Annotated in this window: 57 protein-coding genes and 1 riboswitch (2 of these 58 cut by a window edge); of the genes, 23 read left to right on the top strand and 34 right to left on the bottom strand. The window is 37.7% G+C overall.

Annotation, left to right across the window (positions count from 1 at the left end; translation table 11 throughout):
- Positions 1 to 614 carry the beginning of a xylose isomerase gene (xylA, locus tag MKY09_RS01505; RefSeq protein ID WP_251556433.1) on the bottom strand. Its footprint begins 706 nt before the window's first position, so only the first 614 of its 1,320 coding nucleotides appear in the window; its start codon is at positions 612 to 614; its stop codon lies beyond the left edge, outside the window.
- A 152-nt stretch (positions 615 to 766) separates the two neighbouring features.
- Between xylA and MKY09_RS01500 the strand changes: the two genes are divergently transcribed.
- Entirely contained in the window at positions 767 to 1,399 is a 633-nt protein-coding gene (locus tag MKY09_RS01500; RefSeq protein ID WP_342567400.1) for a YesL family protein, read from the top strand.
- 27 nt (positions 1,400 to 1,426) lie between these two features.
- Here the strand turns inward: MKY09_RS01500 and MKY09_RS01495 are convergent, their stop codons facing one another.
- The 3 genes from MKY09_RS01495 to MKY09_RS01485 all read right to left on the bottom strand — a co-directional run bounded on the left by MKY09_RS01495 (position 1,427) and on the right by MKY09_RS01485 (position 4,527).
- The gene (locus tag MKY09_RS01495; RefSeq protein ID WP_251556428.1) at positions 1,427 to 2,248 is read right to left on the bottom strand and encodes a carbohydrate ABC transporter permease; all 822 of its coding nucleotides are present in this window, start codon (positions 2,246 to 2,248) and stop codon (positions 1,427 to 1,429) included.
- A gap of 13 nt (positions 2,249 to 2,261) precedes the next feature.
- Positions 2,262 to 3,140 carry a sugar ABC transporter permease gene (locus tag MKY09_RS01490; RefSeq protein WP_342567399.1) on the bottom strand — a complete coding sequence of 293 codons (879 nt, stop codon included), beginning with the start codon at positions 3,138 to 3,140 and terminating at the stop codon, positions 2,262 to 2,264.
- A 94-nt stretch (positions 3,141 to 3,234) separates the two neighbouring features.
- Complete coding sequence (locus MKY09_RS01485; RefSeq protein WP_342567398.1) at positions 3,235 to 4,527, bottom strand: extracellular solute-binding protein; 1,293 nt, start codon at positions 4,525 to 4,527, stop codon at positions 3,235 to 3,237.
- Between the two features lie 170 nt (positions 4,528 to 4,697).
- Here MKY09_RS01485 and MKY09_RS01480 point away from each other — a divergent pair, with 170 nt between their 5' ends.
- Together MKY09_RS01480 and MKY09_RS01475 are read left to right on the top strand one after the other, a co-directional pair.
- Positions 4,698 to 5,888 (top strand): ROK family protein, encoded by a 1,191-nt coding sequence (locus MKY09_RS01480; protein WP_342568197.1) that lies wholly within the window; start codon positions 4,698 to 4,700, stop codon positions 5,886 to 5,888.
- Between the two features lie 240 nt (positions 5,889 to 6,128).
- Entirely contained in the window at positions 6,129 to 7,739 is a 1,611-nt protein-coding gene (locus MKY09_RS01475; RefSeq protein ID WP_342567397.1) for a glycoside hydrolase family 43 protein, read from the top strand.
- A 72-nt stretch (positions 7,740 to 7,811) separates the two neighbouring features.
- Here MKY09_RS01475 and MKY09_RS01470 read toward each other — a convergent pair whose 3' ends face one another.
- The gene (locus tag MKY09_RS01470; RefSeq protein ID WP_342567396.1) at positions 7,812 to 8,810 is read right to left on the bottom strand and encodes a Gfo/Idh/MocA family oxidoreductase; all 999 of its coding nucleotides are present in this window, start codon (positions 8,808 to 8,810) and stop codon (positions 7,812 to 7,814) included.
- Positions 8,811 to 8,974: 164 nt separating this feature from the next.
- Here MKY09_RS01470 and MKY09_RS01465 point away from each other — a divergent pair, with 164 nt between their 5' ends.
- On the top strand, positions 8,975 to 9,850 hold the full coding sequence (locus MKY09_RS01465) for a radical SAM/SPASM domain-containing protein (protein WP_298467975.1): 876 nt from the start codon (positions 8,975 to 8,977) through the stop codon (positions 9,848 to 9,850).
- Between the two features lie 576 nt (positions 9,851 to 10,426).
- Here the strand turns inward: MKY09_RS01465 and MKY09_RS01460 are convergent.
- Together MKY09_RS01460 and MKY09_RS01455 are read right to left on the bottom strand one after the other, a co-directional pair.
- A complete protein-coding gene (locus MKY09_RS01460) occupies positions 10,427 to 10,789 on the bottom strand; it encodes a hypothetical protein (RefSeq protein WP_169360068.1) in 363 nt (120 codons plus the stop codon).
- A gap of 132 nt (positions 10,790 to 10,921) precedes the next feature.
- Positions 10,922 to 11,500, bottom strand: a complete 579-nt coding sequence (locus MKY09_RS01455; RefSeq protein ID WP_342567395.1) for a hypothetical protein — start codon at positions 11,498 to 11,500, stop codon at positions 10,922 to 10,924.
- A 431-nt stretch (positions 11,501 to 11,931) separates the two neighbouring features.
- On the opposite strand from MKY09_RS01455, the gene MKY09_RS01450 reads away from it, so the two are divergent.
- The gene (locus MKY09_RS01450) at positions 11,932 to 12,342 is read left to right on the top strand and encodes a (deoxy)nucleoside triphosphate pyrophosphohydrolase (RefSeq protein WP_342567394.1); all 411 of its coding nucleotides are present in this window, start codon (positions 11,932 to 11,934) and stop codon (positions 12,340 to 12,342) included.
- Between the two features lie 5 nt (positions 12,343 to 12,347).
- A complete protein-coding gene (locus MKY09_RS01445) occupies positions 12,348 to 15,236 on the top strand; it encodes a DEAD/DEAH box helicase (protein ID WP_342568196.1) in 2,889 nt (962 codons plus the stop codon).
- A gap of 76 nt (positions 15,237 to 15,312) precedes the next feature.
- Here the strand turns inward: MKY09_RS01445 and MKY09_RS01440 are convergent, their stop codons facing one another.
- The 9 genes from MKY09_RS01440 to MKY09_RS01400 form a co-directional block, all read right to left on the bottom strand.
- Positions 15,313 to 15,606 (bottom strand): hypothetical protein, encoded by a 294-nt coding sequence (locus tag MKY09_RS01440; RefSeq protein ID WP_342567393.1) that lies wholly within the window; start codon positions 15,604 to 15,606, stop codon positions 15,313 to 15,315.
- Between the two features lie 53 nt (positions 15,607 to 15,659).
- On the bottom strand, positions 15,660 to 18,821 hold the full coding sequence (locus MKY09_RS01435) for a DEAD/DEAH box helicase (protein WP_342568195.1): 3,162 nt from the start codon (positions 18,819 to 18,821) through the stop codon (positions 15,660 to 15,662).
- Between the two features lie 144 nt (positions 18,822 to 18,965).
- Positions 18,966 to 19,889: an ABC transporter substrate-binding protein gene (locus MKY09_RS01430; RefSeq protein WP_169360071.1), complete on the bottom strand. Its 924-nt coding sequence runs from the start codon at positions 19,887 to 19,889 to the stop codon at positions 18,966 to 18,968.
- Between the two features lie 70 nt (positions 19,890 to 19,959).
- Complete coding sequence (locus MKY09_RS01425) at positions 19,960 to 20,949, bottom strand: iron ABC transporter permease (protein WP_342568194.1); 990 nt, start codon at positions 20,947 to 20,949, stop codon at positions 19,960 to 19,962.
- A 26-nt stretch (positions 20,950 to 20,975) separates the two neighbouring features.
- Positions 20,976 to 22,004, bottom strand: a complete 1,029-nt coding sequence (locus tag MKY09_RS01420) for an iron ABC transporter permease (protein WP_342568193.1) — start codon at positions 22,002 to 22,004, stop codon at positions 20,976 to 20,978.
- Positions 22,004 to 22,801, bottom strand: a complete 798-nt coding sequence (locus MKY09_RS01415) for an ABC transporter ATP-binding protein (RefSeq protein WP_342567392.1) — start codon at positions 22,799 to 22,801, stop codon at positions 22,004 to 22,006. The genes MKY09_RS01420 and MKY09_RS01415 overlap by 1 nt, the downstream gene beginning before the upstream one ends.
- Positions 22,802 to 23,006: 205 nt before the next feature.
- Positions 23,007 to 23,345 (bottom strand): DUF2185 domain-containing protein, encoded by a 339-nt coding sequence (locus MKY09_RS01410; RefSeq protein ID WP_342567391.1) that lies wholly within the window; start codon positions 23,343 to 23,345, stop codon positions 23,007 to 23,009.
- The gene (locus MKY09_RS01405; RefSeq protein ID WP_169360075.1) at positions 23,338 to 23,874 is read right to left on the bottom strand and encodes an ankyrin repeat domain-containing protein; all 537 of its coding nucleotides are present in this window, start codon (positions 23,872 to 23,874) and stop codon (positions 23,338 to 23,340) included. Before MKY09_RS01405 ends, MKY09_RS01410 begins: the two co-directional genes overlap by 8 nt.
- 7 nt (positions 23,875 to 23,881) lie before the next feature.
- The gene (locus MKY09_RS01400; protein ID WP_342567390.1) at positions 23,882 to 25,399 is read right to left on the bottom strand and encodes a T7SS effector LXG polymorphic toxin; all 1,518 of its coding nucleotides are present in this window, start codon (positions 25,397 to 25,399) and stop codon (positions 23,882 to 23,884) included.
- Between the two features lie 518 nt (positions 25,400 to 25,917).
- Between MKY09_RS01400 and MKY09_RS01395 the strand changes: the two genes are divergently transcribed.
- From MKY09_RS01395 to MKY09_RS01370, 6 genes are all read left to right on the top strand, one after another.
- Positions 25,918 to 27,072 (top strand): ABC transporter substrate-binding protein, encoded by a 1,155-nt coding sequence (locus tag MKY09_RS01395; protein ID WP_342567389.1) that lies wholly within the window; start codon positions 25,918 to 25,920, stop codon positions 27,070 to 27,072.
- A 69-nt stretch (positions 27,073 to 27,141) separates the two neighbouring features.
- The gene (locus MKY09_RS01390) at positions 27,142 to 28,026 is read left to right on the top strand and encodes a branched-chain amino acid ABC transporter permease (protein ID WP_169360078.1); all 885 of its coding nucleotides are present in this window, start codon (positions 27,142 to 27,144) and stop codon (positions 28,024 to 28,026) included.
- Positions 28,027 to 28,033: 7 nt separating this feature from the next.
- Positions 28,034 to 29,014, top strand: coding sequence for a branched-chain amino acid ABC transporter permease (locus tag MKY09_RS01385; protein WP_251556413.1), 981 nt, complete (start codon positions 28,034 to 28,036; stop codon positions 29,012 to 29,014).
- On the top strand, positions 28,986 to 29,759 hold the full coding sequence (locus MKY09_RS01380; protein WP_251556410.1) for an ABC transporter ATP-binding protein: 774 nt from the start codon (positions 28,986 to 28,988) through the stop codon (positions 29,757 to 29,759). The genes MKY09_RS01385 and MKY09_RS01380 overlap by 29 nt, the downstream gene beginning before the upstream one ends.
- Entirely contained in the window at positions 29,752 to 30,462 is a 711-nt protein-coding gene (locus tag MKY09_RS01375; RefSeq protein WP_169360093.1) for an ABC transporter ATP-binding protein, read from the top strand. The genes MKY09_RS01380 and MKY09_RS01375 overlap by 8 nt, the downstream gene beginning before the upstream one ends.
- 19 nt (positions 30,463 to 30,481) lie before the next feature.
- Complete coding sequence (locus MKY09_RS01370) at positions 30,482 to 31,606, top strand: alpha-hydroxy-acid oxidizing protein (RefSeq protein WP_251556409.1); 1,125 nt, start codon at positions 30,482 to 30,484, stop codon at positions 31,604 to 31,606.
- Positions 31,607 to 31,834: 228 nt separating this feature from the next.
- On the opposite strand, the gene hpaB is transcribed toward MKY09_RS01370, so the two are convergent.
- Positions 31,835 to 33,268, bottom strand: a complete 1,434-nt coding sequence (gene hpaB / locus MKY09_RS01365) for a 4-hydroxyphenylacetate 3-monooxygenase, oxygenase component (RefSeq protein ID WP_342567388.1) — start codon at positions 33,266 to 33,268, stop codon at positions 31,835 to 31,837.
- A 190-nt stretch (positions 33,269 to 33,458) separates the two neighbouring features.
- Here hpaB and MKY09_RS01360 point away from each other — a divergent pair, with 190 nt between their 5' ends.
- The gene (locus tag MKY09_RS01360) at positions 33,459 to 33,797 is read left to right on the top strand and encodes a hypothetical protein (RefSeq protein WP_169360083.1); all 339 of its coding nucleotides are present in this window, start codon (positions 33,459 to 33,461) and stop codon (positions 33,795 to 33,797) included.
- Positions 33,798 to 33,876: 79 nt separating this feature from the next.
- Here MKY09_RS01360 and MKY09_RS01355 read toward each other — a convergent pair whose 3' ends face one another.
- Together MKY09_RS01355 and MKY09_RS01350 are read right to left on the bottom strand one after the other, a co-directional pair.
- Positions 33,877 to 34,503, bottom strand: coding sequence for a hypothetical protein (locus MKY09_RS01355; protein WP_169360084.1), 627 nt, complete (start codon positions 34,501 to 34,503; stop codon positions 33,877 to 33,879).
- Between the two features lie 171 nt (positions 34,504 to 34,674).
- Complete coding sequence (locus tag MKY09_RS01350; RefSeq protein ID WP_169360094.1) at positions 34,675 to 35,559, bottom strand: SDR family oxidoreductase; 885 nt, start codon at positions 35,557 to 35,559, stop codon at positions 34,675 to 34,677.
- A 165-nt stretch (positions 35,560 to 35,724) separates the two neighbouring features.
- Here MKY09_RS01350 and MKY09_RS01345 point away from each other — a divergent pair, with 165 nt between their 5' ends.
- Positions 35,725 to 35,904 carry a hypothetical protein gene (locus tag MKY09_RS01345; RefSeq protein WP_240949733.1) on the top strand — a complete coding sequence of 60 codons (180 nt, stop codon included), beginning with the start codon at positions 35,725 to 35,727 and terminating at the stop codon, positions 35,902 to 35,904.
- A 60-nt stretch (positions 35,905 to 35,964) separates the two neighbouring features.
- Here MKY09_RS01345 and MKY09_RS01340 read toward each other — a convergent pair whose 3' ends face one another.
- Positions 35,965 to 36,783 carry an SDR family oxidoreductase gene (locus MKY09_RS01340; RefSeq protein ID WP_342567387.1) on the bottom strand — a complete coding sequence of 273 codons (819 nt, stop codon included), beginning with the start codon at positions 36,781 to 36,783 and terminating at the stop codon, positions 35,965 to 35,967.
- Between the two features lie 11 nt (positions 36,784 to 36,794).
- The gene (locus MKY09_RS01335; RefSeq protein ID WP_342568192.1) at positions 36,795 to 37,301 is read right to left on the bottom strand and encodes an SGNH/GDSL hydrolase family protein; all 507 of its coding nucleotides are present in this window, start codon (positions 37,299 to 37,301) and stop codon (positions 36,795 to 36,797) included.
- A 71-nt stretch (positions 37,302 to 37,372) separates the two neighbouring features.
- Between MKY09_RS01335 and MKY09_RS01330 the strand changes: the two genes are divergently transcribed.
- Positions 37,373 to 38,572 carry an IS256 family transposase gene (locus MKY09_RS01330; RefSeq protein ID WP_169361554.1) on the top strand — a complete coding sequence of 400 codons (1,200 nt, stop codon included), beginning with the start codon at positions 37,373 to 37,375 and terminating at the stop codon, positions 38,570 to 38,572.
- 215 nt (positions 38,573 to 38,787) lie between these two features.
- Here MKY09_RS01330 and MKY09_RS01325 read toward each other — a convergent pair whose 3' ends face one another.
- Together MKY09_RS01325 and MKY09_RS01320 are read right to left on the bottom strand one after the other, a co-directional pair.
- A complete protein-coding gene (locus MKY09_RS01325) occupies positions 38,788 to 38,997 on the bottom strand; it encodes a hypothetical protein (protein ID WP_342567386.1) in 210 nt (69 codons plus the stop codon).
- Between the two features lies 1 nt (position 38,998).
- Positions 38,999 to 39,556 carry a TetR family transcriptional regulator C-terminal domain-containing protein gene (locus MKY09_RS01320; RefSeq protein ID WP_342568191.1) on the bottom strand — a complete coding sequence of 186 codons (558 nt, stop codon included), beginning with the start codon at positions 39,554 to 39,556 and terminating at the stop codon, positions 38,999 to 39,001.
- Between the two features lie 316 nt (positions 39,557 to 39,872).
- Here MKY09_RS01320 and MKY09_RS01315 point away from each other — a divergent pair.
- Positions 39,873 to 41,011 (top strand): IS3 family transposase gene (locus MKY09_RS01315; protein ID WP_169361557.1). Its coding sequence is split into 2 segments (ribosomal slippage): positions 39,873 to 40,098 and positions 40,098 to 41,011, totalling 1,140 coding nucleotides; the frame shifts between segments, so codons are not numbered across the junction.
- Between the two features lie 109 nt (positions 41,012 to 41,120).
- On the opposite strand, the gene MKY09_RS01310 is transcribed toward MKY09_RS01315, so the two are convergent.
- The 6 genes from MKY09_RS01310 to MKY09_RS01285 all read right to left on the bottom strand — a co-directional run bounded on the left by MKY09_RS01310 (position 41,121) and on the right by MKY09_RS01285 (position 46,805).
- Positions 41,121 to 41,645: a GNAT family N-acetyltransferase gene (locus MKY09_RS01310; protein WP_342567385.1), complete on the bottom strand. Its 525-nt coding sequence runs from the start codon at positions 41,643 to 41,645 to the stop codon at positions 41,121 to 41,123.
- A 23-nt stretch (positions 41,646 to 41,668) separates the two neighbouring features.
- Positions 41,669 to 42,010, bottom strand: coding sequence for a hypothetical protein (locus MKY09_RS01305; RefSeq protein WP_251555056.1), 342 nt, complete (start codon positions 42,008 to 42,010; stop codon positions 41,669 to 41,671).
- Positions 42,011 to 42,200: 190 nt separating this feature from the next.
- Positions 42,201 to 43,403, bottom strand: coding sequence for a glycine betaine/L-proline ABC transporter ATP-binding protein (locus MKY09_RS01300; protein ID WP_342567384.1), 1,203 nt, complete (start codon positions 43,401 to 43,403; stop codon positions 42,201 to 42,203).
- Positions 43,400 to 44,260, bottom strand: coding sequence for an ABC transporter permease subunit (locus tag MKY09_RS01295; RefSeq protein ID WP_169360910.1), 861 nt, complete (start codon positions 44,258 to 44,260; stop codon positions 43,400 to 43,402). Before MKY09_RS01295 ends, MKY09_RS01300 begins: the two co-directional genes overlap by 4 nt.
- Before the next feature lie 63 nt (positions 44,261 to 44,323).
- Positions 44,324 to 45,319 (bottom strand): ABC transporter substrate-binding protein, encoded by a 996-nt coding sequence (locus MKY09_RS01290; RefSeq protein ID WP_342567383.1) that lies wholly within the window; start codon positions 45,317 to 45,319, stop codon positions 44,324 to 44,326.
- Between the two features lie 526 nt (positions 45,320 to 45,845).
- Positions 45,846 to 46,805, bottom strand: coding sequence for a D-glycerate dehydrogenase (locus MKY09_RS01285; protein ID WP_342567382.1), 960 nt, complete (start codon positions 46,803 to 46,805; stop codon positions 45,846 to 45,848).
- Between the two features lie 153 nt (positions 46,806 to 46,958).
- Positions 46,959 to 47,067, top strand: a riboswitch (TPP riboswitch).
- Positions 47,068 to 47,142: 75 nt separating this feature from the next.
- On the opposite strand from MKY09_RS01285, the gene MKY09_RS01280 reads away from it, so the two are divergent.
- Genes MKY09_RS01280 through MKY09_RS01265 form a run of 4 tightly spaced genes read left to right on the top strand, consistent with a single transcriptional unit; the run spans position 47,143 to position 50,409 of the window.
- Positions 47,143 to 47,733: a YkoF family thiamine/hydroxymethylpyrimidine-binding protein gene (locus MKY09_RS01280; protein ID WP_169360907.1), complete on the top strand. Its 591-nt coding sequence runs from the start codon at positions 47,143 to 47,145 to the stop codon at positions 47,731 to 47,733.
- Positions 47,726 to 48,307: an ECF transporter S component gene (locus MKY09_RS01275; RefSeq protein WP_169360906.1), complete on the top strand. Its 582-nt coding sequence runs from the start codon at positions 47,726 to 47,728 to the stop codon at positions 48,305 to 48,307. The genes MKY09_RS01280 and MKY09_RS01275 overlap by 8 nt, the downstream gene beginning before the upstream one ends.
- Positions 48,300 to 49,664 carry an ABC transporter ATP-binding protein gene (locus tag MKY09_RS01270; RefSeq protein WP_342567381.1) on the top strand — a complete coding sequence of 455 codons (1,365 nt, stop codon included), beginning with the start codon at positions 48,300 to 48,302 and terminating at the stop codon, positions 49,662 to 49,664. The genes MKY09_RS01275 and MKY09_RS01270 overlap by 8 nt, the downstream gene beginning before the upstream one ends.
- Positions 49,654 to 50,409, top strand: coding sequence for an energy-coupling factor transporter transmembrane component T (locus MKY09_RS01265; protein ID WP_342567380.1), 756 nt, complete (start codon positions 49,654 to 49,656; stop codon positions 50,407 to 50,409). The genes MKY09_RS01270 and MKY09_RS01265 overlap by 11 nt, the downstream gene beginning before the upstream one ends.
- Positions 50,410 to 50,472: 63 nt before the next feature.
- On the opposite strand, the gene MKY09_RS01260 is transcribed toward MKY09_RS01265, so the two are convergent.
- The 3 genes from MKY09_RS01260 to MKY09_RS01250 are packed head-to-tail and all read right to left on the bottom strand — an operon-like array spanning position 50,473 to position 52,310.
- A complete protein-coding gene (locus MKY09_RS01260; protein ID WP_342567379.1) occupies positions 50,473 to 51,771 on the bottom strand; it encodes a serine hydrolase in 1,299 nt (432 codons plus the stop codon).
- Positions 51,772 to 51,780: 9 nt separating this feature from the next.
- Positions 51,781 to 52,086 carry a hypothetical protein gene (locus MKY09_RS01255; protein ID WP_298467887.1) on the bottom strand — a complete coding sequence of 102 codons (306 nt, stop codon included), beginning with the start codon at positions 52,084 to 52,086 and terminating at the stop codon, positions 51,781 to 51,783.
- A 2-nt stretch (positions 52,087 to 52,088) separates the two neighbouring features.
- Positions 52,089 to 52,310: a helix-turn-helix transcriptional regulator gene (locus MKY09_RS01250; RefSeq protein WP_342567378.1), complete on the bottom strand. Its 222-nt coding sequence runs from the start codon at positions 52,308 to 52,310 to the stop codon at positions 52,089 to 52,091.
- Positions 52,311 to 52,449: 139 nt separating this feature from the next.
- On the opposite strand from MKY09_RS01250, the gene MKY09_RS01245 reads away from it, so the two are divergent.
- Positions 52,450 to 52,950 carry a DUF1697 domain-containing protein gene (locus tag MKY09_RS01245; RefSeq protein WP_342567377.1) on the top strand — a complete coding sequence of 167 codons (501 nt, stop codon included), beginning with the start codon at positions 52,450 to 52,452 and terminating at the stop codon, positions 52,948 to 52,950.
- Positions 52,951 to 53,055: 105 nt separating this feature from the next.
- Positions 53,056 to 53,424 carry a VOC family protein gene (locus MKY09_RS01240; RefSeq protein WP_342567376.1) on the top strand — a complete coding sequence of 123 codons (369 nt, stop codon included), beginning with the start codon at positions 53,056 to 53,058 and terminating at the stop codon, positions 53,422 to 53,424.
- 67 nt (positions 53,425 to 53,491) lie between these two features.
- Here MKY09_RS01240 and MKY09_RS01235 read toward each other — a convergent pair whose 3' ends face one another.
- Positions 53,492 to 56,578, bottom strand: a complete 3,087-nt coding sequence (locus MKY09_RS01235) for an efflux RND transporter permease subunit (protein ID WP_169360899.1) — start codon at positions 56,576 to 56,578, stop codon at positions 53,492 to 53,494.
- A 96-nt stretch (positions 56,579 to 56,674) separates the two neighbouring features.
- On the opposite strand from MKY09_RS01235, the gene MKY09_RS01230 reads away from it, so the two are divergent.
- Complete coding sequence (locus MKY09_RS01230; RefSeq protein WP_169360898.1) at positions 56,675 to 57,508, top strand: TetR/AcrR family transcriptional regulator; 834 nt, start codon at positions 56,675 to 56,677, stop codon at positions 57,506 to 57,508.
- Positions 57,509 to 57,579: 71 nt separating this feature from the next.
- Here MKY09_RS01230 and MKY09_RS01225 read toward each other — a convergent pair whose 3' ends face one another.
- A protein-coding gene (locus MKY09_RS01225) for a DUF4260 domain-containing protein (protein WP_342568190.1) crosses the window boundary here: on the bottom strand, positions 57,580 to 57,671 show its 3' portion. 253 nt of this gene lie beyond the right edge of the window; only the last 92 of its 345 coding nucleotides appear in the window; the start codon falls outside the window, past its right edge; its stop codon occupies positions 57,580 to 57,582.

Here is a 57,671-nt window from a genome sequence, read left to right as displayed (position 1 = left end):
TCCAATTCTAACTTCATATTTGTATTCAATAAAGTATCGTAACCCTCGCGGCCTCCCCAGAACACGTAATTTTGTGCCCCAAGCTCCTTACCAATTTCTAATCCTTTTTTCACCTTAGCAGCGGAGTAAGCAAACACATCTGCATTACTCGATGTAGCTGCTCCATGAACGAAGCGAGGATGTGTGAAGTTATTTGCCGTATTCCAAAGTAGCTTTGCTTTACTAGTTTTCATATAGTCCTTGATCATGCTGACAATCACGTCTAAATTTTGATTACTTTCTCTTAAGTTACTTCCCTCTGGAGCAATATCAACATCATGGAAACAGAAAAACGGCACATCCATCTTCTCGTAGAACTCGAAAGATGCTTCTACCCGTGCCTTTGCTAAGTCCAATCCACTTAGTTTGTCCCAAGGACGGTTCATGCTACCTGCGCCAAAAGGGTCTGACCCGTCCATCGTAAACGTATGCCAGTAAGACACCGCGTATCTTAAAATCTCTTCCATTGTTTTGTCGCCAATTTTCTCTTGTGGATTATAAAACTTAAATGCATAAGGGTTTTGTGATGCAGCACCTTCAAACGTAACTTTCTGTACATTTTGGAAATAGACCATTATTTATACCTCCTGATTTTTACTCTCACTTTTTAGTTTGTTAATTATCTGAACAAAGTTTTAAAAATAGTGCCATTCTTCAAAAATAGAGTGTATGCTATAAATAAATATCGAATTTTACAAAAATATAAAATTGATAAAGGTGGATTCCTATGAATGCAACCAGTAGCTTTATTTATAACCTAGCTGAATGGATCACTAAATTTGCTTATTTAAACTTGCTATGGATACTTTTCACACTTCTGGGTGGTGTCTTTTTAGGACTGTTCCCCTCTACTATTTCCATGTTCGCTGTAGTAAGGGCATGGTTAAAAGGTGACACTGATATATCCGTATTTCGTACATTTTGGAAACATTATCGAGATGAATTTTTAAAAAGTAATAGGTTAGGAGTATTTGTTGCCGTCCTTATAGTCTTTATTGCTTTAGACATTTTTTACATACAGTCTTCCGAAAGCAACCTGTTACACTGGACTTACCTACCACTATTTGCATTTATGCTATTGTTTGTTATGTTTCTATTTTATCTTTTCCCAGCCTTTGTACACTTTGACACAAAGTTAGGACAGGTAATTAAGAATGCTTTTTTTATCATGCTCATCAATCCGTTGACGACTCTATTAATCTTTCTTTGCTTAATACCTTTCATCTACTTAATTAGTATTCTTCCAGCTATCGGATTTATATTTGGTGGGAGCGTATACGCTTTTATATCTATGCGATTTAGCCTGCATGCCTTTCAAAAAGTGCATGAAAAGAAGGAAACATTGGGATCTTCTCAGTAATAGCCACTCCTAAGTGAAAGCCATTACTTAACCTTTTACTGCGCTTGCAGAAATCCCTTCGACTACTTTATTGCTAAAGAAGATAAAAGCTATAATGATTGGCAATACGCTTATAATCAGGGTAGCCCCTATTGCTCCCCAGTCTGTCATATATTGACCAATAAAGTTTTGTATTCCGACCGTTAATGTTTTATATTTGTCTGAGCTAATAAATGTATTCACGAAAACAAACTCATTCCAGTTATAAATCATATTAATCACTACCGTTGTAGCCATTACTGGCGTTGTCATCGGGAGAATCACTTGGAAAAACATTCGATTAACGGAGCAACCATCTATTATGGCTGCCTCCTCTATTTCTTTTGGCAAAGTATAATAGAATCCAAGTAAAATCATCATCGTTATTGGTAAGTTATAGGCTGTATATGTAATAACAACTCCGAGTGGGTTATCTATTAAATTCACGCTTAAAAACATGCTATAGAGTGGAATCAACGCCGAATGAATGGGAATCATTAAACCAATGATGAACAGACTGAGTACTGCTCCACTTAGCTTCCATCTCATCCGAGTAATTGCAAAAGTAGCCATACTTGCGAAAAGCACAGTTAATACGATAGAAAGTGCTGTGATCCACACACTGTTAAAAAAATAAACTCCAATACCGCCATCCCAAACTTTTAGATAGTTTTCCCATCTAAACTCTGATGGCAACGCAAAGGGCGAGCCCGCAAATATTTCTCGATTATCTTTTAATGAGAAAATAAATAACCATATTAGCGGGATGATTTGAAACAATGCTACAACAATTAGACTGAAATACAGAAAAAAGTATCCAACACGTCTCATATACAACCTCCTTTTAATATTCTATTCTCTCTTTTGTCGCCGTTAACTTACGAACAATAAAGGTTACGATTAATGTAATAATAAGCAGTAAGAAACCAATCGCACTTCCATAACCGAAGTTATAGCTTGAAAATGCAAGCTTATACATATAAGAAGCCATTACTTCACTAGCTCCATTCGGTCCACCAGAAGTCATGACATAGATTAAGTCAAAATACTTTAATGACCCAATTATCGCCAATACAATGGTTACACTCACCACTTCTTTGATCAACGGAAGCTTAATCTTTGTAGCAATTTGAAATGCAGAGGCCCCATCCATTCTTGCAGCCTCTATTAAGGACTCCGGAATGTTCTTCAACGCAGCATAATAAATCAAAATATAAAACCCAGCATATTGCCATAATATCGGGATGAAGATAGCAAACAACACTAACGATGGCTCTGCAAGCCAAGCTGGAGGATTTTCCACTCCTATTTGCTTAAGAAACACATTTAAAATACCATTCGAAGGATTATATACTTTAATCCAAAGCTGGGCTATAGCTACAGAGGATAACAACATTGGTATTAAATATATTTTTCTGAGCAAATCAGATCCTTTTATCTTGGACGCCAATATAAAGGAGATGGTTAAGTAAATGGCTAAGCTCAAGGTAGAGAATATTGCCAACAAAAAGGAATGATAGGCACTACTCCAAAATTTCATATCCTGAAGACCTTTAATATAATTCTCTAAGCCAATGAACGTTTTTTCTCCTATACCATCCCATTGCATTAAGCCATAATATCCAGACAACATTAGCGGAATGAATATTAACACCAGGACGAGTAAAAGTGCAGGTGAAATATACAATGCTATCAACAATTTGTTAGACATTACCTTGTTCATACAAGTAACTCCTTCCCTATCAGATAGACAAGGGTTACTCCAGTTAAAGGAATAACCCTTACGTCCATCGACAAATCCTCTAGCTAATTATCTATTATTTAGAAAGAGCATCCTCATGCGCCTTCCCAAAATCTTCTGGAGTCATTTCCTTACCAAATAGAGCCTGAATCGAATCTAAATGTACTTGTGCAACATCAGGGCTCATCTGAACATCTGCAAATAGCGTGATATTACTTGCCTCGTTTAACTCATTTAATATATCAATATACATCTCTGGCAGATCCAACGATCCTGCATCTACTTTGGTAGCAGGGATTACACCTGCTTTTGTAACAGCTTTTTCTCCCCATGCTTTTACAAAGTAAGCTGCAAAGTCCTTCGCCTCTTCCTTTACATCTGAGTCCTCAGCTACGAATAACCCGACTCCAGGTCCTCCAACAAAGCTATCCATATCCCCGTTTCCATTAACAGTTGGGAATTTCAAATATTGAACTGAATCTCTAAATTCCTGAGGTACCGTTTCATTTGTTGTATAGTTCGGTAAATCCCAAGTAGCGATTAAATACATCGGAGCTTGCTCACTCATGAACATACTTTTTGCTTCTTCATCCGCCAGTCCATTAAATCCTTTGACGAATGCACCCATATCAACAAGATCTTGAACCTTTTGAGCTGCCTCCACTAATGCAGGATCTTCAAAAGAACCAGAACGATCGATTGCCTTGTTAAGAACCTCTGCTCCTCCAAGACGATCAGCTAAATACATATACCAAAGTGACCCTGTCCAAGCATCCTTATTTCCTAAAGCAATTGGATCTATTCCCTTTTCTTTAAATACTTTTATCACATTCTCTAATTCTTCAAAAGTCTTTGGTGCTTCTAAGTTATATTCCTCAAACATTGCACTGTTATAGTATAGTGTGACAATATTCAGCTCTAGCGGTAAGCCATATGTTTTCCCGTCTAGGGCATATGCCTCTGCAGTTCCCGGAACAAAGCTATCACTTAGCTGGTCTTTAATAACATCGTCTAATGGAGCGAACATATTTCCGCCAACATAAGGCTCTAAGAAGCCTGCAGCCCAAGTCATCCCTACATCTGGAAGCTCTTTAGAGGTGGATAATACTCTTAACTTATCCTTGTATTGTTCATTACTTAACACTTCCAAATCCACTTTGACACCATCATTCTCTTTTTCATAATCTGCAATAATTTCATTTACAACATCATAATGTTGCTTGGAACTTCCTTCTGGCCATAAATGCATAAACTTAATTTCTTTGTCCCCATTTTTACTTGAAGATGTTTCGTCTGCGTCTGAACAACCTGCTAATAAATAAAATAAAGAAGCAAATAATAGAATTTTAATCATTTTGTTGATTTTCATTCTTATTTCCCCCACCCCAAAGTTTTTACAACAATATTCTGAATATTGTATGCGTTTTCATTGTAGCAAATAACACTATGTTAGTCTAGTGGATAAACAAAGTTTTTTTATTTTTCAGTTTTATGTTAGAATGATGAAAAATGATAAAGAAAGAGCTGAAGTGAATGAAGCTGAATGCTAACCAAACATGGAATCACCATGTGGTCAAAAAAGGAAACAAATCACTAGTTCTAGATAAGATAAAATATAATTCCCCTATCTCGAGAGCGACTGTTGCTAGTCAAATCGGATTAAACAAAGGAACTGTTTCCTCTTTAGTTAATGACTTGCTGGAAGAACACCTTATCTATGAATCTGGACCAGGGGAATCTAGTGGTGGTAGAAGACCAGTTATGCTGCTCTTCAATGAAAAAGCTGGCTACTCCATCGGTATAGACATTGGAGTTAACTATCTTCTCGGCGTGCTAACCGATCTTAACGGAAATATTCACACCGAGAAGCGTATAGCTTTTAAGAATCTCTCTTATGAAGAAATAGAGTTGAGATTATTTGAAACGATAGACTTCCTTCTTATCTCTACTCCCGATTGTCCGCATGGAGTAGTAGGAATTGGGGTAGGTGTACCAGGGATTGTAGAGAAGGATGGAAATATTCTATTAGCACCAAATTTAAATTGGAGAAATATTAACTTAAAGGAGGTTTTAGAAGAAAAATATAATCTACCCATCATAATAGAAAACGAAGCAAACGCAGGTGCTTATGGCGAAAAGCATTTTGGAGCTGGCAAGGACTTTGAGAATGTCATCTACGTAAGTGCAGGAATAGGTATCGGCGTCGGATTAATATTGAATGGTTCTCTTTACAAAGGCTCTAATGGATTCTCTGGTGAACTTGGTCATATGACTATTCAAGCAGGAGATCTGTTATGTCGTTGTGGAAACGAAGGCTGTTGGGAGCTTTATGCATCTGAACAAGCGCTAATGAGACATGCAGAGAAATTAGATATACCCTTTGATTCACAGGATTTAGAAGGCTTAGTCTCACTTGCGCAAAGTGGAAATGAGGAAGTCATTCAATTATTTCATCAGACGGGAGACTATTTAGGCATCGGCATCAATAACATTATCAATATCTTTAACCCGCAACAAGTTATCATTGGGAACCGTTTAGCTTACTCCAAAAAATGGTTAAAGGACTCTTTAAATAAAAGAATTACAAATCAGGCTCTATGGTTTCAACAAAACGATTTGCAAATTGATTTTTCAGAGCTATCCACGAGGTCTACAGCATTAGGGGTTGCTGCTTTTTCCATTGAAAATTTTTTAAGTGTCAGTATCCAACAGGATGTTTTGCTAGAATAAACGTTTTCTGGAGTCAATTTACTTTTTTAAAGACTAAAAAATGATTAATTTCCCTCCCTTACACATCGTGATGATTAGTAAATTTAATTATCCGAAAATTACGATTTTATATCTTCTGATAATAAATGGTTTAATGGACAGCAATTTTTTAGATTTATAACCGTTCAGTGAAATAAATAACGGCTTACAGTTTATGTGCTTGAAATGGACAAAAATCACTCATAAAAAGGATGATGACAAATGACAACTATTCGCAATCCTATATTACCAGGCTTTAATCCAGATCCAAGTATTTGTAGAGTTGGAGAAGACTATTATATCGCTGTTTCTACTTTTGAATGGTTCCCCGGCGTTGGAATTTATCATTCCAAGGATTTAAAAAATTGGCGTTTAGCTTCTCGACCTCTTAATCGTCTTAGTCAATTGAATATGATGGGAAACCCTAATTCTGGTGGGGTTTGGGCACCTGCATTATCCTACAGTGATGGACATTTTTGGCTCATTTTCACAGATGTAAAAGTTACAGAAGGACAGTGGAAAGATTGCCATAACTATCTTGTCACTTGTGACACAATCGACGGTGAATGGTCTGATCCTATCTATTTAAATAGTTCTGGCTTTGACCCTTCCCTATATCATGATGAATCCGGCAAGAAGTATTTAGTGAATATGAAGTGGGATCACCGCCTCCATCATCATAATTTCTATGGTATTGCGCTTCAGGAATATGATGTGGAGCAGCAAAAATTAGTCGGTGAATCTACTATTATCTTTAAAGGAACAGATATTAAGCTCGTAGAAGCTCCTCACCTATACAAGATTAATGATTATTACTACTTGTTAACTGCTGAGGGGGGCACAAAATATGACCATGCAGCTACTATGGCGCGTTCGAAAAACCTAGAGGGTCCTTATGAGGTCCATCCAGAAAATCCATTGATAACATCTTTCCCGTATCCACGAAACCCATTACAAAAGTCAGGTCATGCTTCCATCGTCCATACCCATACTGATGAATGGTTTTTAGTACACTTAACCGGTCGTCCACTACCAAGAGACAACCAGCCTTTACTGGATCCACGAGGATTTTGTCCACTTGGAAGAGAGACTGCCATTCAACGTTTAGAATGGAAAAATGACTGGCCATATGTCGTAAATGGAAATGGTCCCTCACTAGAAATTGAAGGACCAGCGATTGAAGAAGTTGTATGGGAAAAGGACTTTGAGGAAAAGGATGATTTTAACGAACAATCATTGAATGCTCATTTTCAATCATTGAGAATTCCACTAGGGGAACACGTTGTTTCACTAAAAGACAATCCTGGTCATTTGCGTCTTTATGGAAAGGAATCTTTAACTTCTAAGTTTACACAGGCGTTTATAGCAAGACGTTGGCAGCATTTTAACTTCATTGCAGAAACTAAAGTTGCCTTCCACCCAAATACCTTCCAGCAATCAGCGGGTCTCGTGAACTATTACAACACAGAAAATTGGACAGCGCTACAGATTTCCTGGCACGAGGAAAAAGGACGGATTCTGGAGATAAGTACATGTGATAACTTTGTATTTGACCAGCCACTCCAAGGAAAAGAGATTGTCCTACCTGAAGATGCAGAGTATGTATATCTACGTGTAGAGGTTAAGACATCTATTTATGAATACTCGTATTCATTGGATGGTGATCATTGGACAACGATTCCTCTTTCTTTTGCTTCCCATAAATTATCCGATGACTATATTCGTGGCGGAGGATTTTTTACGGGGGCATTTGTTGGTATGCAATGTCAGGATACATCTGGTCAAAGCATCCCTGCTGATTTTGATTACTTTGTTTATAAGGAAACAGAATGAGTCTTTAAAAAAAGAAGAGCTAAACTCTTACAACTGTTCTAGTAAGAGTTTAGCTTTTCTTTCTGTATTTTGTTAATTTACCATCTGCATAATTTTTCCCGTTTTAATCGACTCCAGGCAGGCCTCCATTACACGCATGTTTCCAATACTAAATTCGCCTGTCACCTCGGGATTTGTATTCGTTAAAATAGCATTGGAGAAATGTTCGACCTCTATTCGATAAAGATCACCAGGAATATTTTCTTCACTTGTCATGTCATCTTGTTGAATCATTATTTTACCTAAGCCGCCGTTTTGGTCAGGACGAAATGCATACAGCACTTTAATCGTTCCTTTAGAACCCACTATTTCATATTCATTTCTCCCAGCCATGTCAAAGCTACAATTAAACGTAGCATGAATACCATTGTCTAGCTGTAAAGTACCGAATGCACTTATGTCAACGTTAGTTTCCTTATCTAGATCTGCCATACAATGCACCCTAACAGGTTCTGCTCCGGTCATATATCGAATGGCATGGATGCAATAACAGCCTACATCGAATAGACTACCCCCACCCATCTCTAGATTCATTCTAAACTCGTTTTGTCTATTTTCCATATAGAACGAGTGGCTAGCAGTAACCAGTTTGATCTCTCCTATAACACCGGAAGAGATGAGTTCTTTTACACGTGTATGCTGTGGGTGGAGCTGATACATGAAAGCCTCCATAAACTTCACATTTTGTTCCTTACAGACTTCAATAATCTCGATTGCTTCTTGGGACGTAAGCGAAATTGGCTTTTCACAAAGTACGTGCTTTCCTGCCTTGGCTGCTTTAATCACCCATTCCTTATGTAAATGATTAGGTAAGGGAATATAGATTGCATCAATAGTTGGATTGGCGAGAAGCTCTTCATAGCTTTCATAAGCGATATTAATTTCTAATTCCTTTGCAACCTCATGCACTTTACTTCCTCTACTTGCAATAGCCACTAACTCAGCATTTCCAGCTCTTTGGATTGCCGGGATAAGCTGTTCTCTTGCAATTCTCGCCTTGCTTAAAACTCCCCATCGAATCTTTTTTTCCAATAGACACGCCTCCTTTAAAATTATCTCTCATGCTTCATTCGGCAAAATCTGAAGGTTTTCCTTCTACCGTAAAATATACTTTTAGAAAGCTCTCCCCCTAAAATATTTTTCTGTTAAAATGAGTATAGTTGTTTATCAAATAGAACTGGAACGGTGAAGAAAACTTGAAAACTTTTAAAAAGATGTATATAGAAATTACAAGTGTCTGTAATCTTGCTTGTAGTTTTTGTCCACCCACTGCTCGTAAGGCTAACATTATTAAATTAGATGCATTTAATAATATCCTTGACCAAATAAAGGACCATACGAGATATATTTACCTGCATGTAAAAGGAGAGCCACTACTCCACGCTCGTATCGATCAGCTTCTAGATGCTTCTCATGCAAAGGGTTTTAAGGTTAATATCACTACTAACGGAACGTTAATCAAAAAGAATAGAGAGAAATTATTAGGTAAACCAGCACTTCGTCAAATCAACTTCTCTCTTCACAGCTTTGATGGTCATGAAGGATCTGAGAATCGTGAAAAGTACTTAGGAGATATTCTTGAATTCGTACGTGATTCGAGAGAGCATAACACAATTATTTCTTACCGCTTATGGAACCTCCAGCAAGACCAGGTGTCAGACCTAGTACAGCGGAGAAATAGAGAAACATTAGAAATTTTAGAGAATGAATATAACCTAGACTTCAGAATTGAAGAAAAGGTACAACCAGGTAAAGGGATTAAAATCGCTCCAAATGTCTTCTTAAACCAAGATCACGAATTCCAGTGGCCAAGTCTACAGGCTCCAGAGGACGACGGGAAAGGTTTCTGCCATGCTCTTCGAAGTCAAGCTGCTATCCTGGTAGACGGAACTGTAGTGCCCTGCTGTTTAGACGGTGAAGGAGTCATAAACCTAGGTAATATCAACAAAACCCCCTTCTCTGAAATAATTGAAGGTGAACGAGCAAATGCGCTTTACGATGGTTTCACTAGAAGAGAAGCTGTTGAGGAAATGTGTAGAAAATGTGGGTATAGACAGCGGTTTGGGGTCTGATTTAAAAAAAGATATTGGAAAAACTCACTGTAAAAAATGCTCTTAAGATTTATACTTACTCGCTTAATACCTTATCTTATCTAGATAGAGCGCACTTTGGGTAATTAGCAGTCACTAAAAAAAGATGAACTACTTGAAAAGATTTTTTTCCAAACGTATACTAAAAGTAACAACTGCGTACATTAAAAAAGACTGATTGATGTTAGTGCATCAACCAGTCCATTGTAATAGTTGGTCCCAAAGGGGATTGGCTTTCATTAGGATTAACCCATCTGAGCTCTCAACTCAAGGATGGGTTATTTTTTATGGTTAAACGACAATATTACAACGACCAATGTTGCAAATGCTACCGCAAACATCAATGCTTCGAATACTGACAAGGCACCACCCCCTCTCTAACGGGAGTGAACCAACCACCCTTGAGCTACCACACTATTATCTCTCTATTATACCACACATATGTTCTATTTTCGTTTTATAAAAAGGTAAAAGAGACCTGTTAAGCGAAAATTCTCTCTTAGCTTTTGTCACTTTTACCTTTACTTTTTTTATATTTTAACAACTCATCCACACAAACTACTCACTAATATAAATCATATAGCTACTGCTAGAGATCTTGGCAAGGTAAATATCCGGATCCTCGTTAATGGAATAGATTTCCGTCCCAGGCGCTAATGCATTGGAGGAAAGATTATTGCTTGGTACAATATCTCGACCGACATTTTCTTGTACCTCCCCAACCTTCTCTCCAATAGTGAATTCACTACCTGTTGTTTCTCTCACTTCCGTGAATCTATTACCATTTGCTATTAGGATGGAAGGGCTATCTGCATGAACTTGTATTATTTCACTTTGTACGGTCATTTGGTCATACTCTGTACAGCCAGTAATGATTGGTAAAATACAGCATATCAATAAAACTACCCATGATTTTCGCATTTAAACACCTCTCGCTTAGCTACAAATTACAGCATTGTAAAATCTCTGTGTACAGAAGTATAACCAACTTCCTAATTTATATAATTAACTCAACCCATCCTTATTTTCCCATTACAATTGAATCTCTAATTTCTAAATTCCGCCATCCTCAGGGAAATCTACTGTATCAAATACTTTGTTCGTATCCTCGTCCTTTACATCAATCTTTACTTCATACGTTTCATAATCTTCCCCATTAAAATAATGGTAATAAAGTGTTCTCAATAAAAGACCTAAAAGAGCATAGCCCTGGGCATTGCCATCTGCTTCATAAAGCTCTCGGTTTACAGTAGCGGTGTAGTCATTGTATTCCTTGTTATATTCAATTCCCTTTATCGAGCTAATATCTTCATTCGCTTCTATTTCTTCTACAAACGATTTCAGGTTGCTCTTTAAATCTGCACTGATTTCCTCCTGTGTTCCTCTAGTCATCTCATATTCAACTAGTCGATCTTCCTTATTTATTGTAGTTTTGCTTATCCCAAGTTTGTCCGCCTGTTCAAGTACCTGTTCCTCACTTACGCCATCATAAAAACGAAAAGGAATTGTTACCTGAACCATTTCATCTTTTGATTTTTCATCTTTTGACTTTCCTTCCTTTTTATCAGTCTCATTACTACAGGCTGATAAAAACAAAACAAAGATCATAAGAACTACAGTTAACTTTCTCAATTTAAAATTCCTCCTAATTACATCTATTACTTACTACCCTATTCTACTTAAAAATAACAAAGAGTACCATTTTAGGTGTAAATTCATTACGATTGAACCTAATTCATAATTCCTGCTTTTATAGGTAAACCTAAATAAATCACAGTGCTGTTAACTTACCTGTTTTGTTGATCCCCGAGTCGTTGACTTGTTATAGTCTATACATTAATCGGGCTAAACATTAAATCATAAGTAATAAGTTGACTCAATTAAAATTCATAGTGCTAAAAAAACTTAGCTGTTCTTATTTCTTCATTATTCCTGATGTAATTATCTACATTAGCTAAATGACTAGAATAAATAAATTCCCAATCATTTGAAGTAATTTTTTGTTTTATATTTTATAATTAGCTATGAATTTAAATAAAATTAAAATTTAGGATGGATATTTTATGAAAAAATTAATTCATGTCGTAGGAGCAATTATTGAGAATGAAAACAATGAAATTTTTTGTGCATTAAGAAGTTCCAAAATGACACTTCCCAATCTTTGGGAGTTTCCTGGAGGTAAAATTGAGAAAGACGAGACACCAACACAAGCATTATATCGAGAGATACATGAAGAATTTAATTGCACTATTCAGGTAGGTCAAAAAGTTGAAGATACTACATATGAGTATGAAAATTTTATAGTTAGATTAGAAACGTATAAAGCAAAATTATTAGATGGTTTTCCAGTTTTATCTGAGCATGCGGATGCAAAATGGATCAAAAGGGAATATTTGCATACACTTAATTTTGCGCCTGCTGATATTCCTGCGGTGAATAAAATTATTAGTGAAAAATTAAATGAAATGATGTGATTATAATAGAACCATTGATTCGTAAGATGAAGAACTCATTGCACAAAGGTTTTATAGATAAGAATAGCCCCGTAACCGGACAATTTAAACCTAAGTTACTTTCAAATAAATCTCATGAAAATGTCTTGTCTACACTTCTTCAAGAAATGAAGACATGCGAAACTTTTATCTTTTCTATAGCTTTTATTACTGAGGGTGGTTTAGCTACTTTAAAAACTATGCTTTATGATTTACAGCTAAAAGGTATTCAAGGTCGAATTTTAACTTCTACCTTTTTAAATTTTAATCAGCCTAAAATGTTTAAAGAGTTATTAAAACTAGAAAATGTAGAAGTTCGGTTGACTGGCGTAAAAGGTTTTCACTCAAAGGGGTACATATTTGAACATAAAGAATATTCCTCTCTAATAGTTGGAAGCTCTAATTTAACCGATAGTGCTTTAAAAGCTAACTATGAGTGGAATGTCTATTTAACATCTCTTGAAGAGGGCGAAATAATTCATCACTTTCGTAATCAATTCGAAGATGCTTGGAATGAATCAATACCTTTAACCTTAGAGTGGATAAACAACTACAATCTGACTTATGTTAACCAGCCTTTTATTAACCATCAAACTACGAATGTACTTCAAGTTAACACTCAATATTTATCAAACCAACTAGCCGATAGCCTTGCAATCCAGCCTAATAAAATGCAAGTAGAAGCACTTGGCCAATTAAGAAATCTTCGTGAAAAAGGGGCTAATAAAGGGTTAATTATTTCTGCTACTGGTACAGGGAAAACCTACCTATCTGCTTTTGATGTTCGAAACTTTGCTCCAAAGAAAATGCTGTTTATCGTGCATAGAGAGCAAATTTTAAAAAAAGCACTACAAGACTATAGAAAGATATTAGGTGGTCACGAAGATGACTATGGAATCCTTTCAGGTAATACAAAACAAACGAATGCAAGATACTTATTTGCCACTGTTCAAACTTTGTCATCAACACGTCATTTACAACAATTTTCTAAAGACGATTTTGATTACATTCTAATAGACGAAGTTCATCGTGCAGGGGCAAGTTCTTATCAAAGCATCATAAATTATTTCGAACCAGAATTTCTGTTAGGAATGACAGCCACTCCCGAACGTACAGACAACTTCAATATATTTGAACTTTTTGACTACAAAGTAGCATATGAAATTAGACTACAGGCCGCTTTGGAAGAAGAAATGCTTTGTCCATTTCATTATTTTGGGGTAACAGACTATGAAAGAGATGGAGAGATAATTGATGATACTTCTTCTTTACAGCGCTTAGTTTCTGAGGAACGTGTCCAGCATATCTTAGAGAAGATTAATTACTACGGTTATTCTGGAAAGGGAGTACGAGGTTTAATTTTTTGTAGTTCAAAGCAAGAAGCACATGAGCTTTCAAAAGTGTTAAAAACTCATCATATAAGAACAGTTGCTCTTACAGGTGATAATAAACAATCCGAAAGAGAAGATGCTATTAGTAAATTGGAACGCTATGAACTCGATTATATTTTAACCGTGGACATTTTTAACGAGGGTATTGATATTCCATTTTTAAACCAAATTATCATGCTTCGACAAACACAATCTAGCATTATTTTTATTCAACAACTAGGTCGTGGTCTACGCAAACATGACGAAAAAGAATACGTTACTATTATTGATTTTATAGGCAACTATAAAAATAACTATCTTATCCCCATTGCTCTTTCTGGTGATCAGTCTATGAACAAGGATAATGTTCGTCGAAGAACAGTTAACACCAATTACATTCAAGGAGTTTCAACAATTAACTTCGAAGAAATTGCTAAGAAGCGTATCTTTGATGCTATTGATAATAAAAAATTGAAATTGTCTAATATGGAGTTTCTAAAAGCTCCATACTATGAGCTAAAAAATCGTTTAGGTAGGGTTCCTAAGCTAATAGATTTTATTAAAAACAATTCAATAGATCCAGAAGTAATTTTTATGAATAAGAAAAATTACTTTGATTTTTTATCTAGTATTAATGAACCTGTTGTAGAAATAGACGCATATGAACAAGCAGTATTAACAATGTTTTCTCAAGAATTAATAAACGGAAAAAGAATCCATGAAGTTTTATTAATCCAATGTTTGCTGGATCAAAAGGAAATTTCTAAAATAGATTACCTAAAATTATTACAAGATTACGGAACATATATTGATGATGAGACTATTTTTTCAGTAGAAAATTTACTATCTTTAGACTTTTTTGTTACAACAGCACAGAAAAACTATGGTTCAATACCAATTATTTTTATAGAGAATGGTATATATAAACTAAATGAGAAACTACAAAAAAGTATTGAAAAAGATTCATTTAGATCGTTGCTAGAGGATATAATTTTATGTAGTTTTGAAAAAAATAAAAAATACAAAAAATTGAATCCATTTACTTTATATGAGAAATACTCTAGAAAAGATGTATGTAGACTTTTAAACTGGCCTGCTAATGAAGAAGGCACGTTAAACGGGGGACGAGTTAAAATGAATAAATGTCCTATTTTTGTGAATTACCACAAAGCTGACGATGATGAATCAGAAGTTAAATACATGGACGAGTTCTTATCAGCAGATGTTTTTAAGTGGTGTTCAACCAAGAATAGAAAAATTACAGCTAAGGACATCTCTCCCATTGTTAATTCTACCGACTCTAATATAAAGGTTCATCTGTTTGTCAAAAAACATAACGGTGAAGGTAAAGATTTTTACTACCTTGGAGAAGTTGAAGTGGACCCAAAAAGTGCACAAAATGACACCCTTATCGACAAAGGAAAAGAATACAGTGTAGCTACTATGAACATGATTTTAGAACAACCCGTTCAGTATGATATATACCACTATTTAGTAGAAGAATAATAAAAAAGAGTATCTCTAACTCTTATGTTAAAGATGCTCTTTTTTCATTAATAATTCTTTACTAATCTCTTATCCTTTATTTCCACCCATAAAAATCTAAAAATTTATCCGGTATTCTTAATTTTAACTGTTGCTCCAATTCCTTTAAGAAGATATTCATATCTGCTTCATCAAACCATTTCTGACTGTTTTCTAAACTCACATTAGATTTCCCGTAGTTAATAGCACATCCAAAACTGCCTCTATCATAACCTAACGTAACTATGAAGTATTTATATGCTTGGAAGTCTATCGAGAACATTTCTTGTGGTGTATCTGTTAAGTTGTAAATTGAAAAATTATCTACTCGGTCTCCAAAGTATTCTTTCAATGCTTTAGTGAAGCTTTTTGCTGTGTCTTTTGCATTTTCTTTCTTCAGTCATCTCACTCCCCCATCAAAACCTCTAAAATGTCTTCTTCATTCATTCCAGCTAATATATCTTGTCCGGAATGGATTACTTCTTCTATTAGATTTTGTTTTCTATGCTGGAGCTGTGTAATTTTTTCTTCAATGGTGCCTTTTGCTACCAATCGAATGACTTGAACCTCATTTGTTTGGCCCATGCGGTGAGCACGATCTGCTGCTTGCTGCTCCACTGCTGGATTCCACCAAAGGTCATATAATATCACGGTATCTGCTCCGGTGAGATTAAGCCCTGTTCCCCCTGCCTTCAATGACACGAGGAACAAGTCTCCCTCTCCGTTGTTAAATCGTTCGCATAGACTGACACGATCCACTGGAGGGGTTTGTCCATCTATATAAAAGTATGGTGCCCCCTGCTTAATGAGCTGTCTACGGATAATGGCTAGCATTTGAGTAAACTGAGAAAAAACAAGCACTCGTCTACCTGTCATTCGGCAATCCTCTAAAATCTCCATTAACTGCTCATATTTAGCGGAGCTCCCTTCATAGCCTTCTACAAAGAGGGCTGGGTGACAGCACAATTGTCGTAATCTAGTTAGCCCAGCGAGAAATTTAATGCGATTCTTCCGGAAGGTTTTTTTCTTTAAATGTTTAAGGGCATCATGCTTAAGCTCTGCTAGGTGTGCGGCATATAGTTTCTTTTGCTCGACCTGCAGTTCGGAATAGATGACCATTTCCGTTTTCTTAGGCAGCTCTTGTAAAACATCCGTTTTCATACGCCGCAATATAAATGGGCGAACTTGTTTGGCGATATGCTCTCTTCTCATCTCACTGAATTCTCTTCTGTTTGGCAATAGACCAGGAAATACAACATAGAAAATAGACCAAAGCTCGTCTAAAGAGTTTTCTATTGGTGTCCCGGTAAGTGCAAATCGATGCTTGGCCTGTAGCATCTTCACTGCCCGAGCTGTTTTTGTCATTGGATTTTTAAAAGCCTGTGCCTCATCAAAAAATACAGTATGAAAGAAAAGATCTCTATAACACTCTGTGTCCATTCGTAGGGAAGGATAGGAGGTGACGAGGACATCAGCCTCTATCCCAGCTTTCCATGCCACATTTCTGTCTGCCTTACTGCCATCGATGATTTGTACATCTATATGTGGAGTAAACTTGCCTAGCTCGTTTTTCCAATTATAGAGGAGTGATGCAGGCGTAACGACCAATATGGGCTGTTTTCGAACACGAGATTCTGATAGCACCGATTCAATAAAGGCAATGCTTTGAAGTGTTTTCCCTAGCCCCATATCGTCTGCGAGTATACCTCCAAAACCATATGATGCCATCAGTTTAAACCATCTGAAGCCCGCCTTTTGGTAGTCTCGTAATACATTTTCTAACCCTAATGGTACATCCTCTTCCAGGTTCTCCGGCTCATTTAGATTCCTAAGGAGCTTAGCAAATCTTTGTCCTGGCTCAAGTAGATCCCCTCGACTTAGTGTCTGTGCAATCTGCATCCCCTTTAGAACAGGAACCTGCATCCCGTCCCGAAAATGTTCACTGCTTACCTCCATGTCCTCCATGAATCTTGCAAGGTCTACAAATTCAGGTGTTTCAAGCGACACTAGATTCCCGTTTGGTATCCGATAAAATCTTCTTTTTTCTTCAATGGCTGTCATCAGCTGTTGAATTTCTTTTTCCTTTATACCGTCTAGCTCAAAGCGAAACTCTAGCCACTCGGTTCTTTCCTTCATCTCAATCCTTATCTTTGGACCTGTATATTCCTTCACTACCCGTAATTTCACAGCAGTAGAAGCGTATACCTGCACCCACTTTTCAACATTTGGCAATACATAATACAGGAAGTTATATTCTTCTTCCTCATCCATTAAGTAAAATCCCCCTGGCGTTTGGGTGAACCCGCAGTCCAACAAGAGCTTCATGATTTCGAGCTCCTTCTCTCTTTGACGCCGTATACCAGGAAAATGGGTGAATGACTCCTCTGTTTCCTCACAGGGATTGACTAGCAGATGGCCGTAATGGAACTCTAAGCCAGCAAGCAGGCGATTTTTCACCCTATCGAGAAACAGCTTCGCCTTTAGAGGAGTTTCTCCCATCCTTTTAGAGATAGGCTCCGCTATGTAGACCTGACCTAGCTTCATCAAGCCTGGTAGAACTGTTTTCATGAATTGGTCGATATTGTTCTCTAGAATGATTAGCTCATGCTTACCAGATTGGTCCAGCATGCTTTTTAGTTCTGCCAGTCTGCTTGTCTCCTCCGGCTGTAGCTTGTATAGCACCCCTTTAGAAAATGCGTAGCCATAGGATCTGTATACGGTCACCATATCGAGACCTTTTACGTTCAACTGATAGTCAGGCTTCTTCGCTTCATCAAATTCAAAACGTATCGGCAGCTCTTGACCAAGTTGAATACCTTCATAGTAAAAATCATCATGTAGAAACTTAACTCTCGGTGCTTTTATGAGTAAAGGGAGAAGTCTATCCCAATCGGTGGCCGACATAAGCAAAATATCGTCCTGTATTAATGCCTTACTATTTACGCGCTGACTTTTCATTAATATTTGAAGTACGTCATCCGTTTCCCTTGTAAAGCTAAAGACCTCCGGTGCATAGAAGTAGCCTGGCGAATATTCGAAAGGTCTTCTTCTTTCCATTTCATAGAGAAATTTTGCTACCTGCTTTATTTCTTGAAATGGTTCGGGGCCAACAGTTAACTGTATACCGAATCCGTAAGCCCCTCCCTCCAAAGGAACTGTACAGCACGTGAACTCCATCTCCAGTATCTTTCTTTCATCAAAGTGCAGCTGCTTTCCTGTAGGTGGTGAGGTCTTTTTTTCAAATAGATTTAGCATTCTTTCTGCCAAATAACCATCCATTCGTTGCTTTTCATCGAGTGAGATGAGAGCAGCCGCAATATGCTGACAATAGGTGGAAACAAAACCGACAGGGGGACATGTACAAGTGGCCACAATCTCTCCAACGGAGTCAGCTTTTATAGTGACAATAAAATTCTCTCCTGCCTTTACAGTAGCTTTCATCACCTTTTCATCTTTAGGGCTAGGATGAAGATGCACCTTATCCGCAAGAAAATAAGCCTTACCCTTTTTAAAAGCAGTAATGCCACATAGTTCTTTAATTTTCTTTTCGTTTATCGTACTATTCATCATCTAAAACCCTTTCTCTGTTTCTGTTTCTAGTTAGCTCTATTTTAGCATGATAGGAATGTTTGTGCGCCTTGTGCATTCTTTACGATTAACAGCATAGACAAAAAGAAAAGGACGCCCATTGTTGGACGTCCATCTCTCCTATTATTTAGACTCTAAAATATCTTGTAAATTTTCTAATGCCAATTTGTTTCCATAAGCTGAATAATCTAACCATGGATTTTCACCTATAACAAATACTTGGTCATTTTTAACAGCATTTAGACTTTGCCAGATAGGATCGTTTTGTAGCTCTTCAAAAACTTCCTCACTACCTTCATCAACAGAAGAAACTAGGACAAACATTGTGTCCGCATTGAAATCAGGGAGTACTTCCTTCGAAATATTTTCCCAATTGCCATCTATTTGATTTACACCGTTGGCAGGAGTAAATTTCAAGTCTTCAAATAGGATTGGACCAAGTGGTCGTTCCATCCCATAGACACGAATACCTTTAGCAGATACTCGCACTGCCATTACAGTGCCATCACCAATTTTTTCTTTAGCTAGAGTAGCGACCTTCTCTACTTGAGCATCATAGTCAGCGATAAATTCCTCTGCTGTTTCTTTACGGTCCGCAATTTCAGCGATATTTAGCAGATGATCCTTCCATCGACCTTCGTCTAGGTTAATCACATGTGTCGTTGCAATTGCTTCGTATTTATCTAAACCATGCTTCTCTGCAAACTCTGCATCGATAAAGATTTCATCAGGTTGCATGGCAATCAAAGCTTCCATATCTGGCTCTTTTGTGAAACCTAGATATTCTGTAGAAGGGAAACGCTCCGGATCAAGTGGTAAGTAATCACTCGTTGTCGTTCCATCTGGAGTAATTCCTAAAGCCATTAAATCTCCCGTTAAAAAGATGGAGATAGAGGCTACTTTTTTATCATATTCATCAGTTGTTACTGTTTCATCAACTGCTGACTCACTTTTTTTATCTGTCGTTGTATCATCTTTTGTCTCTGAACCACATGCAGCTAACAACAATAGCAGCAATGCTGTCATTATAACTAATATTTTTTTCATTGTTCTCTCCTAATCTTTAATTGATAACGATTATCATTATAAATTAGAAAATGCTGAAACACAACGTTTTTTAGTATTTTTTTGCTTTGAATAGCAAGTATAGAAAGTATGGAGCTCCAATCGCCGAGACAATCACTCCTGCAGGAATTGCGCTAGGTTCAAATATAGAGCGGGCTATCGTATCGGATAACACTAAAATTACTACCCCTACCAATCCCGAAATTGGCAATAAATATTCGTGAGCTGGGCCTACTAATCTTCTTGCAATATGAGGTGCCACAAGACCTATGAATCCAATTCCTCCAGTCATCGCCACACTTGCACAAGATAAGGCAACCGCAAGTCCTAACAATTTAATCCGTTCATCATTCACTCTTGTCCCAATACTCATAGCTAAGGAGTCACCTAGAGAAAAGCTATTTAACGTCTTACTTTTCATATATACAATAGGTATAAGCAATAGAATCCACGGCAACAGCGCATACACATGAATCCAGTCTCTCCCCCAAATATTACCTAGTAGCCAGCTAGCTGCGAATGAATAAGTTTTTTCATCTAACTGGAGGGATAAATATAAGGTAACTGCATTAAATCCTGCTGCAATTGCTATACCTACTAGCAATAATCTATTAGGCAAAAGGCCTTTCCCTTTTTCATAAGCAAACAACATGATCAACGTGGCTGCCACTATACCCCCTGCAAATGTAAACAAAGGAATCGTAAGAGCAGGTAGTGTATTTAAGGAAGTAAAATATGTCATATAAATCATTAAGCCGACGCCTGCTCCTGCATGGATACCTAAAACACCTGGGTCAGCTAATGGGTTTCGGGTAATGCCTTGAAAAATTGCACCTGCAACGCCAAGCCCAAAGCCCGCTAATACTGTTATACAGATTCTCGGTAAACGATAGTCGAATAAAATCATTTCCCATATATCCGTACCTTGTCCAAGCAATGTTTTTATAACATCAAAAGGAGCTATTTTTAAAGAGCCTGTATTCAACCCATATAATATGGTGATCAGAACCACTATCAATAGAACAAATCCAACTTTTCTCATCTTTTGTTTTCTTTTCTGAAACATATTCATAGTCGTCTCTTTTCCCTTCTAGCAATAAATAAAAAGAAAGGAACACCAATCATGGCAACGATAACACCTATAGCAAATTCCTTCGGTGGATCAATGGTTCGTGCAACCAAATCAGCAACTACTAACAAAAAAGCTCCAAGTACTGCGCTCATCGGAAGGACAAATCGATAATCTACCCCTACTAGCTTCCGAGAAATATGTGGAATGACTAATCCTACGAAAGCGATGGAACCAACTGCGGAAACAGAGACTCCAGCCAACAACAAGGCACATAACACAGCAAGCAATCGTATTCTCTTTGTATTTAAGCCTAAATTAGTAGCTATTTCTTCTCCCATAGCCATCAATGATAAAGGCTTACCAAGCAGCATAGAGAACATTAAAACAATAAGCAAAATAGGTGCGATTAATAAAAACTGCGCCCACTCCACTCCTGCAACTCCACCTGCATACCAAAATGCCAAGTCTTGACTAAGCTCAAAGTAAATAGCTATACCAGAAGTTAAAGAATGAAGCATAGAGGCGATCACGGTGCCAGCCAGTGTGAGCTTAATTGGCGTTAGCCCACCTGGGGAGTTCATACCAAGTAAAAAAATGAGCATGGTCGTACAGGCTGCCCCTAGGAACGAAAGAACCATAAGGGCAGAGAATGGAAGCTGCGGAAAGAAGACAAACGTAAGGGCAACAACAAAGGCTGCTCCAGCGTTAATACCTAGAACTCCGACATCAGCTAAAGGGTTTCTAGTTACTCCTTGCATTAAAGCGCCTGCCACTGCAAAGGCAGCCCCTACTAACGCAGCAGCTAATACTCGAGGAAACCGAACAAACTGAAGAACTTGATAATCTATATTGTCTTGACTACCTTTCCAAAGAGCATTCCAAACCGTTTCCAAGGGCAAGCTTTTTGCACCAAAGGAAAATGCAAACAGCATGCTAACGAGTAACAACAATACACTTATAAAAAAGGTCACATAAAACCTTCTATTGCTTTCCTTACAATAAAGATCCGTTGTTTTATCATCTATCACTTCTCTTCACCTATCACATCCATTGGAATACATATCGGAACCCCTGTTTTTGGTTCAATCCAAATAGTAGCTTCAATTTGAAACACGTCCTTCATAACTTCCTCTGTCACAACCTCGTGGGGATTTCCTTTACTGACCACTTTACCTTCTTTAATACATATAATATGATCTGCAAAACGAGTGGCATGGTTTAAGTCATGTACAACCATCACAATAGTACATTGCTCTTCTCGATTTAGTTTTTGGATAAGCTTTAGAACCTCTAACTGATGACCCATATCTAAAAAAGTCGTGGGTTCGTCTAACAATAAAATATTTGTTTTTTGAGCTAGCGCCAGGGCGATCCATGCTCGCTGCCTTTGACCGCCCGACAGCTCATCTACTGGACGATTTTGAAATTCTATTAAACCTGTAGCTTCCATTGACCATTGGATAATTTCAAAGTCTTGCTTTGTATTTGTACTGAATGCCTTCTGATGTGGATATCTTCCATAAGCAACTAGCTCACTGACCGTCAATCCGTCTGGTGCAATTGGGTTCTGTGGTAATATTGCTAATCTCTTTGCGATCTCTTTAGTAGAGAAGGTATGGATGGCTTCCCCATCCAGCAAAACTTGGCCACTCTGAGGCTCTAGTAAACGAGCAATCGTTTTTAATATCGTTGATTTCCCAGAGCCATTCGCTCCTACCAATGCAGTAACTTTTCCGATTGGAATAGAAATATTTAAATCATCTACAATTATTTTTTTATCGTAGGCTATTGATAGATCTTTTGTTTGAAAGTTATTTATCATATGTATCCTATCTCACTGAATTTTATTGATAACCATTATCATCATTTAACGATATAGACAACTTACTTTAAAGTCAATGACAGATAAGTGTAGGAAATATAAGGAATAAGAGGGTGATCAAGACACACGTCATGACCACCCTCCTATATGGTTGTGCCTATCCATTTTTAAACTTTGTAAACTCCAAAACTAGGAGCATCTAAGCCTACGCTAGAATCTGTTCAATTGACGTTATCTTATCTGCCACCAAATCATAAAAACCGATGTGTACGTTTTCTTCATAAACCCAAAACAAATCGGTCCCGTAAGGAGCATCAAAAATTTCTAGCATCTGTGGTGCTAAAGAATAAATAGTTTCAGCATTCACAATGACAAAGTTATCCGGATTGTTTACATATTCATCATCGTCTAACTCCGAGAAAAGATTCCAGCCGTTTAACTGAGGTATAGAACTCGGTTCTCTAAAGCTATATCTGATTGGCACTCCATTCAAGACGTTTTTAGAAACCATGAAGCCGCCATATGCATCATTTTTATTATCCATGCTCATACTCCTTTACTATTTCCAAAAATTCATTTCTCCAAGGAAACTCTTTTGCGTAGTCTACTATTGATTTATTAAAGGTATCCTTAATGTTCACATCAGATCCCTTTTCCACTAAATAAGAATAAATCCCTTTCATATCCTCTGTAGTATTTTTATTAACTGTTATCGCATACTTTAAGGGAATCGAATTGAACTTATCTAAACCGTTTACTTCTACACCATTTTCCACTAGCAGTCTCACAACTTGTTCCATATATTCTTGTGGGCCTTTCATAACGTTAAAAAAGAAAGTATGTAGAGCATTCCTTTTATATAGAGAATCTGTAAAAGAAATATCTACACTATTTTCTAATAGATACTGAATAATCTCCAGCTTATCATTGGGTTTCTCATAATTAAGCATTGCGGTAGACAATAAATTTAACTTGCTATGTGGATTTATCTGATTTACTTCTCCATTATAGAAACTTTTAAAATCCTCAAAGGTTCCTTTTAGTACTGCATCAAACACATTTGTTATTTTCATATCGTTATCATTTCCCTTCGAATTTACGACTCCTATTTGCTCCAGGACTCTCTATCCTAAAGTTTTCGGGATTAAATTGGAACTCTTTCAACTCGTCTAAAGTTATTTCACGATTTCTATATTTTTCAAACATAGGATGATACTCATAACCTTGGCGATGTCCAAAGTCTACTGCACCTCTTCTTGGTTGACCAGGCTTCCAGTCAAGGACCTCCATTGTATTTGGATCACGTAAAATGCCATCAGGTCCAACATTGTCGTCATATACCTTCCGTTCAAATTCTAATTTTTTGTCACCTGATAATTGTGGTCTTCCACGTGGTTTTCCATTTTTTATATATGGTCCATTTTCTATAGGAGGTAACTCATCTACAATTTTAGAAGCATCTCTAACCTTATCTGCTGCCTTTGAAGCATCAGCAGCGTTGTCTATAGCTTTGACTGCTGCCGAACCGCCTTTTACAAGTTTTCCAACAGGAATAGGGATAACAGAGGCGGCAGCTATTCCTTTATCTAAAAAAGATGCATTTGGATCTGTTAATGTTCTGATATCATCCATAATCAGAAAATCAGCGACCATTTCAAAACCGTTTTTATCCTCTGACTCCTGTGCTTCTTCTACCTTGGATACTATTTCATATTGAATTTGATCGGATTCAATTTTTTGAAACTCTTTTACGATAAGTCCATTGTCATAAGCATGATACCTGACAAACAACATAGTTTCATCCGGTTCCCCTTCAACTGATTTAATTCTACCATTTTCCATAATGCTCAGTATCTCCGGATCAATCTCTGTCCCTATTAATTCGTCTACATTGTCTCCTGCAGTACAAGTAATCATTGGATAGGTCTTCGAATCTACTATATCTTTTAATTCACTGTTCAACGTCAATGCTTTCCATTGGTTCGTCTCAAATCTCATATCTGTACGTCCGGATAAAAATAATGATTCAATCATAGAAACCCATTGATTCATTAAATTAATACCTTCCTCTATAGAGGATAATGCATTTTTTTGAGAGGAATCAAACTCATGAAGCTTGTCTATCGTTTCATCTTTACTTTTTCTTGCATTACTTACTCCTTCTTGCACCAGACTATCATCTAAGTGAGGAAGGGGTACAATATCGCTAACTTGATTCATAATGTCATTTGATTGGTTAGTTAAATCACTAGTGAGTTGTGAGATACTCGTCAGCCCTGTCTCTATTTCACCCTCCAAATACGTTTCCACTATATAGCCTTCTGTGCTTGACTCCAGTGATTCTAAAGCATTATTTATATTCACTAAGGTTTCTGAAAAATGTTGAGAAAACAATTGAAAGGTTTGATGAAGAGGGAGGTGACACTCTTCATAGAAGGACCTTATCGCTGTTCCTCCTTTCCCTTTCAGTACTTCGTCCATAGCAATTAATACCTCGATCGATTGCTGTATAGCAGTCATTTCAGCTCTTAATCTCTCCTGTTGATTCCCAATCCGCTGAAGTCCATTTTCTAATAAGTCTACATCTAATATTTTCATAGTATGCTTTTCCTTTTAGCTCTTCTAACGACCTTACAACCATCCCCTGTTTGCTTGCCTCTGCACATAAAACTCCTCCTTTTAAAAATTAATATTAGTTATAATATTCCATTTTTGTATATAGAGGTAAAGTCAGAACTCTATTATAAACAACAAATAATTCCAAAGTAATTGAATTTTAAGTTATATTGTGATAAAAGGCTCACGAAGAAGTTGATCTTTGTAAATAAAAGCGTTTGGGCCAATCTTGATCTTTTGGACAGCAAAGTCAGAAGCAAACTTGAATTTATGTAAGATACACCCTACTAGTTTTATACGTAATAGCTTTATTTTTAAATAATTTAATCTTATTAATCTTTTCTTTGAAACCTCTATTTACATGACTAGTTCTATATTTCATATATCAATATATTATTATTTTATTATTTCAATTATTCAAAATATTAACTTTACATTATGGAGTTAATAGTTTTAATATAGATATATGTTTTATAAATCTTTTTTAGGGGGTTTGGGGTATGGGAAATGTTTTTAAAAAGTTATCTATTATTTTTACCGTTACGATGTTAGTTTTCCTGGCAGCTTGTGGAACTGGGGAGTCTACAAATGGAGAAGGCAGTAAGGACGCTAATGGCACGATTTCAGCCAAAATAGGGGTTATTTCTTACATGACAGGTCCAGGCGCAGCTTATGGGGAAGCGATTACAAATGGATTAAAGCTAGCTTTAGAAGAAATTAATGAAAAGGGCGACGTAAAGATTGAGCTTGTTATCGAGGATTCTGTCGGAAAACAAGAGCAGGCATTATCAGTTGGCCAAAAATTAATGAGTCAGGATGACATTGTTGCCATTATAGGACCAACGTTAAGTACGGAAATGAACGTTGTTGGCCCTGAGGCTGATATTAATGGTATTCCAATTATGGGAACATCGACTACAGCCGCTGGTATTCCTCAAATTGGGGATTATGTATTCCGTAACTCTATACCGGAATCTTTGGCTATTCCAGCAGCATTAGAGAAGGCAGTAGACAAATACGGCGCTAAAAAAGTGGCCATTTTATATGGAAACGATGACTTATTCACTCAATCTGGATTCGATACGATGAAGGCTGAGGCTGAAAACATGGGACTAGAAATATTAACAATCGAGACATTCCAAAAAGGACAGTCTGACTATAATGCGCAGCTTACTAAGATTAAAGATCTTCAGCCAGATTTAATTTTGGCTTCTGCTCTCTACAATGAGGGGGCCGTTATTATGGATCAAGCGAGAAAAATGGGAATTGAAGTTCCTTTTGTAGGAGGGAATGGTTTCAACTCACCTCAAGTAATTGAGATTGCTGGGGAAGCAGCTAACGGATTAATCGTTGCAACTCCTTGGTTTGCTGATAAACCCGATGAAAAAGTAAAGGCTTTTGTAGAGAAATATGAGACAGCGTATGGGCACAAGCCAGACCAATTTGCTGCACAGGCCTATGATGCTCTTTATATTTACGCAGAGGCACTAAAAAATGCTGGGGAAGCAGATCGTGATGCACTCCGTGATGCTCTAGCTGAAATAAAAGATTTAGAAGGTATTCTTGGTAAGATCTCTTTTGACGAAGATGGCGATGTAATCATGGACCCTACTGTACTGATCATTCAGGATGGGGAATTTAAATTATTTGAGTAAGTAAATAAAATCTAACGATGAAAGGTAAGGGTGAATAGCCCTTACCTTATTTTGAAAGGGTGAGCTTTCATGCTTTTAGAACAAATTATTAACGGTATAACACTTGGAAGCATTTATGCTATTGTTGCCCTTGGATTTACACTTGTCTTTGGTGTACTCGGCATTATTAACATGGCTCATGGAGAAATTTTCATGATAGGTGCTTTTATAGGGGTGTTGGTAACTAGCGTATTAGGATTACCACTTTGGGTAGCATTTCTTTCTGCAGTAATCGTTACCGCAATCTTGGGCTATTTGTTAGAAAAGATTGCACTTCGACCGCTTCGAGGGAAGCAGGGTGTTTCACATCTAGCCCCTTTAATCAGCACTATTGGGGTTTCCATTTTGTTGGAGAACCTTTCGCATCATTTGTTTGGAGCCGGTAATCATCCGTTTCGACATTCTTTTGCACAAATTCAAATCCAAGTTGGTTCCATCACTATTTATTTAGTACAGATTTTAATCTTTGCGATTTCTATTACCCTTATGATCGTACTTTCGTATTGGCTCTCTAAAACGAAAGCTGGAAAGGCACTGCGCGCTACTGCCGAAAACTTAGAGACTGCTAGTCTACTTGGTGTAAACACGAAACGTACTATTACAACAACTGTCATACTTGCCTCTGCCCTGGGTGGAATAGCAGGAATTCTAGTAGGTATGGCCTTTAACTCCGTTAATCCACAGATGGGCTTGTCCATGGGCTTAAAAGGCTTAGCCATTATCATATTAGGCGGTATGGGAAATGTAAAAGGTGCGATGGTTGGAGGATTACTCCTTGGTCTTTCTGAAACAATGATTGTTGCCTACGGAGATTCTGGGTATAGAGATGCCGTTGCCTTCGTTGCTATTATCTTTATCCTTCTCATACGTCCACAGGGTATTTTCGGCAAGAAAACTGCTGAGGTAGGAAGGTGATGATCATATGCTAGGAGAAATTTTAAACCCATACTATTTACAGATTATCTCTTTTATTCTTATCAATATTATCTTAGGGATAAGCATTTACATAACGCTTTCCTCCGGGCAATTATCTTTAGGAAATGCAGGTTTCATGGGTATCGGAGCCTATACTTCTGCACTCCTAACGATCAACTTTGAGGTCCCTCTTTATTTAAGTATTGTTTTGGGAGCAGTAGTTGCAGGAGCTTTCGGAATTTTAATTGGTATTCCTGCATTAAGATTGAGTGGAGTTTATCTAGCTATTGCAACACTCGGTTTTGGAGAAGTACTTCGAGTAATTTTTGTGAACTGGGACTCCGTGACCAAGGGCTCGATTGGCTTGTCTGGTATACCTCATCTTGGTAGAGAGCTGTTTCAATTTTTAAGAGATTTAGGATTTGATCCCGATATGCTTGGACTTAAAAACAATCAAGCTATTTATTTAATAGTAGTACTTGTTTTACTGATCATTACTATATTTATCGTTTGGTTTTTTATCAGGCAGAACAAGTCACGTGTTGGTAGAGCATACGCTGCCATTAAAATGGATGAAAAAGCGGCAGAAGCAATGGGTATTAATATCACTTATTACAAAGTATTGTCCTTTACACAAGGTGCAATTTTGGCTGGCTTTGCTGGTGCTCTTTACGCACATGTATTAGCTTATATCAGTCCTGCAGACTTTGCTTATCACCGTGCCATTGATATTTTAATCTTCTCCATTTTTGGTGGAAGCGAGGTTATATGGGGAGCAATATTCGGAGCAACCTTTATGACATTGCTTCCAGAGGCATTACGATTTATTAGTGAATATCGATATATGATTTACGGGATTATTCTAATTGTATTGATGGCTTTCCGCCCACAAGGAATTATAGATGTTCCCGTATTAAATTGGCTAAAACGAACATTTACATTTAAAAGGAGGGATTCCAATGGTATTAGAGTTAAAAAATATAACTAAAAACTTTGGTGGAATCTCAGCCTTAACGGACGTTTCATTCCAAATCAACGAAGGAGAAATTTTCGGATTAATCGGACCTAATGGGGCTGGTAAAACAACCATGTTCAATATAATAACTAATATGTTCGCCCCTACCTCTGGAGAAATCTTATTTCTAGGGAAAAATATTTCAGGTATGAAACCTCATAAAATCACAGATAAGGGAATCTGTCGTACGTTTCAAAACATCAGGTTGTTTTCTCAAATGTCCGTTTTGGAAAATGTATTGGTAGGTGCCCATTGTCGAAATAAATCCGGGGTTTTAAAAAGTGTACTTAGAACAAAGTCACAAAAACAAGAAGAGAAAGGGAATTATGAGGCGGCTTTGGAGCTGTTAGAGTTAGTGGGTCTCTCCCCATACGAAGAAACAATTGCAGAGAACTTAGCTTACGGTCAACAGCGAAGATTAGAAATAGCCCGTGCCCTGGCAAGTAATCCAAAGCTATTATTATTAGATGAGCCTGCAGCCGGTATGAATGAAACAGAAACAGAGAACCTATTTGAGTTGATAAAAAAAGTTCAAAAGCGTGGAGTTACTGTTTTACTGATTGAGCATGACATGCCTTTTGTGATGAAGCTTTGCGACCGAATTGCAGTTTTAAATTTTGGGAAGAAGCTTGCGGAAGGTACTCCTATTGAAATTCAAAATAATCAGGATGTAATAGAAGCTTACCTCGGATCAGAGGAGGATGAAGAAATTGCTTAAGGTAACAGGAATTGAAACATTTTATGGAAAAATACAAGCTCTTAAAAATGTAAACCTTGTCGTAGAGCAGGGTCAGGTTGTCACCCTCCTCGGTGCAAACGGTGCTGGGAAAACGACAACGATGAAAACAATTACTGGCCTACTAAAGCCTCAAAAAGGAACTGTTGAGTTTTTAGGTGAGAACATTACTGGCATGAGACCTGACCAGCTTGTCAGAAAAGGTATTGCCCTTGTCCCTGAGGGAAGGGCTATCCTTTCTAGCATGACCGTTCTAGAGAACCTGGAAATGGGAGCTTATCACAGGAATGATAAGGACATAAAAAAAGATTTGGAAAATGTTATGGAACAGTTCCCTATTTTAAAAGAACGGGAGGATCAGTTAGGCGGTACCTTATCCGGTGGGCAGCAGCAAATGCTTGCCATCGCAAGAGCACTGCTATCCAAACCGAAGTTGCTATTGCTAGATGAACCTTCTATGGGGCTAGCACCATTAATAGTTGCCGATATCTTTAAAATGATTCGTGAAATTAAAGCTAGCGGTACGACTGTATTGTTGGTGGAACAAAATGCAAAGCAGGCACTCAAGGTTGCGGATTATGGCTATGTCATGGAAACCGGAAAAATCATTATTAACGGAGAAGCAAATAGCTTACTAGAAGACCCAAGAGTTGTTGAGGCATATTTAGGTAAGAAAACGAGTTAGTATTTAAGGAGGAGCTTATATGACCCGTTCTATTTCACAGCTGGAGTTACCACATTCAATTTCTCTTTTAGAAGAATTGGCCTCTAAATCTATTGAAAAAGGACCGTTTACATACGTCCATAGTGGTGCTGGTAATGAAAGCACCCTTCGTGCCAATGAGGCAGCCTTTGAGGATTGGTGTATCGTCCCTCAATATTTAAATGATGTGAGCAGTCGAGACACCTCCACTACTTTGCTGGGAACTACCTTCCCTTCCTCTTTTGCACTAGCACCAATCGGGGTTCAAAGTATTTTCCATCCTGAAGGTGAACTGGCTTCCGCACGTGCTGCTGCAGCATGTGGAGTCCCTTTTATAGCTAGTACATTATCCTCTTATCCTTTAGAGGAAATTGCCGCTAATCTAGGAGACACCCCTCGCTGGTATCAGTTGTATTGGTCCAATGATGAGGAAATGGCGATAAGTATGGTTCGTCGCGCAGAAAAAGCAGGTTATTCTGCTATCGTCATTACGATTGACACCTCCCTTCTTGGAAATAGAGAGCGTGATTTGAACAATCGCTATTCTCCTTTAAAACTGGGAAAAGGGGCTGCTAACTACTTATACGACCCTGTCTTTCAAGGTCGATTTACTAGCCCCCCTTCCGCTGACGATCCGGAGGTCATTAAAAGTATTGTTGATATTATCTTTAATCCTTCATTAACCTGGGAAAATCTTAAAACCATTAAGGAGCATACGAAGCTTCCCATTTTACTGAAAGGCATCCTTCATGAGGAAGATGCAAGAAAAGCTTTACTCCACGGAGTCGATGGAATTATAGTCTCCAATCATGGAGGAAGGCAGCTGGATGGCTGTATTTCGTCATTAGAGGCACTCCCCTCCGTCGCGGAAGTTATTCAGGGGAATATTCCAGTGTTATTGGATAGTGGTATCAGACGGGGCTCTGATGTCATTAAAGCAAAGGCTCTTGGGGCAGATGTAGTTTTACTTGGCAGACCTTTTATCTATGGTTTGGCCACTGCCGGCGAGCAAGGAGTAGAACATGTATTACGTAACATGATTAATGATATTGATGTTACTTTAGCATTATCTGGTTGTGCATCGATGAACGAGGTTAATTCATCGCTTATTAGAAGAAAGAAATAAAGAGAAAAGGCAAGGATGCAGAAATAAGCATCCTTGCCTTAATTATGTGATGAGTGAGTGGAACCGACCGATTATTTGCCTGAACCGACCGGTTTTCTGTGCGAACCGACCGATTATTCGCGGCGACCGACCGATTTTCTCACTGGACCGACCTATTATGCACCATAACCGACCGATTCTCTTTTTGTTCGGTATTACTACAAGTCTGTTTCTAGATTCATTCCCCTATCACTTCAATATATCTTTAATACGTTGAACATAAGGCTCTTTATCATAGGCAAAGTAGAGCTGGCTTGCTACGCGAATTGGATCTCCAAAGAAAAAACGCTCATAAATGGTTTGTCTTGTTCCGAAGGGACTCATCGTAAGATCCCAAGCAAGGCGGAATAGCTTTACACGTTCTTCAGCTGGGGCTGCCTTTGCCTGCAAGTATTGGTCGAGGTCCCTTCTAATCGGTGAGTTAAAATCATTTTCTGTTGGAATGGTCATTAAACCACTAGCACCTAATAACTGTACGATTTCCGCTAGTCTTGGGTAGACCTTCGGATAAACAGTGATAGCAGCATGCAATGTAGCTCTATCTGGCTCCATTAAACCAAATCGATTTATTTTCGCATCTATCTCTGATTTCATTAACAACGCTTTTAAAGATTCTAATGCTACAATTACCTCTGCCGCCTTTTCCTGAACATGCTGGTATTCTGCTATATTAATAGTTTTAATAATAGACTGGACAATTCCTAAGACAAATTCAGTTTTAACAATCTGTCTAGATATTACCTGGTGTAGGGTGAACGGTTGGAAGGAGCTACTAATCATAAAATCATTGGCCGTCATTGGGTCATCATAAATAAATACACGGTCCCACGGGACTACCGCATCATCAAAAACCACAATGGTATCCATTTCATCATATTTGGAGCTCAGCGGATAATTAAAGGAAGAATCTCCTCCAACTAATGACTCCCGACATATAAATTTTACGCCCTTCGTGTTACTTGGGATAGAGAAAAAATAGCCCTTCCCTTCATCTATAATTGGTCCCATGGAGTATACTAATATTTCATCCGTCATACCTCCTTGCGTTGCAAGCAGACGAGCACCCTTTATAATAATTCCTTCCTCATTTTCACCGATGACCTTAGCTGCAATTGGTTCTTTTTCATCTTCTAAATAGTAGAAAGTTCGATTTACCTGTGGCTCAATGAAACTGTGAGTTAAAGTTAAATCATTTTCTCGTACATATTCAAAGTAAGATTGGAGATACTGAGGAAAACAGCTATTTTTACCTTCCAGTAATTTTGCGGAAGACGCATAAGCCATTAAAGTTGTATTCATATAATCTGGACTTCTTCCCATTAGACCATTGGTCGCTCGAGCCCATTCCTGAACCATCATCCTTTTTTTCACTAAATCTTCTTTTGTTTTTGGTTCTAGAAAAGAAAGCCCAACAGAATCTCCAGTAGTTGGAGAAGGATAGGTTAATATATCTTTTAAATTTGGGTCATGCTGCATATCAAATAATGCTGCTTGGCTCTTCATGACCCCTTTGAAAGCGGGGTGTTCGGAGATCTTCCCCGTTACTCTTTTTCCGTCAACCCAAATTTCCGAGTTCAACTGATCTATCCGATCTATATATTGTTTTCCTGTAATAGCAGGCATAGGCACTCTCCTAAATGATGCTTCATAATAATTCTTATCAGCTTATACTATTACGATTTTTCTTGAAAGGTGACAGTTTGGGAAGAGCTATCATTTGACTTCATATATTCAGTATTTTAGGATAATTATTTAAGGGATAACTTTTATTCCAAAAATGCATCATATAAAAATTTATAAAGGAGCCTGCAAAGTGAAGAAATTATTAATAGCTATAGTAGGATCTGTTATAATAACGGGTTGTTCCAGTCCTCAAGAGGAAGAGGTAGTACCCGTTGAATTAATAGAAGAGTTACCAGAAGAAAATCAAGTCCTCAATGATTTACCCGAGTATCCTATTTTAAATAATATTATTGATTTGCAAGTATACTTAGCAAATATTGAAACTGATAACGAAGAAACTCGAGTTATCTTTTTTGAAGATAAAGATGGCAATAAAGTATATAAAAGTGTTTTCGTCAAAAACGAGAGTTACTTAAAAGTTATAGAGCTAGAGGATGGAGAAGGAATTCTTTACAATGAGGTCATATAAAAACAGCCCCTAGTCTGAATTAGGGACTGTTTTTTTGTGCACTATAATCCTGTAAGAGTCAAGATAGAGAAGAAGATGATTACTCCTCTTCTACCGTCTCTTTCTTCTCTTCTCCATCAACAAAATAGCTAATTGTATTTTCTGCTGGATCTACCTCGATAGGTTGGTCCACATCTACATCAATTCTTGTAGCTATTACTTCATCATCTTCTTTGGAGTATTTATAGGTTGCTAATGTTTTGTTTTGATCGTCACTTTCTTGAGTAACAAGTACTTCAGTACCGTTACTGAAAGTTAGTTTGTCTTCTAATATTTCTATTTTCAAGCTATTATCAACCGGTATATTTTGAGAGATAGCCCATTTTTCTTCGCCCTCATTGTACTTTCCAATAAGCAAACCTTGAGGCTCCTCTTTAGCTTGAGTATAAGGAATAACTACCTCGGGGATTGTATCCTCATCAAATTGGACGATTACAGCTTGTCCAAATTCTGGCTCCGTTAAGTCATTTTCCTCCCACCACTTACTTTGGTTAGATAATGCTAGCCATTCTTCATCCGTCACCTCGAGTGAAAATTCCTCATCTTCTACGACTTCTTCTTGCTTGTTTTCTTCAGTTTGGTCTTTTTCCTTCACTGTCGTCTCCTCATCAGAGCAGGCTGCAAGCAACAGAGTAAGAGCAGTGACACCTAAAATTCTCTTTTTCATAACAAATACCTCCTTTAAAACTGAATGCCCCTAAGACTATTACAAAATTCGACATTCATTTTATCTATATAACCTAAACACATGGATGATAAACTCAGTAAAGGAAAAATTAGTATTTCTATATACAAACTCAAAAGACCAAATCACAAGGACATGGTCTTAATAGAACTTTTAAGAAGAAGTGATTTGTCCGCCATTAACATGAAGGGTTTGACCAGTGACAAAACGTGAATCATCTGAGGCTAGATAAACAAAGGTAGGTGCTAGCTCGAAAGGTTGACCTTGTCGTTCCATCGGATTGCCTGCTTGCGTAACCTCATCTGCTGAAAAGCTAGCAGGGATCAACGGTGTCCATATTCTGCCTGGTGCAATTGCATTTACTCGAATACCTTGGCTCACTAGGTTATTTGCAAGGGCGCGAGTAAACCCTACATTTGCGGCTTTAGTAGCCGTATAATCCATTAAATGCTTATGTCCTTCATATGCAACGACTGAAGCAGTATTAATAATAGAGCTCCCGGGCTTAAGATGTGGTAAAGCTGCTCGCGTTGTGTAGAAATGGGAATAAATATTAACTTTAAACGTATCGTCAAATTGCTCATCTGTAATATCTAAAAGACTTAGCTGCTGGAATTGAATTCCTACATGATTACATAAAACATTTAACTGCCCAAAAGCTTGAACAGTTGCATCTACTATATACTTACAATGCTCCTTGTCTCGCAAATCTCCCGGCAACAGTAAACAACGTTGACCAAGTTCCTCTATTCTATTTTTTGTACGATAGGCATCTTCGTGCTCATCAAGATAAGCAATGGCGACGTCTGCTCCTTCCTTAGCAAAGGCTATAGCTGCAGCCGCTCCCATCCCACTGTCTCCTCCTGTTATTAAGACCGCCTTGCCAAGTAACTTACCCGTTCCAGTATAGTTAGGATTCTCTATAATTGGCCTTGGATGCATCAGACTTTCCAGACCAGGCTGCCTTAACTGACGCTGCTCCGGCACCGTAATTGGAACTTCCTGAAACTTTGTTATTTTGCCGTAGTTTGGATTCATAGGGTACTTTTGATTGTGCTCATGTTGTTCGGACAATAATATCTCCCTTCTTGTTTAATCTTCGAACTACTTTATGTGAACTTACCTGTATCGGTGATAATAATCTACGTGCTGTGCCTACTTTTCGATAAAAGAATAAATTATTAATTAAAAGGAGGAATGCAGTTGAACAATCATTTGTTAATACTTAACCAAGGGGCAGAAACACTACTCACAAATTACTCCGATGCAAAGGTAAATGTACAATATAACTCTAACTCCAAGCCCTTTGAACTACCCGAAATTGGAGCAAGACCCCCATTTTATTGCCATCCAAGCTTTGAAGCCTATTATCCGCTTCTATAATAGCTATAAACCACAAAGCCCTTCTTCATGACGAGGAAGGGCTTCTTGAAGTCTTTAACATTATGATATTCGAGCTCTCCTTCCAACTTTGCAAACATAGTCCATTAGCTTACTATGTGCTAGTGGAAACAAAGAAAAAAAGATATCCATTGTTCGTCGCATTGGCATCGGACAAATAATAGGGTTATTGTGATGAACACCATTTATGGTAATCTTAGCTAGCTTTTCAGGAGTCATTAACTTTTGCTTTTTCATCTGTTGAATCATTTTATGCTTATCTATATTAATAGCTATAGCATTTGAAAAGATGGGCGTATCTACAAACGTGGGACAAAGTACACTTACTTTCACACCATGTTCTTTTGCCTCGTAATGCAAGGAAGTCGTGAGACCTACTATCGCATGTTTCGTTGCAGAATATGGTGCAGTCAGAGGAGAGGGGCCTAATCCTGCTGCCGAGGAAGTATTTACGATATGACCAAAGCCTTGCTCTTTCATGAGCTTGTAGCCAATCTGTGTCCCATGAATGACTCCCCATAGATTGATATCTATAATATGGTTCCAGTCTTCTATTGAAACATCATACAACTCACCATACATAGTAATTCCAGCGTTATTGAACAGATAATCCAGTCTACCATGTTCGTTAAAAGTATCCCGAACCAACTCTTCCATACTTACATGATCAGCTACATCCACATACTCATACCGCGCACAGTTCTGTTGTCGATTAAGCTCATCCTCCACAACTTTACCTTCTATCTTATTTACATCTGCTATTATGACAAATACCTGTTGAGTGATGAGTTCTTCACAAATTGCTTTACCAATTCCGGAAGCTCCACCAGTAACAATCGCAACTTTTCTTTTTGTGTCCATAGATTCCCCCCTTAAGAAACTTCCATAATTGAACTATCACCAAGTGTACTTCTGATCACAGTGGCATACTCATCTGCAACAATTCTTGCTCCAGTGCTGTTCAAATGTATTCCGTCTAAGGTAAGTTTTAAACCGCGCTCGTTTGATAATCGATCAATCCTTGCTTCACTTTTGTAGAAAAATACATCGAACATAACTCGAAATGGATTAGTTGAAATATAAGTGGAGCTGTTCCTGTTAGCCAATTCTTTCTCAAAAATCGTTTGGAGATTCATATAATCTATTAGCTCTTTTTCACTTAAAGACTGGATAAGAACAGATAATTCTTTAATTTCCTTGTTAGTCTGATTTTCAATATGTTCACCTACTATAGAGGGTGAAACCGTCACCACCTTCTTGGTAGAAGGCATCACTATTTTTAAAACTTGCTCATAAAGCTCTATAAATTCATCATGATTTTCAGCTACTGGCTGCGCTTGAACCTTCAAAAGCTTTGAATACACGTCATTCGTACCAATCCAAAGAAATGACCGAGAACGTATAAAATTTTGTGTAAATGACCATAACTTTCCTATAGGAGATGATCATTATGCAAAATTACGAAAATATGAGAATCAAGGATTTAGCTAGAGAGTGTCAATCTGTTGATGACATCATCGAGATGATGAAAAATCTTTTTAAAGAAACATTACAGCTTGTATTTGAGGCCGAAATCGAAGACCACCTTGGCTACTCCAAACATAGCCCGACAGGAAATAATACCGGAAACAGTAGAAATGGCTATCGTTCAAAGGTGATTCGAACAAAGTTTGGAAATACAGAATTAAATATACCTAGAGACCGCAATGGTGAATATGAACCGCAAATCGTGAAGAATTACGAGTCGTCCATCAATGGCTTAGAAGAACAGATTTTAGCTTTGTATTCCAAAGGAATGTCCACAAGAGATATCGAGTCACATATGAAAGATATATATGGTGTCGAAGTATCTCCTAGCTTGGTTAGTAAGGTAACAGATAAAATTTTACCTCAGATTTTCGAATGGCACTCCCGCCCTTTAGACCGTGTGTATCCAATTGTTTATTTGGATGCGGTCCACTTCAAGGTGAAGCACGAGAACCGTATTATTAATAAAGCTGCTTATACTGTTCTCGGCATTAATTCCGATGGAATTAAGGATATCCTTGGTATATGGGTAGGTGAAAATGAAAGCGCGAGCTTTTGGCTAGGTGTCTGTACAGACCTTAAAAGTCGTGGTGTAGAAGATATCTTTATTGCGTGTAAGGACGGACTTTCTGGCTTTACAGAAGCGATCCAGAGCACCTTTCCAAAGACGCATATTCAGTTGTGTGTGATCCATCAATTACGAAATACCATGAAGTATGTGCCTTCAAGGGAACGAAACCCGTTTATGACCGATTTAAAGAAGGTATACAAGGCTTCTACTTTGGAGCAAGCTGAACTTGAGTTTGGAAAAGTAAAGGCATCATGGAAAGATAAATATCCGAAGGTTATTGGTTCTTGGGAGGAACATTGGTTGGAGCTTACAGCTTACTTTTCCTACCCGACGGAGATACGGAAAATCATTTATACGACCAATACAGTGGAAGGATTCCATCGCCAACTGAGAAAGGTAACAAAGACAAAAACAGCCTATCCTACGGACAATTCACTAAAGAAGATTCTTTATTTGGCCACGATGGATGCCATAAAAAAATGGAATAAGCCTATTCCAGGATGGCTAGAGTGTGAGGGACAATTCAAAATTATTTTTGAGGGGCGGATTTAGTAGGATTATCCCTTGTTCATGTACAGTCGTGTTGGGCTCCGCTACGCTACACCCAAAAGTTTTACGCTTTATTTAGACCAAAAAGATAAGAAAAAGAGAGAGAAAAACCCTCTCCTTTTTGGCCATCGGTTAAGTGCTCAGGTTGCTCTTCAGCAGAGCCTTATCCCCTTAACGGATAAAGTAAGTATGTGTTTAGAATAAAGATAGTAATACATTTACACAAAATATTTTACATTCCCAAATGACCCATCAAAATCAGCATCTAAACCAGTTTTTATCAGACGACTATATAGACTTTTTACAGTCTCCCCTGGTTTTCCAAGATTCACAAACGAATCGCTCGGAAACTTCTCTTTTAAAATATTTACAAACGAAACGCCAGGTCGTCCCTCAGTTAAGCTGTCACCAATTAATGCAACTTTCATATCAGTTTCCCCTTTTCTTGATTGAACTTAAAAATATAGTGATTGCTTGTTCAAATAAAGGCTCAAGTGACTGTAATGGCTGTGTATTGGTCAATTGACATAATCCCCCGAGCCAAGTTCCTAACAGAGCAGTCCATTCATCAACATTGCCGTTTTCGAACTCATCACATTCAATTCCTTCTATAAAGATTGAACGATAAGAGCTCATCGGCACTACCGCAAGTTCATATAACTTTTGGACCGATTCCAATGATGATTTAGGATTAGCTGCTAACTCCTCTCCAGCTTTAAGCAATGGAGTTTGATAATTGTACAAAACATGCTTGGCCATTCCGTACCATTTTTCAGTGGCTGATGAATAATTTTGTTCAACATCCGTCCATTTTGAATACCAATCATGCATGGAATTCTGTGCTAATAGAACAAACAACTTCTCTTTGTTTTCAAAATGATAGTAAATGTGACCTTTACTAAATCCAGAAGCTTTAGAAACATCTGCGATTGAGGTCTGATTGTAGCCATGTAATGAAAACAATTCAAAAGCCTTTTCCTTAATGATACGTTTTGCCTCTTAGCTGTCATAACGCCTACTCAATACAAAATAATCCCCTTTCGTCAATTTGAACGACCGTTCTAATTTTATTGTATGATTAATTTCTCCAAAACAAAAGTTTATTTTCTGAATTTTTCTATTTATTTTACAAAATAAAAAAAGAGCAACAATGTAGAGTTACCCTTCTAATAGAAATAATAATTCATGTTTGTATGTCTCCATTTATTTTTGATATCCATTCGTATTGAATTGATGCTAGTATGGATGTATGGACACAAGTTAGTTAAGTCTCTATCCTATAAATAGAGAGGACGTGTCCGGAATGAAACAAAAACGGTATAACCAAGAATTTAAACAAACAATTGTCGAACTCCACAGATCTGGTACACCTGTGAGTAATCTCAGTAGCGAATATGGTATTTCTGAAGTAACTATTTATAAATGGATTAAAACACATTCCCCAATCGAAAACAGTGGGGGTTTAACACCGTCACAAATCGCAGAAATCCAAAAGGAAAACCTTCGGCTTCAACAGGAGGTAGACATCCTAAAAAAGGCTATGACCATATTCGCAAGAAAGTAACAGACCAAGAGATTATTGACCATATCGAAAAGGAGAAAGAACACTTTCCTATCCAATTGATGTGTGATGTGCTAAAAGTGCCAAGAAGTACGTATTACCAGTCGTTCCATAAAGTAAAATCTTCGTATGCCATGGAAAACGAAGCGGTTTTAGCACGCATACAAACTATACATGCGGAGAGTAAAGGTCGCTATGGTGCACCAAAAATTCATTATCTGTTAACCCAAGAAAAGGTCGATTTCAGCTTAAATCGAGTGCAGCGAATCATGAAAAAGGCTGGAATTCGATCAACGATCGTGAAGAAGTACCGACCAACTTCCTCCACTGGACAAGTGGTGGAACGTGAAAACCTGTTAGAACAAAATTTTGAAACGACGACCATTAATGAAAAATGGGTTGCAGATATTACGTATATTCATACATTAAGAGACGGCTGGTGTTATTTAGCTTCCGTCCTAGATTTACACACGAAAAAAATTGTTGGCTATTCCTTTTCCAAATCGATGACAACAGAACTTGTTTTACAAGCTTTAGCGAACGCAATCGATGTTCAACAACCAGAAGAAGGACTAATCTTACATACCGATTTAGGCAGCCAGTATACTAGTGAAGACTTTGAAAAAGCAGTGAAAGAAGCAAAATTCAAACAATCTTTCAGTCGTAAAGGATGCCCATATGACAATGCATGTATCGAGTCTTTTCATGCGATTTTGAAAAAAGAAGAGGTATATCAATCTAGTTATATCAATTTTGAAACAGCCCGATTGACCCTATTCCATTATATCGAGTCGTGGTACAACCGAAAACGAATTCATGGAGCTATTAACTATCTAACACCTCAACAATTAGAGGACTTATGCCGAAAAGAAGCGGTTTGAGAGCAAAGGCATCTAGTTTTCCAGATTTACCCCTACCTACACATTTTTTCAGGACGACATCCATGGCTTGTATTTCCTGTACCCAGCGAAAGCTGTCAAGTACGGTCTTTCACTTGACTGGTTTCGCTGGGTACAGGACGCTCCATGATTGGATGCCGTTCTGACAGAGACTTAACTTTTTTATGTCCAGGATATTGACGTAGATCCAAATGTCAGGTAAATTTTCTTCGTTTTCATGTCCTCTACTTATCACTTCAAAACCATGTTTTTCATAAAACTGCTGTGCATTTTTATTTACCTCAAATGTGTATAATGTTAATTTCCCACTAGATTTCACTTTTGCTTTATCTAGTAATGCTCGACCTATACCGATTCCTTGATACTCTATGTGAATATATAGTTGGCTTATTTCCCTATCATTATAGGCGATCATCCCAACTACTTCTTCATCCATTAAAGCTAACTCTATTTGAAATTGTTCCGTTAAAATATGATTTAAAAAATAAACGTGGCTTTCGAAGTCGTGAATTTCTTTTTGGCCAATAGCCTGTTCCTTACTTTTCCGCCACATATCCACTGTTTTTACTGCGTACTTAGGGTTATACGGAATAATTTTGATATTATGGTGTAGCATATAATACCTCCTTAAACATAGAACTATTCTTCACAAAAGTTATCTATATTTGAGTGGATGTAGTATCCAGCCATGGTGACTTTTCCGTTACTAAATAAATTGAAAGATTTTGTCTCACCTTCATTATTTTCGAGTGTAGAGAGATGCTCCAGATCAAATTCCATCTCTTGTGTACCTTCTCTTTTTGATTCGTTGATTTCCCTAACCACTTTATTAATGGTTTTTTCGTTTTCAATTTCTATTATTTCACCTTCTTTACATTCAATTGTAAGTTTAACCATCTCACCATTTAATAATGGTTCATTGAATTGACTACAGGAGCATAAGAACAAGATACATAGGCAATAGAGTGACATTCTCTTCATTTTTTCATCTCCTAAAGACTTAAAATGACTTCTAATAATTCTCAAACAACACTATGTTTACATGTTAAATTTTAACATAATTAACCAAATACTATTCCATTTATTACACATGTTGTTTTCATTTTTCATCTTTAAATGGCCAATATAAAAAGCCCAAAGACATGTAATTGTCTTTGGGCTTCCTTGATATTTATATTTCTTCCGTTTCTTCGATCGGATCACTTATTAAACTTGCCAATACATGCACTCGTAAAATAATTCCTTTCATCGTACCTTCCTCGTCTGTAACAACGAGAGGATACTTGGAATCAAGTACCTGTTGTATTAAATCTTGTACATATTCTTCTGGATGTACAGTTTTTACTTCCTTCGACATTGCTTCTTGCAAGGTTTTCTTTTGTTTCATCCCTTCAATAGCCTGGTCGATGGTAATAATACCTTGTAGCTGTCGCTTTCTGTCAACTACAAACGCACTCGAGTTACCATTCTCTCTCATTACCTGGATTGCAACATTTAGTCCATCCTTTAAGGATACTAATCCATTTGGCTTAGACATGATATGCTCAGCTTGAAGAATTTTAGTACGATCGATATCGCGTATGAATTCGGAAATATAGCTGCTAGCCGGATTTTCTAGAATTTCTTCTGGCGTACCAATTTGCTCTACTTTCCCGTTTTTCATAACAGCCACACGGTCACCAATTTTAAATGCTTCGTTGACGTCATGTGTAATAAAAATAATTGTTTTTTGCAGACGATTTTGGATATCTAAAAGCTCTAGCTGCATTTCTCTACGGATTAGTGGGTCAAGTGCACTGAAGGGCTCGTCCATTAATAGGATGTCTGGATCGTTCGCAAGCGCTCTTGCGATGCCAACTCGCTGACGCATACCGCCAGAAAGCTCATCTGGATATTGGTTTTCATATCCTTTAAGACCGACCGTCTCTAAATGCTTCTGAGCAATTTCCTGACGCTCCTTCTTGGACATACCTCTAATTTCTAATCCATACTCAATATTTTCTAATACTGTACGATGACTAAACAGTCCAAAGTGTTGGAATACCATTGCTATTTTCTTTTGACGATAAAATTTTACCTGTGTCTTATTGTAATCGACCACATTTTCCCCATCGACATAAATAGCACCTGAGGTAGGTCTATTTAATAAATTCAAGCAACGGATTAGGGTAGATTTGCCACTTCCAGACAGCCCCATGATGACGAAGGTCTCTCCTTCCATGATTTCCATAGAAGCATTGTACACTCCAACAGTATGCCCTGTCTTAGCTAATATCTCTTCCTTTGGTACACTCTTCTCTACCATTGGGATAATTTTTTTAGGGCGTGGTCCAAATATTTTGGATACATTTTCTAGTCTTAATTTTACTGTCATGCTACATCCCTCCTATGTTTCTGAAGGCGATTTGCAATTCCTCCGGTAACTCGGTCGATGATGATCGCTAGAAAGACGATACTAATTCCGGCTTCAAAACCAAGGGATATGTCAATTCGGTTAATCGCAAAGAGTACTCGCTCTCCAAGTCCCTGTGCCCCAACCATAGAACCAACAACAGCCATTGCAAGAGCCATCATCGTTGTTTGATTGATACCAGCCATAATTGTAGGTAAGGCTTGTGGTAGTTGAACTTTCATGAGCATTTGAGAGGAAGAGGAACCAAATGATTGTGCAGACTCTACAATTTCTTTATCTACACTTCGGATCCCTAATTCTGTTAAACGGATTACTGGTGGTAACGCATAAATGATTGTCGCAATAACTGCTGGTACATTTCCTAGTGGAAAGAAGAAAATTACTGGTATTAAATAGACAAAGCTTGGCATTGTCTGCATTGCGTCTAATATTGGGCGCATGATTCTGGACATGGACTTACTAAAAGCCATTCCAACGCCTAGCGGAATGCCTATTACAAGAGACAAAATTACGGAGATTAGAACGATGGAAATCGTGGTCATCGTTTCCGGCCACAAATCAAAGGAGCCTATTAAAAAGATAAATGCCCCATAAAGCAATCCTCCATAAATATTATTAAAATACCACCCTATTAAAAAGATGATAACAATAAATAACCACCATGGTATTGCTAATAGACCTGCCTCTAAGCCTTTAATCATAGAGGAAGAAATAATAAAGATAAAATCAAAGAATGCATCAAAGTTCGCGGCTAAAAAATCTACGAATTTTTCTACTACATCCCCGATTGGAAAACGTACATCTGGAAATTCTGTCATATAGTAGGACTGCAAAACATACAGTCGCAGGTCACCTCTCTTTTAGTTAGATTGAGTTATGAATTATTTTAAAGAAGCTTTAACTTTTTCTGCCACTTCTTCTGACACCCAAGCTGTCCAAATATCTTCATACTCTTTCATCCACCAAATAGCGGCTTCATCTGCTTCCACATCATTTTCTTGCATGTAATCTAAAGCACTTTCAGTTAAATCATTGCTAGTTTCATAGTTACTTAAAAAGTCTACTACTTCCTTAGCTTGTGTTGGTAAATCTTTATGAACAGCAACCACTACATCATTCGGAGGAAATTCAGTTCCCTTCGAATCATTCCATGTTGCTTCATCGTATGGTGCGTCTTCTAATAGAGTTAAATCGTAGCTTGCTGTTACCCACGTTGGTGACCAATAATAACCTACCCACGGCTCGCCTTTTTTATATGCGCCAGCTAGATCTGCAACAATGGCAGAATCAGAGCCAGGTGCTAGATAGTTATATTGTTCGTCAAGGCCATATGTTTCAAGTTTCGTCCCCAAATACTCACTTACTACCCAACTAGATGGAGCACCGACCACTCGGCCTTTACTGCTATCTTCGGGATCTTGGAAAATTTCTGGATACTTCTCTAAGTCTTGAACCGTTTTTAAATCCGGTGCTATTGGTTCAATACCTCGTTCTGCATCTCCTTCTATCACGTAAGTTGGAACATATAATCCTTGCGCGTTATCAGCGAAATTAGTAGCTACCTTTATGATATCTCCACTTTCAATTGCTTTTTCGTAGACATCTTTAATGTTATCGGTCCATACTTCCATATAGACATTTATGTCGCCCTTTTCAAGTGACTGCATGGTTGCCGCCGTTGTTCCACTTGTTACTTCGGTTTCATAACCATAACCTTCTTCGACGATTGTTTGAGCTATGCTATTGTGTAGGCGAATACTATCCCACCCCGCATCAGCAAACTTAATCACCTCAATATTGTCCTTGCTTGTCTCACTGCCACAGGCTGCAAGTACTAAAAGCATACAAAGTGAAAAAAATAACATAATCTTTTTCATTAGTTTGACTACCTCTTTTCATTCAGTTTTTAAATTAGACGTTCGATCGCTCCTCCTTCAAAATCTATAAATAATTGCTAAAATCCTAAACAATTAAACTTCCCTGAATTTGGAAATTAAAGGACGTCTAATTTATAACTACTAATATTACTAAAAAAATTTGTATATTGCAAATTCACTTAATAAATGATTGTTATTATTCTATCTTTATCTGAATATTATGCATCATTTTTCTAGTCATTTTTCATTAAGTAATTAGTGAACCCTAGACAATCTATTCATATAAATAACGATGTAATTATTAATTATTTGTGATAAAGAGGAGATTTTGAATTTATCACCGCTCGGGGGAGGTTTATCACCGTTCACGAGATTTTATCACCGTTCGTAGAGATTTATCACCGCTCATAAAGGTTTTATCACCGTTCGCGAGGTTTTATCACCGGTAGGGTTTATTTTTATATTTTTCTCACCCCACAAAACATAAAAAAGCCATGAACGCTATGTTCATGGCATCTCTTACACTTTAAACCACTCTGTTTTCTGGTACCCGTTCCTCTAATGCATCTTCAATGGCCGTAGCATTGATCTGCATCATAGCAAGTCTTGTATAGATACTGGCACTACCGATATGGGGTAGGACAGTCACGTTAGGTAAGGTTAAAAGTGGATGATCTAATGGGACTGGCTCCGTTTCAAAAACGTCTAGACCCGCAGCCCAAATGCTTTTGTTGACTAGGGCATCATAAAGCTCCTGCTCATCAACTATTCCTCCTCGTGCCACATTAATAAGAGCTGAGGTTTCCTTCATCATTTCCAGTTCTTTTTTCCCAATTAAGCCTCTAGTTTCTGGAGTGAGAGGAGTCAATATTACAACAAAATCTGACTCCTTTAGTAGTGTCTCGAGCTCCACATATGTAAAGTTATACTGTTGCTCAGATTCTAATTTTCTTGTTCGATTATGGTATAAGACCTTCATATCAAACCCTTTTGCCCGGCGTGCGACTGCTTCACCGATTCTCCCCATGCCTATAATTCCTAAGGTTGACCCATAAACGTCCATGCCGGTTAGTTGCATCGGTGTCCAAGACTTCCATTTCCCTGCACGAATATCCTGCTCCGCTTCTGTAATACGACGAGCAGTTGCTAGTAATAAGGCAAATGTTAAATCTGCTGTAGTTTCCGTTAACACACCTGGTGTATTGGTTACAATAATCCCTTTTTCTTTTGCAGCCTCGATATCAATGTTATTATAGCCGACCGCAAGATTAGATATAATTCTTAGATTTGGTAGGCTTTCTATCAGTTCCCGGTCCACTTTATCCGAGAGAACGGTCCACAAAGCATTACAATCCTTTGCCTCTTTTTTGATATCCTCGTACTTCATTGGAATTTCATCGCTATGCCACATAATGACTTCAAATTTTTCTCTTAGTGGTTGTACAATCTCTTCCGGTAACTTTCTAGTAATAAATATTTTATACATCCAATTCCCCCTAATGATTTTCTGATAATTTAAGCATCGCTGATTTGAGAAAAGAATTCAACTGTATTTACAATAATATTTTTATACGCTATACTGTGGTCACATAAAAAAACAGATTGTGTAAATCTTACATAATTGGAAAACTACATACCGTTTCTGCACTAGGGGTGCCCACTTTGGCTGTGATGAGAGCTTTTTAAGCTCCGATCCCTTATTACTCGATCAGGATAATACCTGCGTGAGGAAGTGCGGTGACTTTCCTTTTTTTCATAAGGTTAGTGGCTGCATCTTCACGGATGTAGCTTTTTTTTATGAAAAATTTTAAGGAGGGTTTTGAATGGAATGTGGTTTAAGTCCGATTGTAGGGTTTCGTTTCTCCCTACATCCAATGAGCAATGAGTTTATCAGTATTATTAAGGGGGCGTTACAGGATACAGACACATCCAATGTGTGGATGCATACGGATGACGTATCGACTGTGATCAGGGGAAAACAAGCTCATGTATTTAATGTGGCAAAATCAATAGCTTTAAATGCAGCAAAAACTGGGGTACACGTGGCTCTATCAGGAACATTTTCAGCGGGCTGTCCAGGTGACACAGCAGCTGACGTTTATTTAGAAAGAGGGGATGAGGTTGCTAATATGGATGCAACTAAACAATATGTGTCCTCTCAATTCGCCTTATATCCAATGAACAATCCAAACTATATGGATGTTATCTACAAAGAGATTCAGCATGCGAAAGACGCTGGTGTATTCAATGAGTCCATGCATTATGCAAGCGGTATCCATGGAGATATCCATGATGTATTTGCCTTCTACGAAGCTACCTTTAGCAGAGCCAGATCAGAGGAGCACAAACATTTAGTAATGACTTTATCGATGAGCATTAACAGTCCTTCTCATGGAGATAATCTTCATGCTTAAATCATGGAAGCTAAAAGAGATTATTTTAATGTCTATCTTTGCAGTAGTATTTGGGATTGTGTATTTACTATTCCTTCATGTCGGAAATATTTGGTCAGGGTTTATTGGTCCAATCGCATATGAATGGATTTTTGGAGTATGGTTTATCGTTTCTATCATCTGTATGTATATCATTCGCAAACCAGGAGCTGCTGTAATCTCTGAAACTATTGCAGCCGCAATAGAGGTGCTTTTAGGTAATGCTGTTGGACCACGACTTATCCTTTCAGGTGTCATTCAAGGATTGGGTGCAGAGGCAGTATTCGCAGCTACCCGCTATAAACGATTTGACCTTTGGGTATTAATGCTTGCTGGTGCAGGGTCTGCAGTTTTTAGCTTTGTGTATGGATATTTTTTAGGAGGATTTACAGTTTATACTACTGGGTACGTCCTTTTTATGCTTGTCGTTCGGATTTTTAGCGGGACACTGATTGCTGGTGTAGGCGGCAAAGCCATAGCTGATGGTTTGCTTGCAACGGGTTCATTAAGAGGATATTCTATTTCACGCTCTAAAAAAGGTGACGCACGTGTCTAATGTTATCCGTCTCGAAAATGTTTCTTTTTCATTTCCTGATGAAGAGGTTCCTGTATTATCAAATTTTTCGATGTCTATTGAACAAGGAGAGCGTGTTGTGATTACCGGTCCAAGTGGCTGTGGGAAAAGTACATTGCTATATTTGTGTAACCGCCTCTACCCTGACAATTGCGATGGAATAGTTTCCGGGAAAATAGAGCTTTTTGGGAAGGACAGCAATTCTTATCGACCAGGCGAGGTCAATCATCGTATCGCTACCGTCTTTCAGGATCCAGATGCGCAGTTTTGTATGCCAACCGTTGAGGAGGAGCTTGCCTTTACTTTAGAGAATTTACTAGTAGCGCGAGAGGACATGGATTCAAGAATTTCAGAAGTATTGGAGGCAACCAGGTTAACCGCTTATCGACATTCCATCATTCAGTCACTTTCTGGAGGAATGAAACAAAGAGTCGCCACGGCTTGTGCACTCATTATGAAGCCAGAGGTTTTATTGTTAGATGAGCCGATTACGCACTTAGATCCTTATACTGCAAAACAATATATTGAATGGTTGGATACACTGCAGCAAAGCTCTGGATTAACGATATTAGCAATTGAACACAAGCTAGACCTTTGGGAAGATTTCTTTCATCGTCGAATTAGATTAAAAGAAGACAGAAATTCGCTTATAGACGATGTTAAACGGGATAACAGGGTCCAACAGGAACTATCCCTACAAGTAGAAGGAGTTAGCACCCATAGTTTTCTTCAACCAAGCTCGTTTTCTTTACACAAAGGAGAGGTCGCAGTACTAGCGGGACCAAACGGCAGTGGAAAATCCACATTATTAAAGGCTCTTTCAGGGGTTCTGCCAGCTGAAGGCAACGTCCTGCCAAGCTTGTTAGGCTATGTACCACAGTCACCAGAATTTTTGTTTGTTACAGGAAGAGTAAAAGAGGAGGTCTCTTTTGGCGGAGGATCAAACACAGAAGAATTGCTGGAACGACTTGATTTATCTAGCATCTCTGAGGCCCATCCATTTTCTATCAGCCATGGACAAAAACGTCGCCTAGCTATAGCCGTTATGCTTTGCCAGAACCGGGAAGTGATTTTGATGGATGAACCAACTTCTGGTCAGGACTCTGCTAATCTGACAGAACTTTTAAAAGTCGTAGATGAGCGTTCTAGGGCAGGTACTACTTTTCTAATCGTTACCCACGATATGGAATTTGCGTATAAGGTAGCTGATTCCATCTTATTGATGAGGAACGGAGGAGTGACAGGGAAATATAGTGCGACCAGCTTCTGGGATAAGAAAGATTTAATGCTAGAACATCAATTACTTCCTCCTAAGCGAGGTCCTGTCTATGCGTGCTAGCCTTCATAGGATGAATCCGTCCGTTAAGTTTGTGATCGTAATGATTTGCATGCTTTCACTAGCATTCTTTTTCGATCCATGGACACCACTAGTTTTTTGGTTCAGCATTATGGTGATGCAAATATTCTTAAGCAATATATCCTGGAAAAACTGGACCTTGCTGATGCTTCCTTTCGTAATCGCAGCTTTTGGTTACCTTTGGACCACTCTTCTATTTGCAGAGAGCGGGACTGGAACTGTTCTTTGGTCCATCGGTTCTGTCGATATAACGGAAAGCCAATTGAACCACGCCTTATCCTTAAGCTTTCGGGTGTTGGCCTTTTCTAGTCTAAGCCTATTATTTGCTCTAACAACCGACCCAATTATATTTATACGGAGTCTAATGCAGCAGTTGAAGCTGTCTCCTAAAATTGCTTATGGTATTATGGTTGGTTATCAATTTTTACCGCTTTTAAAGGACGAGTTTATACAAGTTCAACAAGTACAGAAACTGAGAGGACTAAGCGACGACTCCAATGTTTTTAAAAGACTGATTGGTTTACGTCGCGTATTGATCCCTATGCTTTCTGGGGCTGTTCGTAAGGCTGAAAGAGTGGCGTTCGCAATGGAAGCAAGAGGCTTTACGGGGGAACCTAGAAAAGTCTTTTATCATGAAGTGCCTATTGAAAAGAAGGATTTTATACTAGCGTTCTTGTTTATTTGTGTTTTACTAATTAGTTGTATTAGTAGTTTGTGGCTACCTTAAAAGAGGTGTCATCCGATATGGATGACACTTCTTTTTGAATGGACGTAACCCCATCCATACTCTCTAAGATAATTTTTGATTCACTGTCTCTAAATACTCCTCATCCTCTATCAATTTAAATAGAAAGAAGTCTATATTTTTTTGCAACGTGAGGCTTTGTAACATCGATAAGTCATCTAACATAATGACCATCTCCATTCTCTCTCCATTCTTTGTTTCCACATAAATCGTCTGGTTAAGTATGAAAGCTGTTGAACCACCTTTTTTACCTATGTGGTGGAATTTTTGTTGATTACTTTCATGAACAAGTGGCCATTCCAATATATCCCTTAAAGTATTAGTGACACTTGGCGAAAATTCATTGTTTGACACACTTGAAAGGATATTCCCATAGGTGGCTGCAGAAGCTCCGATTAGTCGGTCAGACCAGATCCGTTGAATATCCATGGAAATCTTAGATGCATCTGTAACTGCAAATTGTTTGAATTTCAATTGTTGACTTACTTCGATTGCTAAAGAACGATATTCTTCCATAGACATTTCGTTAAGTCTATTTATTAAATCTTTATTGCTTAAATTCTCCTGCTCCTTTAGGTAGCTCGAGATAGCTAGTCCTCCAACAATAGGGTAAACCTCTTCATGGTTTTCTATGTTTAACTCTTCCATCCTATTATTGATTGCATCTAGACCCAGCAAATCCATAAGGTATTCGGTGTTAGCGTTTGAGCTAAACTTGATCATTCCTTTTGCTACTTCCTGTAGCATTGGTTGTTCTGTTTCCAAGCTCTCTATCCAAGCCTCATGGGCTCCCCCATCGGTTTGGGGAATATAATAAACATTTAGGTCATCTAAATCAATAATAGTAGCAGGATCTACTTTTCCTTCTTCTACCTGAAAGGCATATTCTAAAGCAACCATTATTTTCACAACACTTGCAAGTGGCCTAACTTCTTCATCGTTGTGACTAATGTGTACTTCACCCTCCTTAGCAAAATAGAGGGATGTTGTTTCTGGATTTTCTATAAGATGCTCTAAGACTATGTCAGAATCCGTCTTTCCAAAGAGATCTCCTAATAGCCAATAAACCACTCCGCCTATGACAATAAACATACAAGCATAAATAACGATCATTTTTTTCGTATATGTTTTTTTATCTAATAATATTGCAAGTATAAAAAGCACGGCAATTCCAATCCAAAGATTAAAGCTATAAAATATATGTGCGATTATAATTACCACTAAGGTGACCATCGTTATAACAATTCCAATAATGTCCCATTTACTAAGATTTTTCGCGCTCTTCAAGGGAAGGAGTGTAAAAAAAGCAAATATCCCAATACCAATCCACGTATAAATGCTCATCGTATCCTCCTAATACTTTCTTTTTAAAACGATTATGTTAATAGCGTGCCAAATCATTAATCCCGTCAATAGAAACCATATTGCTAGCTTGTATGATTCGTAGCCTATTTCACTTATATATGAGTCATATAGCTCAATCACGAACCATCCAAAGGGGGCAAAAGGAAATATGATGCTGTAGGATTTGTGAGCGATTGCGTTGCCCCTTTCATCCTTTCCTTCACTACTCCATTCAAATTTGAAGCTTATATAGCAAGCAATAAAAAAGATAATTACATAAACAAGCCTTAATATAGCAAATACAACCTCCGTCACTTCTACTCCCCCTCTTTCTTATATTGAAATACATCCGTTAAATCCACTTCAAATAGCAATGCAATGTCAAAGGCAAGCTTTAACGATGGATTGTACTTGTTCTTCTCAAGCGAAATGATTGTTTGCCGACTTACTCCCAATAAATCCGCCACTTCTTTTTGGGAAAGACCCTTTTCTGCTCTTAACACTAAAATCCTATTGGTTATATGTCTATTACCTTCCATGTTCTGTCACCTCACACAAATTGTAATATATTTTTTACTTAAAGTAAACTATTTTTTACATTTTGTTAGAATTATATTACATATTCCACTATTCAGAAAAGAAATGTATGATTAATGTAAAAATAGTGGAGGTCATAACATGTCGTCAGTAGCTCTATTAAGAGGGATCAACTTAGGAAAGCTCAACAAAGTAGATATGAAATCGCTAAAGCTTCTTTTTGAAGAGTTAGGCTTTCAAAATGTGCGTACGTATATTCAAACGGGAAATGTTATTTTTGATGGTGGAGGTTGTAGCGAGGAAAAACTGGAAGAAGCATTAAGGAATACCTATGGTTTCGAAATACCTGTTGTAGTGAGGCCCAAAGCAGAACTGGAGGAAATAAGTAAAAATCCACTTTTCTTAAATGACCAAACCTTCGTCATGTTTCTGCGAAAAGAAATTACAAACGATGAGTTTTCTATTTTAAAGGGAATTGTAGAGGATGATTTTATTGTCCTGCATAATCGAAACTTGATCATCCACCATACTAAAAATTATCATCAAACTAAATATACAAACACCTTTTTTGAAAAGAAGCTTCAAATGGTATCTACAGCTAGAAATAAAAATACGGTAAATAAAATATTGGAGCGAATGTAACCTTTTTAACATAAGAGTTACTTATCCCTTATCATGATTTATATAAATTTTTATTATCAAAAAATTCACATTATAATTAAGTTAATTCATAAGGGGGTATGGACCATGTCATTTACATTTAAACGAATTGATCACATTCAATTAGCTGCTCCAAAGGGCTGTGAGGAAGAGGCACGAAGCTTCTTCACGGGAATATTAGGATTAAAAGAAATAGAAAAACCACTACTTCTAAAAAAGAAGGGTGGCGTATGGTTCGAGCTGGGAAGCTATCAAATTCATATCGGAGTTGAAGAGCCTTTCTCTCCAGCAAAGAAGGCACATCCGGCTTTTGAAGTTGAAGACCTTGAAGCGTTAAAAATGCATTTAACCGATCAACAGGTAAGCTTTAAAGTAGATACAGAACTACCAGGGGCTAATCGCATATATATTAACGATCCATTTGGTAATCGTATCGAGATATTAGAATGGATGTAAGAAAAGGATAAACTAAGTTTTAAAAAAAACGCCTGTGAGAATTTAATCCCACAGGCGTTTCTGTTATTTAATTATCTTGTACTTCGTTACGTTTTTTCTTAAATAGCTTCGATAGAACCTCGTAAACGATTGGAACGATGATTAATGTTAGTAGCGTAGAACTTGCTAGACCACCAATAACCGTGATACCTAATCCTTTCGAGATTAAACCACCGCCGCCTGATCCTACTGCTAATGGTGCAAGTGCCCCAATGGTTGCAATAGCTGTCATCAAAATTGGACGTAAGCGAGTTGCACCAGCTTCAAGGATCGCTTCACGCATATTCATACCTTCGCGTTCCATATGAATGATTCGGTCAACTAATACAATGGCATTCGTGACAACGATACCAATCAACATGAGAAGACCCATCATAACAGATACGGATATTGTTTCGTTTGCAATCCATAGACCTGCAAATGAACCAATTACTGCGAATGGTAATGAGAATAGGATAGCTAATGGTGCAATACCTTCACCAAATGTTACTACTAATATAAAGTAAACAATCGCAATTGCTGCAAGCATTGCTACTCCAAGCTGAGTGAATGTTTCATTCATATCTGCAGTTACACCGGCAACCCCAACCGTTACACCTTTAGGTAAGTCTAATTTTTCAATCGCTTTATCTACATCTGCAGATGCTTTTGAAATATCATCATCTTGAATTGTAGCGGATACAGAAGCATAGTATTCACCTTTACTACGAGCAAGCGTATTTAGAGCGTAACCCTCTTCTACTGTTACTAATTCAGACAATGGCATTGTAGTTCCCATTGCTGTCGGTACTTCTCTAGCTAAAATATCATCAATCGATTTAGGTGTTGCTGTTTGTTCTTGCTGTACGATAACCTCTAAATCATTTCCTTCTTTTTCAACTGTCGTTAATACTTCCTCCGTAGTGGAAGGACTCAACATCCCAACGATTTGACCAGTTGTTAAACCGTACTGCAATAATTCATCTTGAGCTACTTGGAATGTATACTCTACGTAGCTGTCTTCAGCACTCGAAGAAACATCTTCTAATCCTTTTGTTTCTCCCATTACTTCTTCAACCATTGCAACAGCTTCGTTCAACTTATCTAAATCTTCACTATAGAATGTATAGCTAATTTCATTTGTCGACATGGACATACTTGAGAAGTTTTGGCTCTTCCATTCGCCAGTTTGACCAATGTTGAACACATATTCCTCGATTTCCTCACGAGCACCTGGGAAGTCTTCCATATCCTCATCAAAGATCAAGTACATTAATGCGCCGCCTGAACCTCCGCCCATCATTGCAGTCATGTCATTTGCGCCGTCACCGTTGATAGATACTTGAGTGATATCAATATCCTTACGTTTAAGCATCTCTTCTTCAACTTTAGTGACGTTTGCCAATGTGTCTTCTTTTAGCTCACCAGCTTTTGGAGTGTAAGTCAAATACATTACTTTTTCTTCTTCACTACCCAAGAAACTGAAACCGATTAACGGCGTAAGCATCAAGCTACCTACTAGTAATGCAACCGATACAAGCGAAGTAATAATTTTGTGGTTTAATGTCCACTCTAGAACTTTTTTATAGCTACCAGCTAACTTACCTTGCTCTTTATGATTACTTTCTGTTTTTTCAGCGTACAATTTCTTCTTAAATAAGAAGTGTGACATTGCAGGTACAATTGTAATTGCTACTAACAGTGATGCACCAAGAGCAAATGTCATTGTTAATGCGAATGGCATGAACAATTCTCCAACCATACCACCTACAAAGATTAATGGAGCAAATACCGCTACCGTTACCAATGTAGAAGAAAGGATTGGTTTGAACATCTCAATCGTTGCTTCACGAACAAGGGCACGGCCTGTTAATGGTTCGCCTTTTAAGTGAAGGCGTCTATAAATGTTCTCTACAACAACAATCGAGTCATCGATTACACGTCCAATTGCTACGGTAACGGCTCCAAGTGTCATAATATTTAACGTAATATCTAACCAATTTAATAGCAGTAATGCCATAAAAATAGAAACTGGTATAGACACAATAGAAATAATTGTAGATTTAAAATCACGTAAGAACAATAGAATAATCAACACGGCGATTAATCCACCAAACAATGCTTTTTCAACCATTGTGAATACTGAATCTTCAATAGGAGCACCTTGGTCTAAGGAAACGTCAATCACTAAACCATCAATGTTCTTTTCTTCTTCTGCGATTAAATCTTTCACTGCATTTACTACTGTTACAGTGTTAGCATCTGGATTTTTTACAATTTGGATTGCAATTGCATCTTTCCCATTTGTACGGGAAACCGATTCTACTTTACCAACTACTTCTATAGAAGCAATATCTCCAAGTTTCACAAAAGGAGATGGGTTTGTAGCGGAAGGTGTAACAGGGATAAGCATTTCTTTCAGTTCGTCGGCTGTCATGAACTTACCGTCAACCGCTACTGCCTGCTCGCCTTCTTCAAATTCAAACAATCCTAAGGATACTGCCATATCACTTGCTTGGATCATTTGTTTTACTGTATCTTGAGTTACATCTAGTTCGGCCATTTTTGCTTCGTCATATGTAAGCTCTACTTCTTCAATATGCTGGCCAGTTATAGTAGCAGACCCAACACCATCTATTTTTTCAATTTTCGGTAGTAAAATTTCTTCTACTGTCGATGTTAGCTCTACGATATCTTCTTCTGTGCTACTTACGCTTAGGGCTGCTACCGGCATCATATTCATGCTTATTGCCGTAATAGTTGGCTCCATTGCTCCTTCAGGTAAGGAGATCGTATCCAATGCAGACTCCAATGCGCGTTTTGCTTCATCCATGTCTGTGCCATATTCGTACTCTACTTGAATATTAGACATATTCGAATAGGAATTGGAATATACCGATTTAACATCCTCTAGTCCTTCTAACGCTTTCTCAAAAGGCATCGAGATATCTTCCATAACTTTTTCAGGAGTCGCACCTGGATAAACATCCATCACCATTAAGAATGGGATCGAAATATCTGGAATGGTCTCCATCTTCATTCTTGTACCTGAATAAATACCGGAAACAGTAATGATAATAGTCAATAACCATACCGCTAACTTATTTTTTAGTACAAAATTCACTAAACCTTTCACACTTGCACCTACCCTCATTTGACTTATCAAACTCATTTATTTATAATAATGACTAATTGGTCATTTGTCAACAATAACCATTGGGAGCGATAAGATATGGTAAAGAAACAATTAATAATGGATAAAGCATTAGAACTTTTTGCAAAGCAAGGTTTTGAGGCTACATCAGTCCAACAAATCACTGACCATTGCGGCATTTCTAAAGGTGCTTTCTACCTTTCCTATAAATCCAAAGATGAGCTCATCACTTCTTTGGTAGATTGCTTTATGAAGCAGATTATTTCAGAAATTGACTACTCGGTCAAAGAATGTTCACATTCTGACGATATGCTATATACCTTTTTCTACACTGCCAACAAGGCATTTCAAGAAAACTCTACTTTTGCTAAAATCTTCTTCAAGGAACAGACACATACGGTAAACGATGATTTATTAAAAAAACTAACTTATTATGACAATCTATTAAATGAAATTATTCTTTATATGGTAGACAAGTTAGATTTAACTTATGAAGAAACAAAATATGACTTACTTATTTGCATAAAAGGCTTTATGAAAATATATATCGACCTCTATCTATTCTTTGAATTACCAATTGATATAGACACGCTAACTAAGTCACTTGTAGAAAAGACGAAAGTATTAGCAAAACATTCAACGATTCCTTTAATCTCAACAGATAGTGCTCAAATTATGCAAAAGGTTATAAAGGAAAACACCGATAAAGATATGCAAATACTTGAGTTAATCAATCAGATTCTACTAGAAATAGAAGAGCCAATCGAAAAGGAAACGCTTCAAATTTTAAAAAATCACCTCCTAACCGAAACTCCGAGTCTCGCACTTATAAAAGGTCTTTTAGAGAATATTAAAAACCACCCTCAATGCAAGTGGGTTTCCTACTTGATTAGAGAACAGTATAAGCTTTAAAAAAAGCGTCTGACCAGTTGTGTAACTGATTAGACGCTTTTTATATGACTATAAAAAATCTCACTTTAATTTTAAAGCCTTTGCATATGAGTTTCTTTAAAAGATTCTTGGTACTTTAATCCAAAGCCAAAAAGTCTATCCATAAAAATATGGGCTACCCAAA

It is taken from the genome of Psychrobacillus sp. FSL K6-4046, assembly GCF_038624605.1.
GTDB lineage: Bacteria > Bacillota > Bacilli > Bacillales_A > Planococcaceae > Psychrobacillus.
The sequence above is the reverse complement of the archived record's forward strand: the minus strand, read 5'-3'. Positions and strand labels throughout refer to the sequence as shown.

Coding starts and splice junctions, on each gene's coding strand:
- MKY09_RS01300 (WP_342567384.1), bottom strand. CDS start 43,403: ATGACAGTAAAATTAAGACTAGAAAATGTATCCAAAATATTTGGACCA.
- MKY09_RS01460 (WP_169360068.1), bottom strand. CDS start 10,789: ATGCGAAAATCATGGGTAGTTTTATTGATATGCTGTATTTTACCAATC.
- MKY09_RS01475 (WP_342567397.1), top strand. CDS start 6,129: ATGACAACTATTCGCAATCCTATATTACCAGGCTTTAATCCAGATCCA.
- MKY09_RS01330 (WP_169361554.1), top strand. CDS start 37,373: ATGCAAAATTACGAAAATATGAGAATCAAGGATTTAGCTAGAGAGTGT.
- MKY09_RS01280 (WP_169360907.1), top strand. CDS start 47,143: ATGGAATGTGGTTTAAGTCCGATTGTAGGGTTTCGTTTCTCCCTACAT.
- MKY09_RS01500 (WP_342567400.1), top strand. CDS start 767: ATGAATGCAACCAGTAGCTTTATTTATAACCTAGCTGAATGGATCACT.
- MKY09_RS01485 (WP_342567398.1), bottom strand. CDS start 4,527: ATGAAAATCAACAAAATGATTAAAATTCTATTATTTGCTTCTTTATTT.
- MKY09_RS01230 (WP_169360898.1), top strand. CDS start 56,675: ATGGTAAAGAAACAATTAATAATGGATAAAGCATTAGAACTTTTTGCA.
- MKY09_RS01385 (WP_251556413.1), top strand. CDS start 28,034: ATGCTAGGAGAAATTTTAAACCCATACTATTTACAGATTATCTCTTTT.
- MKY09_RS01355 (WP_169360084.1), bottom strand. CDS start 34,503: ATGAAAAAGAGAATTTTAGGTGTCACTGCTCTTACTCTGTTGCTTGCA.
- MKY09_RS01390 (WP_169360078.1), top strand. CDS start 27,142: ATGCTTTTAGAACAAATTATTAACGGTATAACACTTGGAAGCATTTAT.
- MKY09_RS01405 (WP_169360075.1), bottom strand. CDS start 23,874: ATGAAAATAACAAATGTGTTTGATGCAGTACTAAAAGGAACCTTTGAG.
- MKY09_RS01325 (WP_342567386.1), bottom strand. CDS start 38,997: ATGAAAGTTGCATTAATTGGTGACAGCTTAACTGAGGGACGACCTGGC.
- MKY09_RS01400 (WP_342567390.1), bottom strand. CDS start 25,399: ATGAAAATATTAGATGTAGACTTATTAGAAAATGGACTTCAGCGGATT.
- MKY09_RS01450 (WP_342567394.1), top strand. CDS start 11,932: ATGAAAAAATTAATTCATGTCGTAGGAGCAATTATTGAGAATGAAAAC.
- MKY09_RS01415 (WP_342567392.1), bottom strand. CDS start 22,801: ATGATAAATAACTTTCAAACAAAAGATCTATCAATAGCCTACGATAAA.
- MKY09_RS01395 (WP_342567389.1), top strand. CDS start 25,918: ATGGGAAATGTTTTTAAAAAGTTATCTATTATTTTTACCGTTACGATG.
- MKY09_RS01305 (WP_251555056.1), bottom strand. CDS start 42,010: ATGAAGAGAATGTCACTCTATTGCCTATGTATCTTGTTCTTATGCTCC.
- MKY09_RS01350 (WP_169360094.1), bottom strand. CDS start 35,559: ATGAATCCAAACTACGGCAAAATAACAAAGTTTCAGGAAGTTCCAATT.
- MKY09_RS01495 (WP_251556428.1), bottom strand. CDS start 2,248: ATGAGACGTGTTGGATACTTTTTTCTGTATTTCAGTCTAATTGTTGTA.
- MKY09_RS01240 (WP_342567376.1), top strand. CDS start 53,056: ATGTCATTTACATTTAAACGAATTGATCACATTCAATTAGCTGCTCCA.
- MKY09_RS01245 (WP_342567377.1), top strand. CDS start 52,450: ATGTCGTCAGTAGCTCTATTAAGAGGGATCAACTTAGGAAAGCTCAAC.
- MKY09_RS01290 (WP_342567383.1), bottom strand. CDS start 45,319: ATGAAAAAGATTATGTTATTTTTTTCACTTTGTATGCTTTTAGTACTT.
- MKY09_RS01425 (WP_342568194.1), bottom strand. CDS start 20,949: ATGAGAAAAGTTGGATTTGTTCTATTGATAGTGGTTCTGATCACCATA.
- MKY09_RS01275 (WP_169360906.1), top strand. CDS start 47,726: ATGCTTAAATCATGGAAGCTAAAAGAGATTATTTTAATGTCTATCTTT.
- MKY09_RS01340 (WP_342567387.1), bottom strand. CDS start 36,783: ATGGACACAAAAAGAAAAGTTGCGATTGTTACTGGTGGAGCTTCCGGA.
- hpaB (WP_342567388.1), bottom strand. CDS start 33,268: ATGCCTGCTATTACAGGAAAACAATATATAGATCGGATAGATCAGTTG.
- MKY09_RS01380 (WP_251556410.1), top strand. CDS start 28,986: ATGGTATTAGAGTTAAAAAATATAACTAAAAACTTTGGTGGAATCTCA.
- MKY09_RS01260 (WP_342567379.1), bottom strand. CDS start 51,771: ATGAGCATTTATACGTGGATTGGTATTGGGATATTTGCTTTTTTTACA.
- MKY09_RS01410 (WP_342567391.1), bottom strand. CDS start 23,345: ATGGATAATAAAAATGATGCATATGGCGGCTTCATGGTTTCTAAAAAC.
- MKY09_RS01285 (WP_342567382.1), bottom strand. CDS start 46,805: ATGTATAAAATATTTATTACTAGAAAGTTACCGGAAGAGATTGTACAA.
- MKY09_RS01250 (WP_342567378.1), bottom strand. CDS start 52,310: ATGGAAGGTAATAGACATATAACCAATAGGATTTTAGTGTTAAGAGCA.
- MKY09_RS01430 (WP_169360071.1), bottom strand. CDS start 19,889: ATGAAAAAAATATTAGTTATAATGACAGCATTGCTGCTATTGTTGTTA.
- MKY09_RS01265 (WP_342567380.1), top strand. CDS start 49,654: ATGCGTGCTAGCCTTCATAGGATGAATCCGTCCGTTAAGTTTGTGATC.
- MKY09_RS01435 (WP_342568195.1), bottom strand. CDS start 18,821: ATGAATAGTACGATAAACGAAAAGAAAATTAAAGAACTATGTGGCATT.
- MKY09_RS01295 (WP_169360910.1), bottom strand. CDS start 44,260: ATGACAGAATTTCCAGATGTACGTTTTCCAATCGGGGATGTAGTAGAA.
- MKY09_RS01370 (WP_251556409.1), top strand. CDS start 30,482: ATGACCCGTTCTATTTCACAGCTGGAGTTACCACATTCAATTTCTCTT.
- MKY09_RS01490 (WP_342567399.1), bottom strand. CDS start 3,140: ATGAACAAGGTAATGTCTAACAAATTGTTGATAGCATTGTATATTTCA.
- MKY09_RS01310 (WP_342567385.1), bottom strand. CDS start 41,645: ATGCTACACCATAATATCAAAATTATTCCGTATAACCCTAAGTACGCA.